A 54,515-nucleotide genomic window follows, 5' to 3' on the forward strand; every position below is an offset into this window, starting at 1 on the left:
GCCGCTCGTCGTGGTCGACGACGCCTCCCACGACCCGGCCGCCGTCGCCGCGGTCGCTCGGCGCCACGGCGCCCGGCTCGTCGCGCTCACCACCAACCTCGGCCCGGCCGGGGCCCGCAACGTCGGCCTCGCCCACGTCGACACCGAGGCCGTCGCCTTCGTCGACTCCGACGTGGAGGCCACCGCCCACGACCTGCTCACCCTCGCCCGCCACCTCGCCGACCCGGCGGTCGCCCTGGTCGGGCCGAAGGTCGCCGGCCACGCGCGCAGCGGCCGCCCGCGGTGGTTCGAGCGCTACGACGCGGCGGCCTCCTCGCTGAGCCTCGGGCCGCGGCCCTACGCCGTACGCCCAGGCGCCGGCGTCGCCTGGCTGCCGAGCGCCTGCCTGGTCGCGCGGACCGCCAGCCTCCGCGACGGCTTCGACGCCTCGATGCGGGTGGGGGAGGACGTCGACCTCGTCTGGCGGCTCGTCGAGTCCGGCCACCGGGTGCGCTACGAGCCCGCGGTGGCGGTGCGTCACGACGTACGCACGTCGGTGCGCGGGTGGTTGGGGCGCAAGGTGCTCTACGGGTCGGGCGGCGCGAGCCTGGCCGAGCGGCACGGGGGCCACGTCGCACCGGCCGTGCTCTCGCCGGGGCTGGCCGTGGCCGGCGCCGCGGTGCTGCTCCGGCGTCGCTGGTCAGCGCCGGTGGCGGCAGCCGCGCTGGTGCACGCCGGCGTCACGGTCGCGAAGGTGCTGCCCGGCGACGTACGCCGTCGGGACCGCGCTGGCGTCGGTGCCGTGCTCGCCGCCCGCGGCCTGGGCTGGGCCGTACGCCAGGAGTCGGCGCTGCTGCTGCGGCACTGGTGGCCGCTCACTGCGTTGGCCCTGCCTGTGCCCGCCGTGCGACGCGCCGTCGCGACGGCCCTGGTCGTCGACACCCTGGTCGCCCTCGGCGAGACCCTCGATGATGACCTCGACCTGCCGGCCCTGGTGGGGGGCGGCGTCTCGACGACGGCGCCTACGGCTTGGGGCTGTGGCTGGGAGCGCTGCGGGCCCGGTCGACCGCGGCGCTGAGGCCGCGGCGACCGGGCCGCCGGTGACCTGCTGACCTAGCCCTGGCGCCGGGCGAGCGCCTCGGCCACCAGGTCCATCCCCTGCGCGGCCCGGGCAGCACGTTGGGGAAGGTGAAGAAGCCGTGCATCTGGCCGGGGACGACGTGCTCGGTGACCTCGACCCCGGCGGCGCGCAGCTTCTCGGCGTACGCAGCCCCCTCCGACCGCAGCACGTCGTGCTCGGCGAGCAGCACGAGCGCCGGCGGTACGCCGTCCACGTCCCCGTGCAGGGGCGCCGCGCCGGGGTCGGTGCGCTGGTCGCGGTCGGGCACGTAGTGGTCCCAGAACATCTCCATCGCCTCGCGGTTGAGCATGGTGGCGTTCTGCGGGTCGAGGTAGGAGTCGGTGGCGAAGTCGGCGTCGGTGACCGGGTAGACCAGCACCTGGAAGTCGATCTGCGGGCCGCCGTCGCGGGCGACGCGCTGCGTCAGTGCGGCGGCCAGGTTGCCGCCGGCTGAGTCGCCCCCGACGACGAGCTCGCCGCCGTCGGCCAGCTCGCCGCGTCGGGCGTCGACCCACTCCAGGGCCGCCCAGCCGTCCTCGAGCGCGGTGGGGAAGCGGTGCTCGGGCGCCTTGCGGTACTCGACCAGCACGACGGTCATCCCGGTGCGGTCGGCGAGCTGGCGGCACAGGGTGTCGAAGCCGCTGAGCGTGCCCACCACCCAGCCGCCGCCGTGCAGGTAGACGAAGACGCCGCGGGCGCCCTCGGGGCGGAAGACGCGGGCCGGGAAGGCGCCGTCCTTGCCCTCGATCTCGACGTCGTGGACCGACTCGAGGTCGGGCCCGGCGCCGAAGAGGCCGTCGAGGCCGGCGTTCATCTCGCGGGCCTGCTGCGGCGACATCTCGTGCAGTCCCGGGCCTCCGGCCTTGGCCGCCTCGGTCAGGAACGCGGTCGTCGCTTCGTCGAGTGCCATGTCTGGGTCCCCTCTGGGTGGTGGCCCGGCTCTGTGACCGGGATCACGGGCAGGTTAATGATGAGCATGGATAAATGTCCAGACCTCCGAGGGGTGCCAAATTCATGAGAACCATGCATATGGTCTAGTCCTCATTCGAACGGATCCCTGAGGAGGGACACATGACTTCGTCAGTTGACTCGGCAACTGAGCTCGACGTCCTGGTGGTCGGAGCGGGCTTCTCCGGCCTGCACCTGCTGCACCGGCTGCGCGGTGACGGGTTCTCCGTCCGCGTCGTCGAGAGCGCCCCGGAGGTCGCGCGGCACCTGGTACTGGAACCGGTACCCGGGCGCCCGGTGCGACGTCGAGAGCGTCGACTACTCCTACAGCTGGGACGACGAGCTCCAGCAGGAGTGGGACTGGACGGAGAAGTACCCGGCCCAGGGCGACATCCTCGCCTACCTCAAGCACGTCGCCGACCGCTTCGACCTGCGCAAGGACATCGACTTCGAGACCACCGTCGCCGGCGCGGAGTGGGACGCGGAGTCGGCGCGGTGGACCGCCCGCACGGAGGACGGGCGGACGTACGTCGCGCAGTACCTGCTGATGGCAGTGGGCTGCCTGTCGGTGCCGAAGGAGGTGGACCTGCCCGGCGCGGACCGCTTCTCCGGACAGGTGCTGCGCACCTGGAACTGGCCCGAGGACGCCGACCTCACCGGACGCAGCGTCTGCGTGGTGGGCACCGGCTCGACCGGTGCGCAGGTGGTGCCGGCGCTGGCCGAGGTGGTCGGTGACCTCACCGTGGTCCAGCGGACCCCCAACTTCGTCATCCCCACCCGCAACCGCCCGCTCGCCGACGGCGAGCTGGAGGCCGTCAAGGCGGAGTACCCCGCGCGCCGCCAGCGCAACGCCAGCCACCCGGCCGGCGTCTTCCGCTCCGACAACCCCAAGACCGCCTTCGAGGTCGACGAGGGCGAGCGCCACGCCACCTTCCAGGAGCGCTGGGAGGGCGGCGGGATCAACTTCCTCGGCTCCTTCTCCGACCTCATGTTCGACCAGGCCGCCAACGACGCGGTCTGCGCCTTCGTGCACGAGAAGATCGAGGAGATCGTCGACGACCCCAAGGTCGCCGAGCTGCTCAAGCCCGACTCGTACCCGCTGGGTGCCAAGCGTCCGGTCATCGCCACGGACTACTACGAGACGTTCAACCGCGACAACGTCCACCTCGTCGACGTGCGTGAGAACCCGCTCGAGTCCTTCACCGAGACCGGGCTGGCCCTGGCCAACGGCGACCAGCACGAGTTCGACACCCTCGTCCTGGCGACCGGCTTCGACTCCTTCACCGGTGCCTTCACCAAGATGGACGTGCGGGGCCGCGACGGCCTGCAGCTGCGTGAGGTCTGGCAGGCCGAGGGGCCCAAGACCTCGCTGGGGCTGTCGTCGGACGGCTTCCCCAACCTGCTCATCGTCGCCAACGCGGGCAGCCCGTCGGTGCTGGCCAACATGGTCGCCGCCATCGAGCAGCACGTGGCCTGGATCGCCGACCTGCTCACCCACATGCGCGAGCGCGGCCTGCGCACCATCGAGGCCGAGCCGCAGGCCCAGGAGAAGTGGGTGGCCCACGTGGAGGAGGTCGCCAACATGACGCTGTGGCCCAACGGCGACTCCGGCTCCTGGTACCGCGGCGCCAACATCGCCGGCAAGCCGCAGATCTTCATGCCGTACGCCGCCGGTGTCGTCGAGTACGGCAATGCACTGCAGGAATCAGTCGACAACGACTACGCGGGCTTCGTGCTCGCCTGAGAGGGGTTCTCCGTGTTCCACATGGTCGTCACCTACAACCAGCCCCAGGACACCGTCGCGTTCCTGGACCACTACCGCAGCTCGCACGCCGTGAAGGCGAGCCGGATGCCCGGCCTGCAGAACTACACGTGGGGCGTCGTCGAGCCGCTCGACGGCTCGGAGTCCGACACCTACCTGGTCGCGCAGCTCTCCTTCGAGAGCAAGGAGCAGCTGCTCGCCGCGATGGCCTCACCCGAGGGGATGGAGGCCAGTGCCGACATGGGGGAGCTGCCGCACGACGGCTTCGCGATGCACACGTACGCCGACGCCTAGGCACACGAGAAGCGGCCGAGGAGGGGATTCCTCCTCGGCCGCTTCGTCGTCGGTGGTGGTGGCCGGTCAGGCGCCGGTCCAGCGGGGCTCGCGCTTCTCCACGAAGGCGAGCGCGCCCTCCTTGGCGTCCGCGGACTCGCGGACCGGCTGCACGAACTCGTGCTGGCGCTCGAACATCTCGTCGATCTCCCAGTCCTGGGAGCGGACCAGGACCTGCTTCGACGCGGCCAGGGCCAGGGGTGCGTTGGCCGCGACCTGGTCGGCCAGCTCGAGGGCGACCTCCAGCGCGCGACCCGGCTCGGCCAGGCGGTTGACCAGGTGGACCTCCGCCGCTGCGGGCGCCGGCCACATCTCGCCGGTCAGCACCAGCTCCATCGCCAGGTGGTAGGGGATCCGGCGCTGGAGCCGCATCAGCCCGCCGGCCGCGGCGGTCAGCCCACGCTTCACCTCGGGCAGCCCGAACTTGGCGGCGCTCGACGCGACCACCAGGTCGCAGGCCAGGACGATCTCGAATCCGCCAGCCAGGGCGTAGCCCTCGACCGCGGCGATCAGCGGCTTGCGGGGCGGCTGCTGGACCAGGCCCGCGAAGCCGCGGCTCTCCACGACCGGACGCTCGCCCCGGGCGAACCCCTTGAGGTCCATCCCGGCGCAGAAGGTCTGGTTGGCGCCGGTGATGACGCCGACGCTGAGGTCCGGGCGGCTGTCGAGCAGGTCGAGGGCGTCGGCGATCTCGTGAGCCATCTGCAGCGACATCGCGTTGCGGGCCTCGGGACGGTCCATCTCCATGACCAGCACACGGCCGCGCTCGGTGACCTTCAGCTCGGGGCTGGCTCCCGCGGCGCTCATCGCGGCGACATCCGGATCGCGCCGTCGAGACGGATCGTCTCGCCGTTGAGGTAGGGGTTCTCCACGACCTGCTGGGCCAGCATCGCGAACTCGTCCGGCTGGCCCAGGCGAGCAGGGTTGGGCACCTGGTCGCCGAGCCCGTCGCGGACCTCCTGCGAGAAGCGGGCCAGGATCGGGGTGTCGAAGACACCCGGGGCGATCGTGTTGACCCGGATGTTCTTCGTCGCCAGGTCGCGCGCGGCGACCAGCGTCATGCCGACCACGCCGGCCTTGGCGGAGGCGTACGGGATCTGCCCGACCTGTCCCTCCCACGCCGCCACCGAGGCGGTGAGCACGCAGACGCCGCGCTCGCCGTCGACGACGTCGTTCGCCGCCATCCGCGCTGCGGCCAGCCGCAGCACGTTGAAGGTGCCGACCAGGTTGATGTTGATCAGCTGCTGGTAGAGCTCGAGGTCGCCGGGCGAGCCGTCGCGGTTGACCAGGCGGACGGTGCCGCCCTTGCCGGCGCAGTGCACCAGTGCGCGCAGCGGGCCGTGCTCCTCGGCGGCGTCGAGCGCGGCGTCGACCTGGACCGGGTCGGTCACGTCGCCACGGGCGAACGTGCCACCGATCTCGGCGGCGAACTCGCGCCCGAGCTCTTCGTTGAGGTCGAGCACCACCACGTGGGCGCCGGCCTTGGCGAGACGGCGCGCGGTCGCGGCGCCGAGCCCGGAGGCACCGCCGGTGACCAGCGCCGAGGCGTGGGTGAGGTTCACGGGATCTCCTTCAGAGTCGTTCGATGATCGTGGCGTTGGCCATGCCGCCCGCCTCGCACATGAGCTGGAGGCCGAAGCGCTGGTCGTTGTCCTCCAGTGCGTGCAGCATGGTGGTCATGAGCCGGGCGCCCGAGGCGCCGAGCGGGTGGCCCAGCGCGATCGCGCCGCCGCGGGGGTTGACCTTCTCGGGGTCGCCCTTGCAGTCCTTGAGCCAGGCCAGGGGGACCGGCGCGAACGCCTCGTTGACCTCGACGTGGTCGATGTCGTCGATGGTCAGGCCGGAGCGGGCCAGCACCTTCTCCGTGGCCGGGATCGGGCCGGTGAGCATCAGCAGCGGGTCGCTGCCGACGACGGCCATGGTGTGGATCCGGGCGCGCGGGCGCAGGCCGAGCTCCTCGGCCTTCGCGCGCGACATGACCAGCAAAACGCTCGCGCCGTCGGTGATCTGCGAGGAGTTGCCGGCCGTGGTCGACCACGTGACGTGGGGGAAGCGCTCGGAGAGGGCGTCGTCCTCGAAGACGGCCTTGAGCCCGGCCAGCTTCTCGGCGGTGGTGCCGCGACGGATCGTCTCGTCGGCGGTGACCTCCCCCTGCGGCGTGGTGATCGGCACGATCTCGCGCTCGAAGGCCCCGGCGTCCTGCGCGGCGGCCGCGCGGGCGTGGGACTGCGCGGCGTACTCGTCGAGCTCGGAGCGGGTGAGGCCCCACTCGGCGGTGACCAGCTCGGAGGCCACGCCCTGGGAGACGAGCCCGGGGGCGAAGCGCTCGGCGATGCCGGCGCCGTAGGGGTCGGCGCCCATCCGGGCGGAGCCCATCACGACGCGGCTCATCGACTCCACACCACCGGCGACGACGATGTCGGCCTCGCCGGAGAGGATCGCCTGCGCGGCGAAGTGCACCGACTGCTGGCTGGAGCCGCACTTGCGGTCGATCGTGGCCGGCACGTGGGCGGGGAAGCCCGCTGCGAGCCAGGCCATGCGCCCCGGGGTGGCCGACTGCTCGCCGACCTGCGACACGCAGCCGATGATCACGTCGTCGACGGTGCCGGGGTCGACCTGGGGGGAGCGGGCGAGCAGGGCCTGCAGGGTCTGCGACAGCAGGTCGACGGGATGTACGTCGGCCAGGGCGCCGCCCGCCTTTCCGCGCCCGACGGGCGTACGGACGGCGTCGACGATCACGGCGTCACGGGGGCTGTTTCCTTGCGTGTGGGGCATGGCTATTGCTTATCATGATTGTCATGACTGTGTCCATGGACAGGTGACATGCGCCACACTGGCCACGCCGACCGGTGGGCAGACCTCGAAGGAACGGCACATCTGCGAATTCCTTGACATGGTTTCGATGAGAAATCTAGGATAATGATTACAACCAAGGAGGTGATTCCGTGACGGACCAGTACGCGGAGATCCGGCAGCTCGCGGCTCAGGTGGCCCGAGGGTCTACGAACCCATGGCGGAGTCGCTCGACGTCAACCGCCCCACTGCCCAAGGATGAGCGGCGTCGACTCGGCGACCTCGGCTTCCTGGGGATCGCCCACCCGGAGAAGTACGGCGGCTCCGGCGCTCCCCTCGAGGAGGCGCTCGTGGTCATCGAGGAGATCGCGAAGGTCTGCCGGCCGGCAGCCTTCCAGGTCTTCGAGGCCAACACCGGTCCGGCCCAGGTGATCACCCACCTCGCCTCGGAGGAGCAGCGTGAGCGCTGGCTCCCCGACATCATCAGCGGCGAGAAGACCATGGCGGTCGGCATCTCCGAGCCGACGCGGGCTCGGCCGCCACCGACATGCGCACCACCGCCAAGGAGGTCGGCGGCAAGCTCGTGATCAACGGCTCCAAGCGGTGGATCTCCAACGGTGGTGAGGCCGACCAGTACCTCCTCTACTGCCGCCTCTCCGACGCCCCCGGCGGCAAGGGGATCGGCGCGGTCGTCGTGGAGAAGGGCACCCCCGGCTTCAGCTTCGGCGCCAGCGAGCGCCTGATGGGCTTCCGTGGCATCCCCTCGGCCGACCTCTACTTCGACAACGTCGAGGTGCCGCTCGAGGACGTGGTCGTCCCGGCCGGCTCCTTCGGCAAGCTCTTCGGCGTCTTCTCGATCGAGCGCATGGGCAACACGACCATGAGCCTCGCCATCGGTCAGGCGGCCCTGGACAAGACGCTGCAGTACGTCCAGGAGCGCGAGCAGTTCGGCAAGCCGCTCATCGACTTCCAGTCGATCCAGGTGATGCTCGCCGACATGGTGCTGCAGGTCGAGGCCGCGCGCCTCCTGCGCGACCGGGCGGCGGCGTCGGCCACGGAGACCGGGATCCCGGACCCCCTGCAGGTGTCGTTGGCCAAGTGCACGGCCAACGAGATGGCCAAGCGCGTCACCGACCTGGCGATGCAGATCCACGGCGGCAACGGCTACACCGAGGAGTACGGTCTCGAGCGTCTGCACCGCGACGCGCACGGCTGGGCGATCGCGGGCGGCACCCCGACGATGCAGCGCATCCGGATCGTCTCCGAGGTGACCGGCCGCAAGTTCGACCAGCGCCGCTGACCCGTCGCCAGGCGCCGACAGACACATTCGAGAAGGGACTCATCGTGGAAGATGGGCAGTTGTTCGACCTCGGTCCGAGGCACCGTGAGGTCCGCGAGGTCGCGCGGGAGGTGGCCGCGAAGGTCGAGCCCTTCGCCGCCGAGGCCGACGAGGCCGTCACCGTGCACCAGGGCTGCCTCGACGCCCTGCGCGCCAGTGGCCTGGCGCGCTACGTCGTGCCACGGGCGTACGGCGGCCACGACGAGGTCCTCGACCCGCTGACCATCGCGGTGGTGCGCGAGGCGCTGATGTACTCCTCCGCCCACCTGGACTCGATGTTCGGGATGCAGGGCGTGGGCAGCTACTCGCTGTCGGTGGGAGGCTCGGAGGAGGTCAAGCAGGAGTGGCTGCCCAAGGTCGCCGCCCTCGACGCCATCGCCGGCCTCGCCCTGACCGAGCCCGACGTGGGCTCCGACCTGCGTGCGGTCACCACCACGATGGAGGTCGACGGCGACGAGCTGGTCGTCAACGGCCGCAAGTCGTTCATCACCAACGGCGGCGCCGCCGACTTCTACTGCACGATGGTCCGTGAGGGCGACGGGTGGTCGATGGTGCTGGTGCCGGCCGACACCCCCGGCCTCACGGTCGAGCGGGGCGCCGACCTGATGGCCCCGCACATCCTCGGTGAGCTCACCTACACCGACGTCCGCGTGCCGGCCAACCACCGCCTCGGCGTGCCCGGCAAGGCCTTCTCGCTGATGCTGCAGACCCTGGCGGTCTTCCGGATCACCGTGGCGGGCTCCGCCGTCGGGCTGGCCCAGGCCGCGCTCGACGAGGCTAAGACCCACGCCATGGAGCGTGAGCAGTTCGGCAAGCCGCTGATCGAGCTGGGTGCGGTCTCGCAGAAGCTCGCCCAGTCGTGGACCGACGTCGAGGCCGCGCGTGCCTTCGTCTACCGGGCCGCGGCGCTGGCGAAGAGCGACCCGTTGGGCCACCTCGACTACTCCTCGATGGCCAAGGTGCACGCCACCGAGGCCGCGGCCGCCGTCGTCGACCGGTCGCTGCAGACCATGGGGCGCTTCGGCCTCGTACGCGGCTCCAAGATCGAGCGGCTCTACCGCAACGCCCGACCGCTGCGCGTGTACGAGGGCGCCACCGAGGTGCTGCTCGACTCGCTGGCCCGTCGCCTCGCGAAGGGTGCGCGCTGATGGACCTCCAGCTCGAGGGCACCGTCGTCCTGGTGACCGGCGCCAGCCGTGGTCTCGGCGCCGCCATGGCGCTCGCCCTGGCCAAGGAGGGCGCGACTGTGGTCGCCGCCGCCCGCTCCAAGGACAGCCTGGCCGAGGTCGCCGCACAGGGGGAGGGCCGCATCTCCGCGGTCACCGTCGACATGCGCGACGAGGAGTCGGTCCGGGCCCTGGTGCCCGAGGTCGTCGCCCGCCACGGCCGCATCGACGGCCTGGTCAACAACGCCGGCATCGCGCCGGCCGGCAAGTTCGCCACCCAGGACCCGGAGGTCTGGAAGGACGCGATGGCCGTCAACGTCATCGCCCCGATGCTGCTCGCCCAGGCCGCGGGCCAGCACATGATCGAGCAGGGCGCCGGCCGCATCGTCAACATCGCGTCGACCACCGGCGTACGCGGCAAGCCCTACCTGGTGCCCTACTCCACCTCCAAGGGGGCGGTCGTGCGCTTCACCGAGGCGCTCGCCGCGGAGTGGGCCCCGAAGAACGTGCAGGTCAACTGCATCGCCCCCGGTGCCTTCGTCACCGAGGCGCAGAAGGCGGTCACCGAGTCGCCGGAGCTGCACGCCAAGCGCATCGCCAAGATCCCGGCCGGCCGGATGGCCGACCCTTCCGAGATCGTCCCGCTGACCTGCCTGCTCGTCTCCCCGCTGTCGTCCTTCACCACCGGCGCCGTCTTCGTCGTCGACGGTGGCGAGTCCGGCAAGCTCTGACCCCCTCACCCGTCCTGGGAGGACCCCCGTGATCATCGACGCCCACACCCACGTCTGGCCCGACAAGATCGCCGAGATCGCCCTCGGCGGCAACCGGGTCGAGGGCCTGGAGGCGCGCGGCGACGGCACCGTCTCCGGGCTCACCCGCGACATGGCGGCCAGCGGCGTGCAGGTGAGCTGCTGCCTGGCGATCGCCAACGAGGCGCGTCACGTCGACTCGGTCAACCGGTTCGTCGCCGGCCTCGCCGACGACACCCACGTGCCCTTCGGCACCGTGCACGTCGAGCTCTCGGTCGAGGAGAACCTCGCCAGCCTGGAGCGCCACGGCGTCCGGGCGGTCAAGATCCACCCGCTCTTCCAGAAGTACGCCCTCGACGACCCGCGGCTGTGGGAGATCTTCGAGGCGTTCGGCAGCGACTACGCGGTGATCACCCACGTGGGGGAGGGCGGCGACGCCTTCACCAACTCGCTCTCCAACCCCGGCATGATCAAGGCGATCACGCAGCAGTTCCCCGACCTGCGCCTGATGGCCTGTCATTTCGGCGGCTACAAGATCCTCGACGACGCCGAGGAGATGCTCGCCGGAGCCGACGTGGTGCTGGAGACGTCGTGGCCGCCGACGCTGGCCACGCTGCGCCCGAGCGGGTGCGCGACCTGATCCGCAAGCACGGGGCCGAGCGCATCGTCTTCGGCTCCGACTGGCCGATGACCAGCCCGGCCGAGGAGATCCGCGCCATCGAGGCGCTCGGGCTCACCGACGACGAGCTCAAGCTGGTGCTCGGCGGGACCCTGGCCAGCGTGCTGGGCGACCGGCTGCCGCAGCACTGACCTCGTACGACGTGGTGGCTCAGGCCTGGCCCCACACGATGGGGGCCTCCATGACCTCGGGGAACTTCTTCTCCGCGTAGCGCACGTACTGGCGGATGTGCTCGTGCATCGCGGCAGCAGCGGCCGCCGGGTCGCGCGACTCGATGGCGAGGTAGATCTCGCGGTGCGCGGCGTGGACGGCCTCGCGGCGGTACTCCGGGTACTCGATGCCGATCGCGGAGCCGTCGAGGATGCCGAGCAGGGCGTCGACCAGGTAGCCGAACATCGCGTTGCCAGAGCCGTGGGCCACGATGTCGTGGAAGCGCTTGTTCTCCTCGAGGAAGATCGCCTGGTTCTGGAGGTTGGCCTCCATCGTGTCGATGCTCTCCTTGAGCGCCTTCAGGTCGTCGTCGCTCATGCGCTCGGCGCACAGCTGCGACATCATCGGCTCGAGGCCCAGCCGGGCTTCGGCGATGGTGCGGAAGGGCGCGTCGGAGAACTGCAGCAGCAGGGTCAGCGAGGTCGCCAGGCTGGAGGCGTCCGGCTGCACGACGACGGGGCCGCCACCGGGGCCGGGCTTGAGCGTGATGACGCCCTGCAGCTCGAGGAAGCGCAGCGACTCACGCAGCGTGCCGCGGCCGACGTCGTACTTCTCGAGCATCAGGCGCTCGGGCGGCAGGCGGTCCCCGACCACGTTGCCGCGCTCGTTGATGTCGGCCACGATGCGCTGGGCAACGAGCATGGCGGTCTTCGTGGGCCGCAGCGGGTTGGCACTCATCGGGGGAATCTCCCTTGTGGCACGGCTGCCGTCGATGGTCGGAATGGACAGATCATATTCATCTTCTGGGCTCCGGGGCCTCCATATGAACCCGTGCCCTGTGCTTTCCCCTGTGCTTTCCCCTGTGCTCTCCGTCGCACGCCTCCGCCGGCCAGGAAGCGTACGCGGTCACGTCAGCCTCCGCTGACGACGCCGCGCGCGGCGAGGTCGGCGACCTTGTCGGCCGCGATCCCCAGCTCGTCGAGCAGCACCTGCCGGGTGTGCTCGCCGATGGCCGGGACGCCGTCGTAGGTCGGCCCGTCGTAGTCGTTGACGTGCAGGATCGGGCCCGGCATCAGGGCGGGCCCGAGCACGGTGTGGGCGAGGTCGACCAGGGTCCGCTCGGAGAAGTGCGGGTCCTCGGTCACGTCCTTGGCGTCGTTGACCGCAGCAGCCACGACCTCGTGCTCGTCGAGGATGGCGAGCGCCTTGTCGCGGGGGTAGGACTTCACCCAGTCGATGACGATCTGCTGCATCGACTCGTTGTTGGCCATCCGGGCCGTGTTGGTGGCGTAGCGCTCGTCGTCCTTGAGGTCCGGTCGGCCCATGGCGTCGAAGAGGCGCAGCGCGATCGACTGGTTGGAGGCGGCGATGGAGAGCCAGCCGCCGTCGGCCGCCTCGTAGATGCCGCGCGGGGAGGCGGCGCCTGAGGCGTTGCCGTGGCGCTGCATGATCTCGCCGCTCGCGGTGTAGTTGAGGACCGCGTCGCCGAGGATGAACATCAGGGGCTCGTAGAGCGCCACGTCGACCTCGGAGCCGTGGCCCGAGAGCTCGCGGCGGAAGAGCGCCATCGCGGTGCCGAAGGCGGCGGAGATCCCGGCGATGGAGTCGGCGAAACCGAAGGGCGGCGCCGTCGGCGGGGTGTCCGGCCAGCCGTTGAGGAAGGCGTAGCCACTGGCCGTCTCGGCGACGGTGCCGAAGCCGGGGCGGGCGCTGTAGGGGCCGGTCTGGCCGAAGCCGCTGACGCGGGTCATCACCAGGCGCGGCTGCTCGGCGCTGAGGTCGGACCAGCCCATGCCCCAGGCCTCCATGCGACCGGGGCGGAAGTTCTCGATGACGACGTCGGCGCTGCGGATCAGCTCGCGGGCCACCTCGCGGCCCTCGGTCTGGCGCATGTCGATGCCGACCGAGCGCTTGCCGGAGTTGAGCCGGGAGAAGCCGATGGCCAGGCCGTTGTGGGCCGGCTGCCACTGCCGGGCGAAGTCGCCGGCGGTGGGGTCCTCGATCTTGACCACGTCGGCGCCGAAGTCACGCAGCATGCGGCCGGCGGTGGGGGCGGCGTACATGGAGCCGAGCTCGACGACGCGCACTCCCGCGAGCAGGCCTGCGGTGGCCTGGGTGGATCCCTGGGGTGTCTGGCCAGCCATCTCGCCGTCCTCCTGACGTCGCACAATCGATGAATATGAATCGTAGTGTTTTGACTGGAGTGACGCAAGAGGTCAGACATGCAAGAGGTCAGACACTGCGACGGTACTCGCCGCCCACCTCGAAGAACGCCTGCGTGACCTGGCCCAGCGTGCAGACCCGCGCGGCGTCCATCAGCACGGCGAAGACGTTCTCGCCGCTGGTCGCGGCCTGCTTCAACCGCGCCAGCGCGGCCTGCGCCTCGTCGGCGTGCGCGTCGCGGAAGCTGCGTACGCGGCTCAGCTGCGACTCCTTCTCGGCCTCCGTCGCCCGGGCCAGCTCGACCGGCCCGATCTCCTCGCTGTGCTCGCCGAGGAAGGTGTTGACGCCGACGATCGGCAGCGAGCCGTCGTGCTTGCGGTGCTCGTAGAGCATCGACTCGTCCTGGATCCGGCCGCGCTGGTAGCCGGTCTCCATCGCGCCCAGCACGCCGCCACGCTCGCTGATCGCGTCGAACTCGGCGAGCACCGCCTCCTCGACGAGGTCGGTGAGCTCGTCGACGACGTACGAGCCCTGGAGCGGGTTCTCGTTCATCGCCAGCCCCCACTCGCGGTCGATGACCAGCTGGATCGCCATCGCCCGGCGCACCGACTCCGTGCTCGGCGTCGTCACCGCCTCGTCGTAGGCGTTGGTGTGCAGGCTGTTGGCGTTGTCGTAGACGGCGGTCAGCGCCTGCAGCGTGGTGCGGATGTCGTTGAAGGCCATCTCCTGCGCGTGCAGCGACCGTCCGGAGGTCTGCACGTGGTACTTCAGCTTCTGGCTGCGCTCGCTGGCGCCGTACTTCTCCTTCATCGCGACCGCCCAGATCCGCCGGGCGACCCGGCCGAGCACCGTGTACTCCGGGTCCATGCCCGAGGAGAAGAAGAACGACAGGTTGGGCGCGAAGTCGTCGATCGCCATGCCGCGTGCCAGGTAGGCCTCGACGTAGGTGAAGCCGTTGGCCAGCGTGAAGGCGAGCTGGCTGATGGGGTTCGCCCCGGCCTCGGCGATGTGGTAGCCGGAGATCGACACGGAGTAGAAGTTGCGCACCCCGTGCTCGATGAACCACTCCTGGATGTCGGCCATCATCCGCAGGCTGAACTCGGTGGAGAAGAGGCAGGTGTTCTGTCCCTGGTCCTCCTTGAGGATGTCGGCCTGCACGGTCCCGCGGACCTGCGTGAGGGCGTACGCCGCCAGCTCCGACCGCTCGGAGGCGTCGGGCTCGCGGCCCTCGCGCTCGCGGAAGCGGTCGACCTGCTGGTCGATGGCGTGTTGAGGAAGAAGGCGAGCACGGTCGGCGCCGGCCCGTTGATCGTCATCGAGACCGAGGTCGTCGGGTCGACCAGGTCGAAGCCGTCGTAGAGCGCCTTCATGTCGTCGAGCGTGGCCACCGAGACGCCGGAGGTGCCGACCTTGCCGTAGACGTCGGGGCGCGGGTCGGGGTCGCGGCCGTAGAGCGTCACCGAGTCGAAGGCGGTGGAGAGCCGGGTCGCCTCGGAGTCGCCGGCCAGCAGCTTGAAGCGGCGGTTGGTGCGGAACGGGTCGCCCTCGCCGGCGAACATCCGGGTCGGGTCCTCGCCCTCGCGCTTGAACTCGAAGACGCCGGCGGTGAAGGGGTAGTGGCCGGGCAGGTTCTCGCGGCGCCAGTAGCGGACCAGGTCGCCGTGGTCCGTGGTGCGCGGCAGGGCGACCCGGCGGATCGCGCTGCCCGAGAGCGACTCGCGCACCAGCCGGGTGTGGATCTCGCGGTCGCGCACCCGGACGACCCGCTCGTCGCCGGCGTACGACGCGACGACGTCGGGCCACTCGTCGATCTGCCGGCGCAGCGCGGTCGGCAGCGCCTCGCGGGCGGCCGCGGCCAGGTCGGCGACCTCCTTCTGCGCCGCGCCCATGTCGTCCAGCCCGTCGAGCTCGGCCGCCACCGCGTCGAGTCGCTGCGCCCGACGGGCCGCCCCGGCGAGCGACTCGGTCTCGGCGTGGAAGCCGCGGACGGTCGCCGCGACCTCGGCCAGGTGCCGCACCCGGTCGCCCGGGACGACCTGCCGCAGCCGCGACGAGTGGCGTACGTCGACCCGCGGCAGCGCGCCTTCGCCGACGGTGAGGCCGTGCGCGGTGAGCCCGTGCTCGACGAGCAGGTCGCGCAGGTGCTGGTAGAGCGCGGTGACGCCGTCGTCGTCGAAGGTGGCGGCGCTGGTGCCGAAGGCCGGCATCTCCTCGGGGGCGGAGCCGAAGGCCTCGCGGTTGCGGACCAGCTGGCGGGCCACGTCGCGCAGTGCGTCGGCGGCCCCGCGGCGCTCGAACTTGTTGATCGCCACGACGTCGGCGAAGTCGAGCATGTCGATCTTCTCGAGCTGCGAGGCCGCGCCGAACTCCGGCGTCATCACGTAGAGGGAGGCGTCGACGAAGGGCACGATCGCGGCGTCGCCCTGGCCGATGCCCGGCGTCTCGACGACCACCAGGTCGGCGCCCGACGCCTTGAGCACGGTGATCACGTCGGCCAGGTGCTCGGGCACCTCGTGGGCGCCACGGGTGGCGAGCGAGCGGAAGAAGACCGGCCGCTCGCCGTCGGTCGACGGGCCGAGCGCGTTGCACCGGATCCGGTCGCCCAGCAGCGCCCCACCCCCGCGGCGGCGCGTCGGGTCGACCGCGACCACGGCGATCCGCAGCCGGTCACCCTGGTCGCGACGGAAGCGGCGTACGAGCTCGTCGGTGAGGCTCGACTTGCCGGAGCCGCCGGTGCCGGTGATGCCCAGGACGGGCACCGTCCGGGCCTGCGCGGCCTCGCGCAGGGTGGCGAGGTCGGCAGGGAGAGCTGGCCGGTCTCGGCACCGGTCAGGGCGCGCGCCACGGCGGCGCGGTCGCCCGCCAGCACCTGCGCGACCTCGGCCGGGGCGATCGCCCACGGGTCGACGTCGCAGTCGGCGACGACGCTGTTGACCATGCCGACCAGGCCGAGGCGCTGGCCGTCGGCGGGGGAGAAGATGCGGACGCCGCGCTCGGCGAGCAGGGCGATCTCCTCGGGCACGATCACTCCGCCGCCGCCCCCGACGACCTTCACGTGGCCGGCGCCAGCCGCACGCAGCTGCTCGACGAGGTAGGTGAAGTACTCGACGTGGCCGCCCTGGTAGGAGGAGACCGCGACGCCCTGGGCGTCCTCCTCGAGGGCGGCGGCGACGACCTCGTCGACCGACCGGTTGTGGCCGAGGTGGACGACCTCGCACCCCTGGGACTGGAAGATCCGCCGCATGATGTTGATCGAGGCGTCGTGGCCGTCGAAGAGGCTGGAGGCGGTGACCAGGCGGACCGGGTGGGTCGGCACGTGCAGGTCGGGCTTCCCGGTGGTCGGTCGTGCGGCCGGGGTGGGGCTGCTCATGAGGGGGCTCCGAGATGTGTGGATGTCCTAGTAATTGGATGGTAGGACGTCCAAGCAATTTTCGGAAGGGCCCCGGATGCGGCGCCGCAGGGCGGGCGTCAGGCGGAGACGTGGTCCCCGGACGCAGCACGCAGCGCCGCCAGCAGCTCGGTCAGCCGGGCGGCGTCGCCGGCCTCGATCCCAGGCTGGGTGAAGACCTCGGCGTTGAGCCGCTCGGTCGCCCGCTCGACCACCTCGCGCCCCGTCCCGGTGATCGAGGCGAGCACCACCCGACCGTCGTGCGCGCCGCGCTCGCGGGCTGCGTACCCCTGCTTCACCAGGCGCGCGACCGCGCTGGTCACGCTGGTCGGGTGCACCTGCAGCAGCGAGCCCAGGCGGGTCATCGGCATCGCCCCGTCGTGGGTGAAGGAGAGCAGGCGCAGCACCTCGTAGCGGGCGAAGCTCAGGTCGAGCGGACGCAGCACGGCGTCGATCCGCTCCATCAGCAGCTGGTGCGCGCGCACCAGCGAGGTGACCAGCTCCATCCCGTCGGCGGCGTCCTCCCAGCCGTGCGCGACCCACTGGCGGCGCGCCTCGGTGATCGGGTCGCGCTGGCGGGGGTCGGCGGAGGACATGGGGGAAGGGTAGCCACCGGCGACGTGCGCAGGGCCCCCGTACGGTGGTGGCGTGAGCGGCTACTACGACCCGAGGCCCGCCACGCGCCCGCGTTGGCAGGTCGCGGCAGCCTGCAGCGGCGGCTTCGTGGCGCTGCTGTGGCTGCTCGAGCTCCTCGACTCACTGATGGCCAACCAGCTCGACGCCTCCGGCATCCGGCCCGGCACCAGCGACGGCCTGATGGGCGTCCTCTTCGCGCCGCTGCTGCACGGAGGCTTCGGCCACCTCATGGCCAACACCGGGCCGTTGCTGGTGCTCGGCTTCCTGCTGGCGCTGGCCGGCATGTCGAAGTGGATCGCGGTGACCGCGACGGTCTGGCTGATCGGCGGCGTCGGCACGTGGCTGACCGGCGGCCTCGGCACGGTCCACATCGGCGCCTCGGGCCTCGTCTTCGGGTGGCTGGTCTACCTGGTCGTCCGCGGCTTCGTGAGTCGCCGGCCGTGGCAGATCGTGCTCGGCGTGCTGGTGTTCGGTGTCTACGGCTCGATCCTGTGGGGCGTCCTGCCGGGCGCCTCCGGCGTCTCCTGGCAGGGCCACCTCTTCGGCGCCCTCGGCGGGGCTGTCGCCGCGCTCACGCTCGAGCGTCGACCGCAGCGACGGGCGTACGACGTCCACTGACGCTCACTGTGGCTACCGGGTGGCGCGGCGCAGCGCCGGTAGCAGCTCCTCAAGGGCGGCGATACTGCGCTCGGCCGCGTCGACCAGGGCGGCGTCGACCGGGGCACTGTCGACCGGCGCGGCGGGGGTGTCGCCGCCGGCGCCGGGGCGCAGCGGCTCGGTCGCCCGGGCGAGCGCCCGGTCGAACTCCGCCGTCGGGGTCTCGGTGTCGCCGCGCAGCCAGCGACGCAGCACCACGTTGTGGGCGGTGATGACGGCGTTGGCCACCAGCTCGGCCTCGAGCTCGGCCTCGGGGCCCTCGCCGAGCTCGGCGCTGATGGCGGCCAGGAAGGCCCGCTGGTAGGCGCGGTGCCCCGCCGTCTCGCGGGTCCGGATCGCCGGCACGTTGCCCGACAGGCGGTAGCGCACCCGGGCCCGCTCACCCTCGGCCAGGTAGTGGTCGAGGACCACCCGGGCGGCCTCGGTGACGCGGACGTGCAGCGGGTCGCTCTCGGCCAGCCGCTTCTCGACCAGGCCCAGCAGGCCGGAGTGGTCGGGGAGGACGGCGTCCTCCTTGGCGCGGAAGTGACGGAAGAACGTCGTACGCCCGACGCCGGCGCGCTCGACGACGTCGTCGACGGTGGTCTCCTCGAATCCCTGCTCGTCGAAGAGGGAGAAGGCGGCGTCGACGATGCGGGCGCGGGTGGACATGGGGGTGGTCCGTCCTAGGGTCGAGGCGGGGCAGGGGTCAGGGCCCAGAGTAGAGGTCGGAGATTTCAGTTACCGGCCGGTACTGAGTACCGTTCCACACGGTACTGAGTCCCAACGTCGGAAGGCAAGCGCATGCAGAAGGTCGGAGTCGTCGGTGGCGGCTTGATGGGGTCGGGCATCGCCGAGGTCAGCGCACGCGCCGGTCTCGACGTGGTCGTGGTCGAGTCGAGCGCCGCGGCAGCGGAGGCCGCCAGGGGCCGCATGACCAAGTCCCTCGAGCGCGCCGAGAGCAAGGGCAAGATCGACTCCGCCGACGACGTGCTGGCGCGCGTGCGCTTCGAGACCGACCTGACCGTGATGGCCGACCGCGAGCTCGTCATCGAGGCCATCGTCGAGGACGAGGAGATCAAGACCCAGCTCTTCCGCGACCTCGACAAGATCGTCGAGAGCCCCGACGCGATCCTCGCCTCCAACACCTCCTCGATCCCGATCATGAAGCTCGGCGTCGTGACCTCGCGCCCCGAGAAGGTCATCGGCATCCACTTCTTCAACCCGGTGCCCGTGCTCAAGCTGGTCGAGCTCGTGCCCTCGATCGTCACCGACCCGGCCGTCACCGAGCAGGCCCGCGCCTTCGTCGAGGGCCAGCTCGGCAAGCAGGCCATCGACTGCCAGGACCGTGCCGGCTTCGTCGTCAACTCGCTCCTGATCCCGTTCGTCCTGTCGGCGATCCGGATGTTCGAGTCGGGCTTCGCCTCTGCCGAGGACATCGACCGCGGCATGGTGCTGGGCGCCGCCCACCCGCAGGGCCCGCTCGCCCTGGCCGACCTCATCGGCCTCGACACCACCAAGGCCGTCGCCGAGTCGCTGTACGCCGAGTTCAAGGAGCCGCTCTACTCGGCCCCGCCGCTGCTCAACCGCATGGTCGACGCCGGCCTGCTGGGCCGCAAGACCGGCCGCGGGTTCTACACGTACAGCTGATCCGCCACTGAGCCACCGCGCGTTGGGGGCATGGTCCAGACTTGGGCCGTGCCCCCTTCCGCATCCCTCACCGACCTGCTCGCCGCCCGTCACAGCGCCCGCGCCTTCACCGACCGTGAGGTGCCGCGCGAGGTGGTCGACGAGGTGCTCGCCAAGGCGCAGCGCACGCCGTCGTGGTGCAACACCCAGCCGTGGCAGGTCCACGTGCTCTCGGGGGCGGCCCGCGACCGCTTCTCCAAGGCGCTCGCCGAGACCGTGCTGACCCAGACGCAGTCGGCCGACCTCGGCCTGCCGACCTATGCCGGGGTCCACGCCGAGCGGCGCCGCGAGTCCGGCTACGCCCTCTACGAGGCGCTCGGCATCGAGCGCAGCGACCGCGACGCCCGCGCGCTGCAGTCCTTCAAGAACTTCGAGTTCTTCGGTGCCCCCCACGTGCTGGTGCTGACCACGGACGCCGAGCTGGGGACGTACGGCGTCCTCGACTGCGGCGGCTGGGTCGCGGTGACCACGCTGCTCCTCGCCGAGGCCGGCGTGGGATCGATCGCCCAGGGCGCGATCGCGATGTACTCCGACGCCGTGCGCGACTTCCTCGACCTGCCGGCCGACCGTCAGGTCGTCTGCGCGATCTCCTTCGGGTACGAGGACGGTGACGACCCCGTCAACGCGTTCCGCACCTCGCGTGCCCCGATGGGCGAGGTCGTCCAGCACCTCACCGACTGAGTCGCGGACGCCGGTCCCGGCGTGCAACAATCCATGCGCACGGATTTGTGGCGCATCACTTCCAGGGAGGAACACCCATGAGCACCGACCGCATCGTCGTCGTCGACGGAGCACGTACGCCCACCGGAAGCTTCGGCGGCGTCTTCAAGGACGTCCCCGGCTACGAGCTCGGTGCGGCCGCCACCGTCGAGGCCATGCGTCGCGCCGGCGTCGAGGGCACCGACATCTCCGAGGTCGTCACCGGCTGCATCGGCCAGGTCGGCCCGGACGCCTACAACGCGCGTCGCGTCGGCGTCGCCGCCGGTCTCCCGGAGAGCGTGCCCGCCTTCACCGTCAACCGCCTCTGCGGCTCCGGCCTCCAGGCGATCTGGTCGGCCGCGCAGCAGATGCGCTGGAACGACCTCGACTTCACCGTCGCCGGCGGCAACGAGTCGATGTCGCGGATGCCCTTCTACGACTTCGGCGCCCGCAACGGCTACCGCCTCGGCGACCGTGAGCTGAAGGACGGCACCGTGCTGATGCTCACCGACCCCTTCAGCGGCATCCACATGGGCGTCACCGCGGAGAACGTCGCCGACAAGTACGGCGTCTCCCGCGCCGAGCAGGACGAGTTCGCCGCCGAGTCGCAGCGGCGTGCCGCCACGGCCGAGGCCAAGGCTGCCTTCGCCGAGGAGATCGTGGCCTACGAGGTCGGCGGTCGCCGCCCCTTCACCGTCGAGGTCGACGAGCACCCGAAGCCCGACACCACGGTCGAGACCCTGGCCAAGCTGCGCCCGGCCTTCAAGAAGGACGGGTCGGTCACCGCCGGCAACGCCTCGGGCATCAACGACGGCGCCGCCGCCGTGGTGCTCACCAAGGAGTCGGTCGCCGCCGAGCGTGGCCTGAAGCCGCTCGTCGCCCTGGAGGCCGTCACCACCTCCGCGATGGACCCGAAGCTGATGGGCTACGCCCCCTGCGGCGCGATCAGCCAGCTGCTCGAGAAGACCGGTCTCAAGGCCTCCGACATCGACGTGGTCGAGCTCAACGAGGCCTTCGCCTCGCAGGCCGTGGCCGTGCGCCGCGACATGGGCTTCACCCCGGAGCAGGTCAACCCCTACGGCGGCGCGATCGCCCTGGGCCACCCGGTCGGTGCGACCGGCGCGATCCTGACCGTCCGCATCGCCAAGGACATGGTGCGCCGCGACCTCGAGACCGGCATCGTGACCATGTGCATCGGCGGGGGACAGGCGCTGGCGGCGCTCTTCCGGAGGATCTGATGGTCGACCAGCAGGTCACCTACGAGGTGGTGGCCGGCGTCGCCCGGATCACCCTCAACCGCCCCGCGGCTGCCAACGCCATCGACATGGCGCTGGCCGTCGCGCTGCGGCAGGCGGCTGAGCGGGCGCACGACGACGCGAAGGCCGGGGCCGTGCTGCTGACCGGTGCAGGAGCACGCTTCTGCGCCGGGGGCGACGTGCCCTCCTTCGCCTCGGCCGACGACCCCGGCGGCCACCTGCACGCCCTCGCGCTGGAGGCCGACGCGGCGGTCCGCACGCTGGAGGCGTTGGAGAAGCCGGTGGTGGCGGCCGTGCAGGGTGCCGTCGCCGGCGCCGGGCTGGCCGTGATGCTCTCGGCCGACCTGGTCGTGGCGCAGGCCGGCACCAAGTTCGTCTTCGCCTACCCCGGGGTCGGGCTGACCCCCGACTGCGGGGTCTCGTGGCTCCTGCCGCGCGCCATCGGCCAGCAGCGGGCGCTCGCCTTCGGGCTGCGCAACGCCCCCGTCAGCGCGGAGACGGCGCTGGAGTGGGGGTTGGTCACCGAGGTCGTCGACGACGCGGCGACCACGGCGTTGGAGCGGGCCGAGGGGTTCGCGGCGGGGCCTGCGTACGCGTTGGGGCAGGCGCGCCGCCTGCTCAGGGCCGGCTGGACGACACCGCGCGAGGAGCTGGGCGCGATCGAGGCGCGGACCATCGCCGACGCCCTCGTCGGCGACGAGGCGCAACCGCTCGTCGCCCGGTTCGTCTCCCGCTGACCTTCTCCCGCTGGTCGGTCGGCGTGGCCATACTGGGGCCATGCCCAACCCCTCGCTCGGACGCCTCCGCCTGGTCGCCCAGGGGCTGGTGACCCGTCCGTGGGCGACGCCGACCGAGGCGGTGCGTGCCTTCGGCGCGATGCAGGGCCAAGACCTGCCGGGCGTGCTGGCCTCGGCCGCGCTGCGTACGACCTCGGGCGCCGCCGGTGACGTCATCGCCGCGCTCGACGCGGGGCGGCTCGTCCGTGGCTACCCGATGCGGGGCACGGTCTTCCTGATGACCGCCGACGACGTCACCTGGACGACCGAGCTCTGTGCCGCCCCGGCGATCCGGGCGGCCCGGTCGCGCCGCCCGCAGCTCGGCCTCGACGACGACCACGTCGAGCGGGCCCGGTCGGTCGCGGTCGAGGCGCTGTCCGAGCACCCGCTGTCGCGCACCGAGCTCGTCGCCCGCTGGAGCGAGGCGGGCCTGCCGACCGCCGAGGGGCGCGGCTACCACCTGCTCGGCGCGCTCATCCACGACACCACGCTGGTCTACGGGCCGTGGAACGGCACCGACCAGGACGTGGCCCTGTCGGAGACCTGGCTGCCGACCGGGCGCACGCTGGCGGAGCGCTTCAACGGCGACCGGGTCGCGGCCGTGGCCGAGATGCTGCGGCGCTACCTGCTCAGCCACGGACCAGCGACGGTCCGCGACTTCGCCTGGTGGACCAAGCTCACGCTGAGGGAGATCCGCGCCGCGTTGCCGGCGGTCGAGGGGGACCTGGAGCGTGACCCGGGCAGCGACGGGGAGCCTGCGTACTGGCGTCCGGGCCTGGTCGAGGAGGCGCGGGAGCTCGGCCGGGCGAGCGCCGCGCCGTTGCTGCTGCCGGGCTTCGACGAGTTGGTCCTCGGCTACGCCGACCGGCTCTTCGCGTTGACGCCTGACGAGCACGCCGCGCTGGTGCCGGGCAACAACGGGGTCTTCCGCAAGTCGGTGGTGCGCGGTGGCCGGGTTGTCGGCACGTGGGCCCGCGCCGGCCGCTCCTCCCGCCGTACGCTCGAGCTCACCGACTTCACGCCCCACTCACCGCGGCAGCGGGCCACCCTCGAGCGACTGTTCGCTGCGTACCCCTTCGTCAGCCCCTGAGCGCCGGACGGGCCAGCGGAAACTCCACGACCTCGTCGGCCACCGCCGCCAGCAGCGCCCGGTCGTGGGAGACCGCCAGCACGCCCATCCGGCGCCGCGCGACGTGGTCGCGCAGGTGGCTCCACAGCAGCGCCTGGGTGATGGCGTCGAGGCTGGCCGAGATCTCGTCGGCCAGCAGGTAGGACGGCTCGGTGACCAGGGCGCGAGCCAAGTTGACCCGCTGCAGCTCGCCGCCGCTCAGCTCGTGGGGGTAGCGGTCGAACCAGGCCGACTGCACGAGGTCGCCCTCGGCCAGCGACCGCTCGGCACCGTCGGGGCGGGCCTCGTCGAGCACCCGGCCGATCTTCCAGCGTGGGTTCATCGCGCGCTCGGGGTGCTGCAGCACCAGCTGCACCGGCCGCGGGCCGGCGATCGACGCGAGCGCTGCGCCGTCGACCTCTACGGTGCCGCGGGCGGGGACGTGCAGGCCGGCGAGGACGGCGGCCAGCGTCGACTTGCCGCAGCCGCTCGGGCCGAAGAGGCCGCGCACCTCGCCGGGAGCCAGGGTCAGGTGGTGGCCGGCGAGGATCCAGGGGCCACGGCCGTGCCGCGCCCACAGGTCGGTGCCGATCAGCACGCGACGTCCGCCATCTCCAGGAGCGCCGCGGCGGCCGGGACCGGCGCGTCGAGCAGCCGGGCGGCAGGCAGGGCGAAGCCGTTCTGCGGGAGCGCCTGCCACAGCGCCCGGCTGTAGGGGTGGCTCAGTGCGGAGCCGTCACCGGTGAACGCGCCGACCGGTGCCTCCTCCAGGGTGCGACCACGCTCGACGACCACGACCCGGTCGGCGACGGTGAGGGCGCCGGCGATCTCGTGGGTGATGAGCAGGACTGCGCGGCCGGCGTCGGCCAGGTCGCGCAGCCGCTGCAGGACCGCAGTGACGCTCTCCAGGGCCAGGCCGGGCGTCGGCTCGTCGGCGATCACCAGGGCCGGGTCACCCATCAGGGCGATCGCGGTGAGCACCCGGCGGCCCATGCCGCCGGAGAGCTGGTGGGGGTGCAGGCGCAGCACCGAGGGGTCGAGGCCCTGGGCGACGACGGCCTCCAGCGCGACCTGGCGGGTCCGGCGCGGGACACCGGCGAGCCGGGCGGCGCGGCGCACCTGGGCGCCGACGGTGGCGGTCGGGTCGAGGTGGCTGAGCGCCTGGGGGAGCAGGGCGATCCCGTGGCCGGCGAGCCGGCGGCGGGCGGCGAGGTCGACGTCGGTGCCCTGCCAGGTGACGCGGCCGGTCTCGGTGGCGTTGGGCGGCAGCAGGCCGAGCACGGCGTGGCCGAGCAGGCTCTTGCCGGCGCCCGAGGCGCCGACCAGCGCGACGACCTCGCCGGCGCGCACGTCGAGCGACATGTCGGCGACGGCCTGCACCTCGCGGCGGCGCAGGCCACGGTCGTACTGGGTGAACGAGACGGCCAGGTGGCTGACCTCGAGCAGGGGCTGGTGCTGGGAGCGGTGGTGGTCACAGGTGGGCACTCCTCGGGTCGACGAGCAGGCGTAGGTCCTCACCGATCCGGTCGATCAGCTTCACGATGACCAGGAGGGCGAGGCCGGGCAGGGCCGCGAGCCACCAGTGGCCGCGAGAGAGAGCGCATCGAGTCGGAGAGCAGGATGCCGATCGCGGGCTGGCCGGGGTCGATGCCCAGGCCGAGGAACGACAGCGCCGCCTCGTGCAGGATCGCGTGCGGGAACATCAGGACGACACCCACCGAGAAGTGCGGGACGAGGTGGGGGGCCAGGTGGTGGCGCGCCACGTGGGCGCGGCTGTGGCCCAGGGCGCGCGAGAGCGCGACGTAGTCGGCGCCGGTGGTCTCGCGGGCCTTGGAGACCAGGACGCGGGTCAGCCGCGGCCAGTGGGTCAGGCCGACGGCCAGGATGACGGCCTGGGTGCCGCCGCCCAGCGCGAAGGCCAGCAGGATCAGCAGCACCAGGTGGGGCAGCGCCAGGAAGAGGTCGACGAGCCAGTTGACGACGGCCGCCGCCCAGCGACCGCCGACCGTGGCCACCAGCGCCAGGACCAGTGCGATCGCCCCGGACATTAGCGCCGCCACCGTGCCGACGACGAGGCTGAGCCGCAGGCCGACCAGGGTCCGCTGGAAGAGGTCACGGCCGTAGGCGTCGGTACCGAAGAGGTGGTCGAGGGAGGGCGCCTGGTGGCGCTGGGCGAGGTCGGTCACGGCGGCCGGCCCGGCGGCCAGGGTGCCCGCGACGGCGACCGCCACGACGGTGAGCAGGGCGACGACCAGGCTCACGGTCGTACGCGTGCGCCGGTCGCCCCAGCGCGGGGCGGCGGTCGGGGCCGGGCGGGTGGCGGCGTCGGTGCTCATCGCACCCCCTCCCGGGCGTGCGGAGCGACGGCCCGGTGGGCCAGGTCGCCGAGCGAGTTGCCGATGAAGACGAGCAGGGCGGTGAAGAGGGCGACACCCATCAGCAGCGGGACGTCCTGGCGCAGCGCGGCGGTGGTGGTCGCCTGCCCCAGGCCGGGGTAGGTGAAGACCTGCTCGGCCAGCACGGCGCCGCCGATCAGCTCACCGATCGAGGCGAACTGCAGCATCAGGGCGGGCCCGGCGGCGTTGCGGGCGACCCGGTGCAGGACCAGGCCGGCGCCGCGCTCGCCCTGCGCGCGGGCGAAGGCGACCTGGTCGCTGGCCAGCACCTCGATGGTCTGCTGGCGGGTGTGCAGCATGACCGGCGAGATCCCGACGACGCTCAGCGTCAGGGCCGGCAGCACGAGGTGGTGCAGGCGCTCGAGCAGCGTGACCTCGCCGGGCAGCGCGCCGATCGGTCCGGCGCAGCAGACCGGAGTCCACTGCAGCGACACTGAGAAGACGTAGAGCAGCAGGAGGCCAACCCAGAAGGTCGGTGCGGAGGCGAGCGTGTACGCCCACCACGAGAGCACCCGGTCGAGCAGGCGGCCGTGGGTCGCGCCCGCGACCAGGCCCATCACGAAGCCGAGGACGCCGGAGAAGATCCAGGCCAGCGCCAGCAGGGCGAGGCTGGCGACGAAGCGGTCGGCGATGACGTCGACGACGGGCTCGCCGAAGACCACCGAGGTGCCGAGGTCGCCCTGGGCGAGGTTGCCGGCCCAGGCGGCGAAGCGCTGGACGGGCGGCTCGTCGAGGCCCCAGCGCTCCGCGATCTGGTCACGCTGCTCGGAGCTGATGACCGCGGTGTCGGCCCCGACGTAGGCCTCGATCGGGTCGACCGGGGAGCTGGTCATGAGGACGAACGTGCCCACTGCGACGGCGACCAGCAGGCTGGCCAGGCGCAGCAGGCGGCCCAGCACGGTGAGGACGACGCGGCGGGTGCCCGACTCGCCGGCGGGGGCGGGGTCCGGCGCGGAGGAGGCGGCCACGGAGTCGCCCGAGGTGTCGAGGAGGCTCACGAGTGCCACCGGCCCGCGGAGGGGCGCGTCGCCTGCGGCGGACGGCGGTGGGGCATCGGGTCTCCTTGTTGCCAACGACTGGCAATAAGACTAGGCCTTCTGTGGTCACCCTGTGCAGTCGGGGCGAAGATTTCACTACGGAGTGTTTGAAAAACAGCAGGAGTCTGCTCGTCGGCAGGGGCGGGCAGCCGGGAGGGCGACGCCGACCCTGAAGGGAGGGAGGGGTCAGCGTCGCCCGGCTCGGGGGTCGGGGCAGGAGTGCGGGGTCGTCCGGTGCGTCCCCGGGGCGGCGGTGTCGGACACCCTCTCCGGCGCCGCCGCCCTGGTTGACACGGCCGGTGGTCCGCCAGCGGCCACCCGGTGGGTGGTCAGCTCTGCCGCCGGCAGGACTCCGAGGCTCGAGGTGGTCATGCGGCCACCTCGATCCCCGTCGGCCGCCTCCTGAGCCACCGCGCGTGCCAGCCGGACCTGGTCGAGCGCGTGGTGGTCAGCCTCGGGCCCGGCAGCTGCATGGGCCGGGCAGCCCTCCCGCGAGGCGCGGAACGCCTCGAGGAAGTCGTGGGCAGGACGCCGCTGGTGCGGGACACCCTCCCAGTGTGCCCGTCGGACGGGGAGGAAGCCACCGACCAGACGGGGTATTGGTGCACCGGTGTGGAGGGCCGCGGTGAGCGTGTCACCTGGTCGCCCCGAGCGACCGTGCGGCCTCCACACCGATGCGACAGCTGTGCGCTGCCGCCCTCGCCGCCGTCGCGGCGAAGCTCGGTGTCCTCCGGGGGCGTCCGTGGTCGGGAACCCCGTCCGACGCCACCGGGAACCTGGGGTGACGGGCGCGGCTGCGTCGGACGAGGATCGCTCCCTGCGTCGCGGCCGGGACCAGGCCGCGCAGGGCGCGGCTCCGGTCCGAGGTCGCGGGCGGGGGGAGGGTCATCGGGACGGGCCCTTCGGGAGGAGGAAAGGTGCGGCAACCTCGCGCACGGCGGGAGGGCGCCTGCGACACTGCAGGTCGACACACGGTCACGGCTCGCGCGACGAACGCGGCCCGTGGCGCCCCGAGTGGGTCAGAATTGGCCCACGTCCACGAGGTCGTCGGAAGTTCGGCGGCCCGACCGAGCAGGAAGGGACTGCGCGCGGCGATCGGCTGGGCAGGCAACTGATGTACACGATCAAGCACGCCTCCGAGATGCTCGGGGTCAACGTCGCCACGCTGCGTGCGTGGGAGCGTCGCTACGGCATCGGCGCACCCCAGCGCACCGATGCCGGCTACCGGCTGTACGACGACGACGCGCTGCGGGCGCTCGGGACCATGCAGGCCCTGGTGCAGGAGGGAATGGCCCCGCGTCAGGCGGCCGAGGAGACGCGTCGCCGTCTCGACAGCGAGGCACCGTCCGCCCCGCCGGCTCCGGGTGGCGCGCTCGACGGTGCTGGGCCCGGGGACGGGGCCGAGGAGGCGACCGAGCGCCTGCTGCTGGCGGCCGAGCGGCTCGACGTCGCCGCGGTCTCGCGCCTGCTCGACCAGCGCTTCGCCCACGTCGCCCTCGAGACCGTCGTCGACGAGTGGCTCATGCCGGCGATGCGTGAGCTCGGACTGGCCTGGGCGTCGGGGCGGGTGACCGTCGCCGGTGAGCACATGGTCGCGCACGCCGTCGTGCGGAAGCTGTCGGCCGCGTACGAGGCTGCGGGGGCGGACGGGATCGGCCCCCGCGTCGTCGTCGGCCTCCCACCGAAGAACCGCCACGAGATCGGGCTGCTCGGCTTCGCGGTCGCGGCCCGGCGGGCCGGGCTGGCCACCACCTACGTCGGCGCCGACCTGCCGGTGACGGACTGGCTCGCCGCCGTCGAGGCCCGGCGTCCCGTGGCCGTGGTGCTGGCCGCCAGCATGACCCGCGACCTGGGCCACCTCGACTCGGTGGTCACGGCTCTGCACGACGCACACCCAAACCTGCTCGTCGCCGTCGGCGGCGGGCTCCAGGAGCGTACGCCGGAGTCGTGCCTGCGGCTCGGGCACCGGGTCGGCGAGGCTGCCCGCGAGCTCTCGCGCCGCGTCGCCGGCTGACGTCGCAAGGCGACACGCGGGACGGGTTGTCCGGAGTTCGCGCATCTGGTCCGCGTCGCCAGATCTGTCGCTACTGTCGGAAGCCAGACGGGTGCCCCACGCAACGCGCCCGGTGAGCGGGGGAGGGCCCTCACGTGCTGGTCCTGTCGACTCTGCTCTGCGCCGCGGTCTCGGCCCTGTTCCCGGTCGTCAACGCCGAGGTCTACGTGGCCTCGATCGCCGTGACCAGCGGCTCCAGCGTCTGGCTGGCACTCGCCGCGGCCGTGGGCCAGATGGTCGGCAAGTCGATCTGGTACCTCGCCGGCCTGGGCGGCACCCGGATCCCGTGGATCGCGACGAAGCTGGCCCGGCCGAAGTGGCAGGCGCGGCTGGAGAAGTGGCACGCGCGCACCGACGGTCGCCCGGTCGCGACCATGATGCTCTTCTTCGTCTCCGCGCTCACCGGCTTCCCGCCCTTCGCGGTGCTGTCGGTGCTCGCCGGGGTGCTGCGCCTGCGGCTCTGGGTCTTCCTGGTCGCCGGCACCGCCGGCCGGTTCCTGCGGTTCTGGGCGGTGGCCAGCTCGGGCGACCTGCTGGTGCAGGTCGCCCTGTCGCACTGACCGTCAGGTCAGCGCGGAGCCATCCCCTCTGTCAGCGCGGAGCCATCCGCAGTGCTCCGTCCATCCGGATGACCTCGCCGTTCAGGTAGTCGTGGTCGATGAGCGACAGCGCGAGCTGGGCGTACTCGTCGGGGCGGCCCAGGCGCTGCGGGAAGGGCACGCCGGCGGCGAGCGACGCGCGGAACTCCTCCGAGACGGTGGCCAGCATCGGGGTCTCGATGATGCCGGGGGCGATCGTCAGGACGCGGATGCCGAACTGGGCGAGGTCGCGCGCGGCGGGCAGGGTGAGGCCGACGATGCCGCCCTTGGAGGCGGAGTAGGCGGCCTGGCCGACCTGGCCGTCGTAGGCAGCGACCGAGGCGGTGTTGATGATGACGCCGCGCTGGTCGTGCTCGAGCGGCTCGGTGGCGGCGATCTTCTCGGCGGCCAGGGTCATCACGTTGAAGGAGCCGAGCAGGTTGACCTGGACGATCTTGGCGAAGAGGGCCAGGTCGTGCGGGCCCTTGCGGCTGAGGATGCGGGCCGACGGGCCGATGCCTGCGCAGTTGACCACCGTGCGCAGCGGCACGCCCGCACCGGCCGCGGTGTCGACCGCGCCCTGGACCTGCTCGGCGTCGGTGACGTCGACCGGCACGTAGGAGATGCCCTCGACGGCCGGGGCGTTCTCGATCGAGGCCGGGAGGTCGAAGGCGAAGACGGTCGCGCCTCGCTCGGCGAGGGCAGCGGCGGTGGCGGCGCCGAGGCCGGAGGCTCCGCCGGTGACGATCGCGGCGGTGTCGTTGACCTGCATGGTGATTCCTTCTCGGGTGTGACGCGGGGGCCCGGCGGTGTCTGGCTGTGCGGTGTCTGGCTGCGGTGGTGCGTGCTGAAGTCTGGCGGAGGGCGTCCGGGGAGGGCGTACAGGGAGGGCGTACGAGGTGGGGCTCAGGCCTCCGGGCCGGTGATCGCCGCCCGGCGCGCGGTCGAGCGAGCGGCTGATGACCATGCGCTGGATCTGGTTGGTGCCCTCGAAGATCTGCATGACCTTCGCCTCGCGCATGTAGCGCTCGACGGGGAAGTCGCGGGTGTAGCCGAAGCCGCCGAAGACCTGCACGGCGTCGGTGGTCACCTTCATGGCGTTGTCGGTGGCGACCAGCTTGGCGATGCTCGCCTCGCGGCTGAACTCCAGCCCCGCGTCCTTGAGGCGGGCGGCGTGCAGCGTGGTGGCGCGGGCGGTCTGCACGGCCGCCTCCATGTCGGCCAGCAGGAAGGCCAGACCCTGGTGGTCGATGATCCGCTCGCCGAAGGTCTCGCGCTGCTGCGCGTAGGCGACCGCCTGGTCGAGGGCGCCCTGGGCGAGGCCGGTGGCGACGGCGGCGATCCCGAGCCGACCGGAGTCGAGGCCGGCGAGCGCGATGCGCAGCCCGTCGCCCTCGGCGCCGAGACGGCGCTCGACGGGCACCCGGACGTCGTTGAAGAGCATGGTGGCCGTGGTCGAGCCGGTCAGCCCCATCTTCTTCTCGGGGTGGTCGGCGCTCAGGCCGGGGGTGTCCGCCGGGACCAGGAAGCAGGAGATGTCGTTGCGTCCCTCGCCGGTGCGCGCCATCACCTTGTAGAAGTCGGCCTCGCCGCCGTGCGTGGTCCACGCCTTCGCGCCGTTGAGGACGTACTCGTCACCGTCGAGGCGGGCGGTGGTGCGCATCGCCGCGGGGTCGGAGCCGGCGTGCGGCTCGGAGAGGCAGTAGGCGCCGAGCAGGTCGCCGCCCAGCATGTCGGGGAGCCACTGCTGCTTCTGCTCGTCGGTGCCGAAGGTGGCCAGGCCGAAGCAGGAGAGGGCGTGCACGCTGACGCCTACGCCGACCGACGACCAGACCGCGCCGATCTCCTCGAGCACCTGGAGGTAGACCTCGTACGGCTGCCCGCCGCCGCCGAGCTCCTCGGGGTAGGGCAGGCCCAGCACGCCCATCGAACCGAGCATCCGGAAGACGTCGCGCGGGAACGTCTCGGTGGCCTCGGACTGCGCGGAGCGGGGCAGCAGCTCCGTGGTCGCGACCTGTCGCACGAGGGAGAGCAGGTCGCGGGCCTCCGTGGTGGGCATGGTCCGGCGTGCAGGCATGGTGGCTCCTGGATGAGGTGTGTCAGTCAGGTGTCGACGGACCGGGCAACTGTAACGAGAGTCCCTCGCAGGCCGTGCCGTCCCACGGTCCGTCGCGGGCGTGGCGCAGGCGGAACGCGCCGTGGAATGCTGGCTCCCGCCCCGTGTACCCTTTCGTCAGACTTTTTCGTCGGGCGGTACGCCCGTGGGCACCCCCGTCGGACGTCCCGACGTGAGCGACAGGAGACATCAGTGAGCGACCTGACCGGCAAGACCATCGCTGTCCTCGGCGGCACCGGACCCCAGGGCCGCGGCCTGGCGCGTCGTTTCGCCACCGCTGGCTTGAGCGTGGTGATCGGCTCGCGTGGCGCGGAGAAGGCGGAGAAGGTCGCGGCCGAGCTGGCCGAGGCGACCGGTGGTGCGGTGACGGGTGCGGCCAACGCGGACGCTGCCGCGGCGGGTGACATCGTGCTGGTCGTGGTGCCGTGGGACGGCCACAAGGAGCTGCTCACCGAGCTGAAGCCGGTGCTGGGCGGCAAGATCGTGGTCGACTGCGTCAACCCGCTCGGTTTCGACAAGCAGGGCCCCTTCGCCCTGCAGGTCGAGGAGGGCTCTGCCACCCAGCAGGCGGCCGCGATCCTGACCGAGTCGACCGTGGTGGGTGCGTTCCACAACGTGAGTGCGGGCTGCTGGAGGACCCTGAGGTCGAGTCGATCGACTGTGACGTGCTGGTGCTGGGTGACGAGCGGGAGGCGACCGACCTGGTGCAGGCGCTGGCGGACACGGTGCCGGGGATGCGCGGGGTCTACGGCGGTCGTCGTCGCAATGCCCACCAGGTGGAGGCGTTCACGGCCAACCTGATCGCGATGAACAAGCGCTACAAGGCGCACGCAGGCAGGCGTGAGAATCACCGACATCTGAGGCGCCCTACTTCGCCCGAACGCCCGTTGCCCGCGCGCGCCGACGACTAGGTTTGCCCCGTGCGCAACGAATGGTTGGCTGTCTCGGCCGCAGCTCTGGTCATCGGGGCCACGGCTCTCTTCTTCGGCAGCCACCTCACCCCGCGGCCCACGGGCGACGGGGCGATCCTGCGGCTGGTGCACGCCGACCCCGACGCCTGGACCACCGCTGCGGTCGTGCTCATGGTCGCGTCGACGGGACTGCTCTTCGGGGTCTCCAGCATGACCCCGCTGGTGCGCGGCCGGGGCGTCGTCCCGGGGATCGTGGGCCTGCTCCTGCTCGCCTTCGCGGCCGTGGTGCTGGCGGGATTCGCGATGCAGCTGGTGCTGCTGCGGGCGCTCAGCGTGGAGGGCGGCGTGGACGCCGACTCGATGGCGGCGGCCATGCGGGACCCGCTGCAGCAGGGCATGCTCAAGGTCGGCTTCGGTGCCTTCTACGTCGGTGAGGTGATGCTGGCCCTGGCCTTCCTCCGCTCGGCCACCACGCCGCGCTGGGTCCCGGCCCTCTTCCTGCTGCACGTCGCGGCGATGGCCGTCGCCGTCGCGGCCGACATCGGCTTCCTCGAGGACCTGCCGTCGATCCTGATGGTGGCCGCCTTCGTCGGGGCGGCGATCTGCGCCAACCGGGGCGAGATCGCCGAGCAACGAGCCACGCGTACGCGGCGGGGCTGACCCCGGCTAGCGTCGAGGCATGTCGCACCGCATCTTCACCACGAGCGTCGCCTCGGTGCATCCGCACTACGTGGCGAAGGTGGAGAGGAAGGGGCGCAGCGTCGCGGAGCTGCACGAGGTGATCGCGTGGCTGACCGGGTTCGACGAGGCCGCCCTGCAGCGCCACCTCGCCGCGGGCACGACCTTCGAGGAGTTCTTCGCCGCTGCCGACCTCAACCCGGCTGCCGCCCTCATCACCGGCAGCGTCTGCGGCGTCAAGGTCCAGGAGGTCGACGACCCGTTGATGAAGCAGATCCGCACCTCGACAAGCTGGTCGACGAGCTGGCGAAGGGCCGTCCCATGGAGAAGGTGCTGCGCAGCTGAGCCCCGCCCCTGTGGTGGACTCCTGCCCGTGGATCTGGGACTGCAGGGCGCCGGCGCGCTCGTGACCGGCGGCAACCGTGGCATCGGACGGGCCACCGCGGCCGCGCTGGCGGCCGAGGGGGCGGAGGTCGTGCTGCTCGGGCGTGACGAGGTGTCGCTGGAGGCGGCCGTGGCCGAGACCGGGGCCGTCGGCCACGTCGTTGCCGACACGACCGACGACGCGGCGGTGCGCTCCGCCGTCGCTGCGGCGGTGGCGATGCTCGACCGGCTCGACGTCGTGGTCAACTGCGCCGCTCCCCGCGCCGCGGCCGGAGCACCGACCGGCCTCGACGACCTGGACGAGACCGACGTGCTGAGCCACGTCGACACCAAGGTGCTCGGCTACCTGCGCGTGGTCCGTGCCGCTGCTCCGCACCTGCGTGAGCGCGGGGGACAGGTCGTCAACATCTCCGGCACCAACGCCCGCGTGACCGGCAACGTCGGTGGCTCCATCCGCAACATCGGCGTGGTTGCGCTGACCAAGAACCTGGCCGACGAGCTCGGACCCGACGGCGTCAGCGTCGTCTGCGTGCACCCCGGTCTGACGGTCACTGAGCGCAACGCCGGGGACGCGGCGTACGCGGAGCAGGCCGCCGCCTCCAACGCGCTCGGCGTCGCGCAGACGGCCGCCGACGTGGCAGCCCTGGTCACCTTCCTGGCCTCGCCGCTCGGTCGGGTGGCCAACGGTGCAGTGGTGACCGCGGACGGCGGGCGTCCGGGCCACATCTGGGCCTGAACCCGCCTGTGACCCGTGTGGCGCCGGGGACTTCTGCGATTTCGCGGGCGGCCTGCCGATGGGAGGCGTACCGTCGGAATCACCACCTGGACCAAGGAGTCACCATGCGGTATCTCGACCTGCCGGAGCAGACGCGACTGTCGCTGTTGCGCGGCTTCGTCGAGCGGTCGTGGCACGCACCGAAGCTCTCCGCCGAGGAGGCAGCGATGCTGCACGCGCGCATCGGTGACCCGCAGGCGTACGAGGACGGGTTGCGCCTGCGCGCCGTGCTCGACGCCGTGCACGCAGCGGGCGACTTCGCGGCCCTCAACGCGGCGGAGAACGCCTACGACGACGTGGCGACCGAGCTCAACGCCCGCTACGGCGACGGTCTCGTGGTGCTCAGCACCGAGGCCGAGGAGCTCGGGCTGAAGGGCTTCCGTGGCCAGGGCTTCGAGACCCGCTCGAGCGTGCTCGTGGGTGAGGAGCGCGCCGCCAGCTGAGGCTGGCCGCGTCGACGCCGCTCAGGGTCGCCAGTCAGGCGGCGGGTCCTCCCCGACGAGGCCGTCGACCGACTCGCGTAGCAGGTCTGCGTGCCCCGTGTGGCGTCCGTACTCCTCGACCAGGTCGCAGACCAGGCGCCGCAGGCTGGCGTGCCCGCCGCGCCCGTCGTCGGCCTGCGTCGGCTGGTCGATCCCCCGTCCGCCAGCGCTGCCTGCAACCGCTCGCGCGACGCCGCGACCGCGTCGTCGTAGAGGGCGTACAGCTCGGCCGCCGACTGCTCGCCGGCTGAGCGGAGGTCCCAGTCAGGGGTGGAGTCCCAGTCGGCGGTGTTCCACGGCGGGCCGGGGTCACGCCCGAAGGCCTTCCAGGTGAGCTGGATGCTCTCCACCGCCGCGAGGTGCTTCAACAGGCCGCCGAGGGTGAGGCTGGAGGCGCCCACCGTGGCAGCCAGCCCCGCGTCGTCCAGGCCGGAGGCCTTCCAGCGGAAGGTCCACCTCAGCCGGTCGAGCATGCCGAGCAGGTGCTCGACGTCGCTGCCTGCGGTGGGTGGCTCCCACGGGGGCGGGGCGGACTGGTCGGGCGGGTCCTCGGGCTGCTGGCTCATGCCACTCACCGTAGGACCGCGCGCCGACAACTCGCCAGCGTCAGTCCTCGCCGTCGGCCGACCGCGGTGTCCGGTCCCGCAACCACGTGGTGGTGCCCGGCGCCAGCCCCTTCAGCTTGGGGCGCTCGAGCACCGGTGTGACGACCAGGGCCGCGTCCTCGTCCTCCAGCGACCACTTCAGCGCGTGGTAGACCCGCGACAACGACTCGGTGCTCTCCACCAGGACGAGCCCCGGCCCCGCCACCCGCAGCTCCGTCCACGGGCCCTCGAGCCGCGCCACCTCGTCGTCCGGCAGGGGAGCGGCGGTCCACGCGAGGAAGACGGTCATGCGCACATCCTGCCGCCAGCACCCTTGCGGGGGCGCACCTGGCGACCGAAGATCGAGGGACGACCCACCCCCAGGGTCCCTTCTCGGAGGAGGACGCATGTCCCACCAGGTCACCACCGCATCCCCGCCGGCCCCCGGCGGTCGGCGGAGCTCGCCGCTCAGCATCGCCGTCTGGATCGGCGTCGCCCTCGTCGGCGCCGTCTGCTGGAGCGTGCTGGCGCTGTCGCGCGGCGAGGAGGTCTCCGCGCTGTGGATCCTCTTCGCGGCCCTCGCGTCGTACGCCATCGCGTACCGCTTCTACGCGCGCTGGATCGCGCGCCGGGTGCTGGAGGTCGACGCGACCCGCGCCACCCCGGCCGAGCGGCTGGAGAACGGCCGCGACTTCGACGTCACCGACCGCCGCGTCCTCTTCGGCCACCACTTCGCCGCCATCGCCGGCGCCGGCCCGCTGGTGGGCCCCGTGCTGGCCGCGCAGATGGGCTACCTGCCCGGCACGATCTGGATCATCGTCGGCGTCATCCTGGCCGGCGCCGTGCAGGACATGGTCGTCCTCTTCTTCTCGATGCGCCGCGACGGCAAGAGCCTGGGGCAGATGGTCCGCGAGGAGATCGGCGTGGTCGGCGGCATCGCCGCCCTGATCGCCGTCTTCGCCATCATGATCATCATCCTGGCGGTGCTGGCGCTGGTCGTCGTCAACGCGCTCGCCGAGTCGCCGTGGGGCGTCTTCTCGATCGGCCTGACCATCCCGATCGCCCTCTTCATGGGCTTCTACCTGCGCGTGCTGCGGCCCGGTCGGGTGATGGAGGTGACCGCGATCGGCGTCGTGCTGCTGATGCTCGCGATCATCGGTGGCGGCTACGTCGACGACTGGGGCTGGGGCGAGGCGCTCACCCTCTCGAAGGAGCAGCTGACCCTCGGCCTGGTGGTCTACGGCTTCGTCGCCTCGATCCTTCCGGTCTGGATGCTGCTCACCCCGCGCGACTACCTGTCGACCTTCATGAAGGTCGGCGTGATCGTGCTGCTCGCCATCGGCCTCGTGCTCGCCGCCCCGACGCTGCAGAACGACGCGGTCAGCTCGTTCGCGCTCGACGGTGACGGCCCGGTCTTCGCGGGCAAGCTCTTCCCGTTCGTCTTCATCACGATCGCCTGTGGTGCGTTGTCGGGCTTCCACGCGCTGATCTCGTCGGGCACGACCCCGAAGATGGTCGCCAAGGAGCCGCAGGTGCAGATGATCGGCTACGGCGGCATGCTGATGGAGTCGTTCGTCGCCATCTCCGCGCTGATCGCGGCCAGCGTCATCGACCCCGGCCTCTACTTCGCGATCAACTCACCGGCCGGCGCCACCGGCCTCGACGCGGCGACCGCGTCGGAGTTCGTCGCCGGGCTGGGCTTCACGATCTCGCCCTCGGACCTGCAGGCCGCTGCCGCGTCGGTCGAGGAGGGCACGTTGATCTCCCGCACCGGTGGCGCACCGACGCTGGCCTTCGGCATGTCGTTGGTCTTCACGGAGGCGTTCGGGGGCGGGCTGGCCGCCTTCTGGTACCACTTCGCGATCATGTTCGAGGCGCTCTTCATCCTCACCGCCGTCGACGCCGGCACCCGGGTGGGCCGCTTCATGCTGCAGGACACCATCGGCAACATCTGGCCGAAGTACGGTGACCTGGCCTGGCTCCCCGCGTCGTGGTCGGCGAGCGCGGTCGTCGTCGGGCTCTGGGGCTACATGCTGTACGTCGGTGTCACCGACCCGCTCGGCGGCATCAACCAGCTCTTCCCGCTCTTCGGCATCGCCAACCAGCTGCTCGCGGCCATCGCGCTGACCCTCTGCGTGACGCTGCTGATCAAGCACGGCAAGGTGAAGTGGGCGTGGGTGCCGGGCATCGGACTGGCGTGGGACCTCATCGTCACCATGACGGCCAGCTGGCAGAAGGTCTTCTCCGACAACCCCGCCATCGGCTACTTCAGCCAGCGCACCCGCTACGCCGACGCGCAGGAGGCCGGTGAGCTGCTCGCCCCGGCGACCGACCAGTCCCAGATGGACCAGATCATCTTCAACTCGACCCTCAACGGCACCCTCCAGGCGACCTTCGCGCTGCTGGTGCTCGTCGTGGTGCTGAACGCGTTCTGGATCTGGGTCAAGGCCATCCGTGCGGGCGGGCTGCCCACCACGGAGGTGCCGAAGGTGGAGTCGCGGATCGTCGCCCCGGCCGACTTCTTCGCCACCGCCGAGGAGCGTGAGGCGATGGTCCGCTGGGAGACCGAGCACGGCCACCGGGAGCGCGTGGGGGCGGGTGACGAGCGATGAGGGGCGTGCCCGACCTCGTACGCGACGCCGTGGGAGGGGTGCGGTGGTACCTGCGCCAGGCCTCCGGCGAGGCGAAGTGGGACGAGTACGTCGACCGGTGCCGCGCCGAGGGACGCACCCCGATGACGCGGCGCGAGTTCGAGCGGCACCGCGACGCCCACCGGGAGGCCTCGGCCCGTACGAGCTGCTGCTGAGGCGTCTCGGGGGGCTCGACGCAGCGGCGCGGCGCCAGTAGCGTCGAGAGGCATGAGCGCCCGACCCGTACCCCTCGTCCTGTCGACGGAGCCCTTCACCACCCCCACGCAGGTCGACCTGCCGGACGACGTCGTCGTGGTCCTGCTCCGCCACGAGTGCGTGACGATGGAAGAGATCGTCGAGATCTTCGACGGCGGCTTCACCGTGCTGTCCGGGCTGGAACCGATCGGTCCCGGATTCGCCTGCTACGACGGCGACGTGAGTGCCACCTTCGACCTCACGTTGGGGTTCCCGGTCGGCGTGCACGCCCAAGGGCTGCCGGCGGACCTGCCGGACGGTGTGGAGCACGGCAAGTTCCCGGACGGGCCGGCGTGGGTGGTGAGCCACCGCGGGGCCTACGACGGCCTCCCCGAGGCGTGGGCCGGGCTCCTGGCCGCGGTCGGCGCTGAAGGTGCCGAGGACGGGAGCCGGTTCGTCGAGATCTACGTCGACGACCCGTCCCGGACCGCGCCGGAGGAGCTGCGCACGGACCTCGTGCTCCTGCCGGCGAGCGCAGCGAAGCTCTGACCTCGGGGGCCGTTGCTCTCCTGCTGGAGATGCCTCACCAAGGATCTGACGAGCCCGAAGCACACCCCCACTCGCCCTTCTCGGCCTCGGGCGAGCCCAGCTACTGGGACCGCTTGGCCGCCGAGCTGCAGCAGGTGCGCGCCTCGTTGGGGAACCCGTCGTACGTCGAGATCGCGCAGCGCATCACCGACCGCCGGGTCGCCGCGGGAGTCCGTCCGGAGGCCGCCCGGGTGGCCCGGACGATCGTCTACGACGCCTTCCGCACGGGCCGCAAGCGGATGGACCGGCGCTGCACCGCGAGATCGCCGACGCCCTGGGCGCGAGCGCGGACGAGGTGGAGGAGTGGATGCAGCGGGCCCGCCGCCCGGCGTTGGTGATGATCGGCAGCGTCCTGCTCAACATCCTCGGCCGCGAGACCGTCCACCTCCTGGGGATCCCGCTCTACCTCGACATGCTCGGCACGGCGGTCGCCGCCTTCACCCTCGGGGTCTGGCGCGGCGTCGCCGTCGCGCTGGTCACCAACCTGATCGGCGTCGTCGTCTCCGGACCGGCGTCCCTGCCCTTCGCCCTGGTCAACGCGACGGGTGCGCTGGTGTGGGCCCTCGGCGCCCGTCGGTGGGGCTGGGGTCGGACCCTGCCCCGCTTCCTCGGGCTCAACCTCGTCACCGCCGTGGCCTGCTCGGCGGTGGCGGTCCCGATCCTGCTGGCGCGTTACGCCGGCTCGATCGGCCACGGGCAGGACGTGCTGACCACCCGGTTGATGACGCTGACCGATCAGTTCGTCTTCTCGGTCAGCGCCGCCAACCTCATCACGTCGTCCGGCGACAAGTTGATCAGCGGCTTCGTCGCGCTCGTCATCGTGTCGGCGCTGCCCGCCTCCTACGGCGGGGCAGCGGTCTGGTGCTGGCCGAGCCCGGCTCCACGTCCCCGGTGCGGGGAGCCTGACTCAGCCAGAGCCCTCGACCCAGGCTCCTCCAAGTCAAGGTCACTCGACGGCCACGTGTGGGACGTCGCGGGGAGTCCGGACGGTTCCCGAACACGGGTCGGGGTGAGGATGGGGGCATGACCGACACCTCGCGCCCCCGCTGGTTCACCGAGACCAAGGACGGCCACTCGCAGTGGTACGTCGACCGCTTCCGCACGCTCGCGGCCGAGGGGGCCGACCTCCTCGGCGAGGCCCGCTTCGTCGACATGCTCGTGGAGCGCGGGTCCCGCATCCTCGACGCCGGGTGCGGTGCCGGACGGATGGCCGGCGCGCTCACGGCCATGGGCCACACGGTGTGGGGCCTCGATGCCGACCCCGTGCTCATCGAGGCGGCCGAGGTCGACCACCCCGGGCCGACGTACGCCGTCGTCGACCTGAGCGAGCTCACGCTGGCCGACGTCGGCGGCGAGCCCGTCGACCTGGTGGTCTGCGCCGGCAACGTCATGGTCTTCGTGGCCCCCGGCACCGAGCGCACGGTGCTCGAGAACCTCTGCGCCGTCGTACGCCCCGGCGGTCGCGTCGTGGTCGGCTTCCGGCGCGACGAGGCCTACCCCTTCGAGGAGTACGACGCCGACCTCGCCGACCTGGCCGAGCGCGGCGTGGCGCGGGTGGAGCACCGCTTCGCGACGTGGCACCTGGACCCGTTCGAGGCCGACTCGGACTTCGCGGTGACGGTCCTGCGGGTGGGCTGAGGGAGCCACGGACCCCGCACGGAGGGACGGAGCTGACGGACAGGGCTCACCTTCACGCCCCCCACGGCCGCGAGGGTGAGCCCACCGTCGCAGACGATTGAAGACGACAGTGCGGGAACCCGTCCAGCCCGGCAGGGAGGTCCGGACGAACCCGAACAGACTCCCCACGGAAGCCTCGGACAGCGCCGTTCAGGGTTAGCCTCGTGCCGGTCCGTCCTGCCGGGACGGTGACTCTCGGGAGTGTGGACGTGTCTGACGTGAGGACCTCGGACGAGGTGGTCCTGCGGTTGCAGGCGCTGCGGCGCAGCGCCGGGGAGCCGTCGTACGCCGAGATCGCCCGCCTCGTCGCGCGGGTGCGTACGGCCAGGGGAGTGGCGCCGAGGTCGCGATGCCGGCCCGCACCACCGTCTACGACGCGTTCCGCCTGGGGCCGCCGACTCGACCGCGACCTCGTCGCGGACATGACCGAGGCCCTCGAGCTCGAGGCCGCCCGGCTGGGCGCCCGCGCCGTCGCCGTCAGCGAGCAGGTCCCGGACGAGTCCGAACAGCTGCCGGAGCCAGCGTCCGCGGAGCACCAAGGGCCGACCCGGCGCCAGCGGAGCGCCCTGCTCGTCGTCTGCCTGCTGGTCAACCTGGCCGGCATGGCCTTCATCGACGCCCTCCGCATCCCGGTCTGGCTGGACATGATCGGCACGGCCGTCGCCGCCATCGCGCTCGGCCCGTGGTGGGGGGTGCTGGTGGGCGTGAGCAGCAGCGGCCTGGACGGTCTGCTCACCGGCGCAGCCGGCTTCTGGTTCACCCCGGTCACCGCGCTGGGTGCGCTGATCTGGGGATACGGGGCGCGGACCTTCGGCATGGCCCGGACCACGGGCCGCTTCCTGCTGCTCAACCTGGCGGTGGCCTCCGCGAGCACGGCCCTGGCCGCGCCGATCACCTGGCTGGTCTTCTCCGGCTACACGCCGCACGACTCCTCAGCCCTGACCGCGAGCCTGGTCGAGCACCTGCCGTGGCTGCTGCTGGCCGCCTTCGTGTCGAACCTGGTCTTCTCCGTGCTCGACAAGATGATGACCGGCTTCATCTCGCTGGCGGTGGTGGACGCCCTCACCCAGCGCTGGCCCTGGCTGGCGGCGGCCCTGCGCCGGTGAGCGCTCGGGTCAGGCCGGTTGAGTACCCGTGCGGAGGTCACCCGGCGCCGTGGGGGCGCAGACTGGCCCCATGAGCGCTGACCTCGCTGCCCCCGGCCCCGTGCCGACCGTCCCTGCCCGTGCCGGTTCCCGTGCGACGGCGGTGCTGCTGGCCGCCGTGGTCCTGGCCCTCGTCGCCGCCGCGACGTGGTTCGCCTGGCTGGGCTGGGACGACGAGTACCACGTCGTCGACGGCGAGCAGCAGGGGCCGTACCGCGCCTGGCAGGTGGTGGGCGCGGGACTGACCCTCGTCGTGGCCACCGCGCTGGCCCAGCTCCGGGCGCGCACGGGGTGGGCGGTCATGGTGCTCCCGGCGGCCGCGACCCTCGGGTTCGCGGTGCCGTGGTCGGTGCACGCGGCGGCCACCGACGACAGTGGTCTCTTCCTGGTCGGCGCCGTCCTGCTCGTCATCGGTGCGGGCGTCGGGCTCTCGCTGGTGGCGATGGTGACGTACTTCCTCCAGCGCGCCGTGCATCCCACGACGCAGGGCCCCGTACGCCGGAGCTGAGGCGCGCGATGGAGTTCGAGTTCACCGGTGAGCTGGTCGAGTGGCGCGGACCTGCGCCCTACCACTTCGTCGACGTACCCGAGGAGGTCAGCGTCGACATCAAGGCGGCCGCGCAGGGGCTCGAGTACTGGGGACAGGTGCCGGTGGCTGCCCGCATCGAGGGCCTGGAGTTCACGACGGGGCTCTTCCCGCGCGACGGTCGCTACCTGCTGCCCGTGAAGGACGCCGTACGCAAGCCGCTGGGCCTCAAATTGGGTGAGGTGCTGCGGGTGGAGATGTCGGTGGGGCGGCGCTGATCTCGCGCCTCGATCTCCCCAGTTCGGGCGATGCCATTCGAACACAGGTTCGAATAGGTTGGAGTCATCCACTCGGGAGGTGACCCATGCAGACCAGTGACCAGCACCCGTCGACGCATCCGTTGACCACGGTCGTGGGCCTGCTGCGTGAGCAGGTGAAGTCGGTCGGTGACCTCGAGCCGGTCTTCATGGTGACGCGCGACAAGGCCGACGTGCTGGGCGAGCTGGTGGCGCTGGAGTCGCAGGTGGCTGAGCTGCGTCTACGGGTGATGGTCGCGGCAGGAGACGTGGCCGAGATGTCGGGAGACCGGTCTGTGGCGTCCTGGCTGGCGCGTACGCAGCGACTCCGGCGGGGTGACTGCGCGGCGGATGCCCGACTGGCCGACGCGTTGGACCGTGACCTGCCCGTGCTGTCGCACGCGCTGCGGGAGGTGGCCGTCAACCTGGACCAGGCGCGGGTGATCGCGCACGCGGTGGGGGAGCTGCCTGACTCGGTGGGTCGGGAGGTGGTGGCGCTGGCCGAGGCGGAGCTGGTGCGACTCGCTGCGGTGCACGCCCCGAAGGAGCTGGCGGTGCTGGGGCGCCGGATCCTGGAGATCGTCGATCCCCAGCGCTTCGAGGACGAGGAGCGTCGTCGGCTGGAGAACGCCGAGAGGCGCGCGGCCGAGCGCCAGCGGCTGCGCCTGCGCGCCGTCGGTGACGGGCCGACCCGGATCTCCGGCGTCGTGCCGGACGCGGTGGCCGCCCGGTTGGCGACCTACCTGCATGCCTTCACCAACCCCCGGTTGGCCGACGGGGCGGTGCGCGGTTCCGCAGACGACGCGAACGCCCACAGCGGTACGCAGCGTGGCTTCGGCAGTCCCGTCAGCCACCCGCGCCGTCTCGCCGAGGCGTTCGGCCAGCTGCTGGAGACGCTCGACCCGGCGCGTCTGCCGGTCCACGGTGGCGACGCCACGAACGTGACGGTGACGATCTCGTTGGACGCGCTGCGTACGGGGATCGGGGTGGCGACGCTGGGCAACGGCGTCCCGGGCGACGGCTTCGACACGATCACCGCCGCGCAGGCGAGGCGGCTGGCGTGCAACGCCCGGATCATCCCGGCCGTGCTGGGTGCGGAATCGGAAGTCCTTGACCTGGGCCGCGGATCACGGCTCTTCTCCAAGGCGCAGCGCCGGGCGTTGCTGCTCCGAGACGTCACCTGTCGCGCGCAAGGGTGCGACATCCCCGGCACCTGGTCCGAGGCGCACCACCTGGTGCCCTGGAGCGAGGGCGGCGCCAGCGACCTCGACAACGCGGCCTTGCTCTGCTCCCACCATCACCACCGCGCGCACGACGCCGCGTACGACCTGACGCGTCTGGCCAACGGGGATCTCCGCTTCCATCGCCGCAGATAGCCGATGAGCAGGTGGGTTGCTCAGGGTTGATCGCGTGCGACCTCGATGCCTCGCGCCACCACCCCGACGAGGAAGAGGTAGGCGCCCGGTGCGCCGAAAAAGACGGCGCCAAGCCATGCAATGGTCATGACCTCGAGCCGCATCCCGTCGAAGGTGAGTCCCGCGACGGCCAACAGGATCGTCCCGCCCACGAAGTAGAGCAGCGGAGGCGGTGTGTTGACGGGTCCCTTTGGCATGGGCGGAGTATGCCAGCGTTGGCGCCTCCGTAATGGTTTCGTTCTCAGAGTGGCCCGAACGCCTGACGCACCTCCACCTCGAGGTCCAGTGTCTCGAGCACGGTCAGCAGTTGCCGCTCCTCGTAGCGGAAGTGCGACTCCATGATGGCGGCGATCCCTTCGAGGTGACGGTCCAGCTCCGTGGGCCCCGCTGCTCGATCGACTGCTGCCTGCAGGCCGGTGAGCAGGTGGGCGATCATCGAGTGATCCTGCTCCAGGTACCTGATGGTCTCCGCCAGCTCGGGATGCTGCGCCACGATGGCGGGGAACAGCGCCCGGTCCTCTCCCTCGTGGTGGGCTGTCAGAGCCGCGCAGAACCCGTGACAGAAGAGCAACAGCTCGCGTGCTGCTGCGCCCTTCTCGGCAGTCGGGTCAGCCACGGCGGCGCGCGTCACCGCCAACGCCTGCCTCAAGCGGTCGTGGACCAGCCGCATCTCATGGCTCCAGGCCACGAAGCGGGTCCTGTCGAGCCGCATCTTCTCGCCCTCAGTCACAGGAGAGCGAAGGGAATGATCGACTCATGGCGACCTCCTTCGGTTCGGCGCCTCCATGCCTGACACGGTCTGTCACCGACACGCGACGCTGCCCGCAGGCTAGCCGATCGCGAGCGGGGCGTCAGCCGGTGAGCTTCGCCTTCACGTACGCCACGATCGCGTTGGCGTGGCCGTGGCCCAGGCCGTGGTCGTCCTTGAGCCACGCCACGACCTCCATGTGGGGGTGGTGGTCGAGGCGGTCGGCGGCGAGGTCGAGCCACGCCTGCACGGGGCGCCCGTAGGTCTTCTCGATGCTCGGGAAGTACGACGCCGGGCCCTTCGGCTTCTCGCCGTCGGCGATGACGGGAGCCAGCACACGGTGTTCGGTCATGGGCGTCACCGTAGCGAGCCGCGGGCCCGGCGTCAGCCCGCGAGCAGGGCCGCGTACGACGAAGGCCCGCCACCGCGACTGCGGTGACGGGCCCTCGTACGAGCAGGAGCGATCAGCCCTTGGCGGCCTTGCGGGCGCGCGACGCGGTCTTGGCGCGCTCGCCGGCGTTGAGCACGACCTTGCGGATGCGCACGGTCTCGGGGGTGACCTCGACGCACTCGTCCTCGCGGCAGAACTCCAGGCACTGCTCCAGCGACAGCTTCTTCGGCGGGATCAGCTTCTCGAAGTTGTCAGAGGTGGCGGACCGGATGTTGGTCTGCTGCTTCTCCTTGGTGATGTTGACGTCCATGTCGTCGGCGCGCGAGTTCTCGCCGACGATCATGCCCTCGTACACCTCGGTGGTCGGGTCGACGAACATGGTGCCGCGCTCCTGGAGCGAGGTCATCGCGTACGCCGTCGCCGCACCGGCGCGGTCGGCGACCAGCGAGCCGTTGTTGCGCGAACGGATCTCGCCGGCCCACGGGCCGTACTGCTCGAAGACGTGGGCCGCCATGCCGGTGCCGCGGGTGATGGTCATGAACTCGGTCCGGAAACCGATCAGGCCACGCGCCGGGACGATGAACTCCATGCGGATCCAGCCGGTGCCGTGGTTGGTCATGCCCTCCATGCGGCCCTTGCGGTTGGCGAGGAGCTCGGTGATCGGGCCGAGGTACTCCTCGGGGGCGTCGATCGTCAGGCGCTCGATCGGCTCGTGGACCTTGCCGTCGACGAGCTTGGTGACGACCTGCGGCTTGCCGACGGTGAGCTCGTAGCCCTCGCGACGCATCTGCTCGACCAGGATGGCGAGCGCGAGCTCACCACGGCCCTGGACCTCCCAGGCGTCGGGACGCTCGGTCGGGAGGACGCGGAGCGACACGTTGCCGATGAGCTCGGAGTCGAGGCGGTCCTTGACCAGACGGGCGGTGACCTTCGAGCCCTTCACCTTGCCGGCCAGCGGCGAGGTGTTGGTGCCGATGGTCATCGAGATCGCGGGCTCGTCGACGGTGATCAGCGGCAGGGCCACCGGGTTCTCCGCGTCGGCCAGCGTCTCGCCGATCATGATGTCGGGGATGCCCGCGATGGCGACGATGTCGCCGGGGCCCGCCGTGGTGCCGGGGACGCGCTCGAGGCCCTCGGTGACCAGCAGCTCGGTGATCTTGACGTTCTTGACGGTGCCGTCCCCCTTCATCCACGCCACGGTCTGGCCCTTGTTGAGGGTGCCCTGGTGGATGCGCATGAGCGCGAGCGGCCGAGGAACGGCGAGGAGTCCAGGTTGGTGACGTGGGCCTGGAGCGGCGCGCCCTCGGTGTAGGTCGGGGCGGGGATGGTCTCGAGGATCGTCTTGAAGAGCGGCTCGAGGGTCGCCGTCGGGAGGGTCGCGTTCTTCGGGCTTCTCGAGCGAGGCGATGCCGGCCTTGCCCGAGGCGTACACGACGGGAAGTCGAGCGCGTCGGCGGAGTGGCTGTCGTCGAGCAGGCCATGAAGAGCTCGTACGTCTCGTCGACGACCTCGTCGATGCGGGCGTCGCCGCGGTCGACCTTGTTGACGACCAGCACGACCGGCATGTCGGCGTTGAGCGCCTTGCGCAGCACGAAGCGGGTCTGGGGAGCGGGCCCTCGGAGGCGTCCACCAGCAGCACGATGCCGTCGACCATCGACAGGCCGCGCTCGACCTCGCCACCGAAGTCGGCGTGGCCGGGGGTGTCGATGATGTTGATGACCATGCCGTCGGGCGCGCTGGGGCCCGAGTAACGCACGGCGGTGTTCTTCGCGAGGATCGTGATGCCCTTCTCGCGCTCCAGGTCGCCGGAGTCCATGACGCGCTCGGCCACGTTCTCGGCCTCCCGCTCCGTGAAGGCGCCGGCCTGGCAGCATGGCGTCGACGAGCGTGGTCTTGCCGTGGTCGACGTGGGCGACGATGGCGACGTTGCGCAGGTCGTTCCTGCGGAGGTCAGTCATGAGGTCGTGAGATCACTTCCGTTGTGGGAGGGGTCCGGGTCGATGCCCCGGTGGGGCCGACCGACGGCGGCGCACCCACTCGGGCGAACCCCGAGGCAGCACACGTCCGGACGCGTAGCCGGAACCAGTCTACGGCCTAGTGAGGAAAGGTTTTCCTTCCGTGCGCGTGTGCTACGTCTCGCCTAGGCTCGCCCGCATGAAGTTGACCCCTGTTCTCGAAGACGCCTTCAACGCCCAGATCACGCTGGAGTTCCACGCGTCCTTGGTCTACCGCCAGCTCGCCATCGAGATGGAGCTGCACGACCTGCCCGGCATGGCCGGCTGGCTGCGCGCCCAGGCTGACGAGGAGATCGTCCACGCCAACAAGTTCATCGACCACGTCGCCGACCGCGACAACCACCCGCGCATCGGGACGCTCGGCGCCCCCCAGGTCGAGGTCTCCTCGGTGCTCGAGGTCTTCAAGGCCGCGCTGGCCCACGAGCAGAAGGTCTCGGAGTCGATCCGTGGCCTCTACCGCCTGGCCGAGTCGGAGGGTGACCTCGACTCCGCCCGCCCTGCTCAACTTCTTCATCGAGGAGCAGGGAGGAGGAGGCGACCGTCCGCGAGATCATCGGCCGCGTCCAGATGATCAACGACGACGGCCCCGGCCTGCTCCGTCTCGACGCCGAGCTGGCTGCCCGCCAGTCGGCGGCACCGAGGCGGCCTGAGCGTGCGGGCCAGGCTGGGCCGCCCCGACCTGGCCCGGTGGGCCCACCTCGCCGACGTGCCCGTCGCCGAGGAGGGGTCCGCGTTGCGTGTGACGTGGCTGGGGGTCAGCACGGTGCACGTCACCGACGGGACGTCGTCGCTGCTGACCGACGGCTTCTTCAGCCGCCCGCCAACCTGCTGAAGGTGGGGCTCGGCCGCTTCGCCCCCGACGCCGCCCGGATCGACGAGGCGCTGCTGCTGGCCGACGTCGACCGGCTCGACGCGGTGCTGCCCGTGCACACCCTACGACCACGTCATGGACTCCGCGACGGTGGCGCTGCGTACGGCCGCCGTAGTCGTCGGCGGCAGCTCCACCGCCCAGGTCGCCCGTGGCCACGGCCTGCCCGAGTCGCGCATCGTCACCGCCACCCCCGGCGAGCCGATGACCTTCGGCTCCTTGGAGGTCACGCTCGTCGAGGGGACCCACTGCCCGCCCGACCGCTACCCGGGTGTCGTCGAGGCGCCCGTGCCGCGACGGACGGGCGTACGTGCCTACCGCTGCGGCGAGGCGTGGTCGACGCTGGTGCGGCACCTGCCGAGCGGCCGTCGGCTCTGCTCGTCCAGGCAGCGCCGGCTGCGTGCCGGGTGCGCTCGAGGGCCACAGCGCCGAGGTTGCCTACCTCGGGGTCGGCCAGCTCGGCGTACAGGACGAGGCCTACACGCAGACCTACTGGGACGAGACCGTCGGTCGCGTCGGCGCCGAGCGCGTCGTCGTGGTGCACCACGACGACTTCTTCCGCCCGCTCACCGCCCCGATGCGGGCGCTGCCGTACGCCGGCGACGACCTCGGCGTCACCATGGAGCGGCTCAGCCGGTACGCCGAGCGCGACGGCGTACGCATCTCGTTCCCGACGCTGTGGCAGCGCAGCGACCCCTGGTTGGAGAGGTAGGAGGAGACGTGCTCGCCACCCTCACCGGGCTCGGCCTCTCGGCCGCCGCCGGACTCAACGCCTACATCCCGTTCCTCGTGGTGGCGCTCGTCGCGCGCTTCACCGACGTGATCACGCTGCCCCAGGGGTGGGCGTGGATCGAGTCGCCGTGGGCGATCGGCGTCGGGGTCGTGCTGCTGCTGGCCGAGGTCGTGCTCGACAAGATCGCGATCGTCGACTCGTTCAACGACGCGGTGCAGACCGTCGTACGCCCGGCCAGCGCGGGCATCATCGTCGCCGCCACCACGGCGGCGCAGGACTACGAGACCGCGTCGACCTTCATGCAGGACAACAGCTGGGTCGGGATCGTCCTCGGCGTGGGTGTCGCCCTGCTCGTGCACAGCGGCAAGGCGAGCGTGCGGCCGGTCGTCAACGCCGGGACGCTCGGCACCGGCGCCCCGGTGGTCTCGACGGCCGAGGACACGGCCAGCATCGGCCTGTCGCTGGTCGCCGTGTTCCTGCCGATCCTGGTGCTGGTGGTGCTGCTCGGCCTGGCGGTCCTGGCGTTCTGGTTCATCCGCCGACGAGCGGCCAGACGAACGGTCAGGCGAGGGCGCGGTCCAGCGCAGCCTTGACGTGCAGCGACGTGGAGGCGAAGACCGGGAGCTCCACGTCGGACTGCTTGACCAGCAGCTCGAGCTCGGTGCACCCGAGGATCACGCCACCGACACCGGCGTCCCAGAGGGACTCGATGATGGCGATGACCTCGCGACGCGACGCGTCGGTGACCTTCCCGTGGACCAGCTCGTCGTAGATGATCCGGTCGAGGGTGTCCTGCTGCTCCTCGGTGGGCACCCGGACGACCAGGTCGTGCGAGGCGATGCGGTCGGTGAAGAAGGTGCGCGAGGTGGAGAACTTCGTGCCGATCAGGCCCACCGACTCGAGGCGGTGCTCCTTGGCGGCCTCGGCCACGACGTCGGCCAGGTGCAGGACCGGCACGGAGACCGAGGCCTGGACCTGCTCCGCGACGCGGTGGAAGGCGGTGGTGCACATGACGATGAACTCGGCACCTGCCCGCTCGACCGCCTGGGCGGCCCGGGAGAGGACCGCGGCGACGCCGTCCCAGTCCTCGGCCTGCTGCATCTCGGTCACCTCGGCGAAGTCGACCGATGCCATGACGCTCTTGGCCGACGAGAGGCCGCCGACGCGCTCGGTGACGCCTTCGTTGAGGAGCTGGTAGTAGACGGAGCTGGATTCCCAGCTCATGCCGCCGATGAGTCCGATGATCTGCACGGGCCACAGTCTGGCAGGCGCGACGGCTCCGTGGGGCGCTGGCCCCCGGGAATTCTCGCCCTTAGCCCCGTACGTCTCGCTGAGTGAGAGCAAGCCGGCCGATTCAGGTGCCGATCAGTCCTGCGTGACCCGGTGCACCTTGTGGTTCGCGGCCTGGGCGCGCGGGCGTACGACGAGCTCGTCGACGTTGACGTGCGCCGGGAGGGAGGCGATCCAGCGGACCGTCTCGGCGATGTCCTCGGCCACCAGCGGGTCGGGGACGCCGTCGTAGACCGCGTCGGCCGCCGACTGGTCGCCGCCGTAACGGACCAGCGAGAACTCGGGCGTGTGCACCATGCCGGGGGCCACCTCGGAGATGCGGACCGGCTCGCCGCACAGCTCCAGGCGCAGGGTCTGGGTGACGGCCTTGGCGCCGTGCTTGGCGGCGACGTAGCCGGCACCGTTCTCGTAGACCACGCGCCCGGCCACCGAGCCGAGCGTCACGATGAGGGCGTCGCCACTCGCCCGCAACGCCGGGAGCAGGGCCTGGGTGACCCGCAGCAGGCCGACGACGTTGACGTCGAACATCTGCTTCCACTGCTCGGGGTCAGCCGACTCGACCGGGTCGTTGCCGAAGGCGCCACCGGCGTTGTTGACCAGCACGTGCACCACCGGGCCGCAGGCCTGCGCCAGGGCCGCGACGGAGTCGGCGTCGGTGACGTCGCACGCCACGGCGGTGCCGCTGATCTCGGCGGCGACCTCGGCGATGCGCTCGACGCGACGGGCGGCGCAGACGACGTGGAAGCCGTCGGCCGCCAGCGCCCGGGCGGTCGCGGCGCCGATGCCGCTGCCGGCGCCGGTCACGACGGCGACGCGCGTGCCCGACTCGGTCACGCTGGCCGGGACGCTGGTGGGAACGTTCTCGGGGGTCATGCACCGCATTGTTCCACCGGCGGTGGCAGGATCGGCGCCCGTGACCATCATCGCGGCAGCAGACGGATCAGCACTCGGCAACCCGGGACCGGCGGGCTGGGCCTGGTATGTCGACCCGACCCACTGGGCCTCGGGCGGCTGGCCGCACGGCACCAACAACATGGGCGAGCTGATGGCGGTGCTCGACCTGCTCCAGCAGACCGCCCACCTCGACGAGCCGCTGCACGTCATCTGCGACAGCAACTACGTCATCAACTCGATCACCAAGTGGATGGCCGGCTGGAAGCGCAAGGGCTGGAAGAAGGGTGACGGCAAGCCCGTCATGAACGTCGACCTGATGAAGGCGCTCGACGCCGCCATGCAGGGCCGCCAGGTCACCTTCGAGTGGGTCAAGGGCCACTCCGGCCACCCGCTCAACGAGGAGGCCGACGCCCTGGCCAACGCGGCCGCGGTGGCGTACAAGGAGGGCCGCACGCCCGAGGCCGGTCCGGGGTACCCCGACGCCACCACCGACCACCCGGCTGCGCAGGTCAGTCAGGCGAGCCAAGCCAACCAGCCGGTCGCCGAGGAGGACCTCTTCACGGCCCTCGAGGAGCCCGAGCAGCCGGAGCAGCCCGAGGGCGACGCCGTCAGCGAGGTGCTCGCGTACGAGCGGGCCCTGCTCTCCGACGAGGTGCGCAACGACCCGGTGAGCCTGGCTGCCCACCTGCACGCCGACTGGAGCCTGGTCGGCGACTCCGGCCACGTCTGGAGCCGTGAGGACTGGCTCGACAGGGTCGCCGCCGTCGGCCCTGTCGAGGTCGAGGTGCTGCGCGCCGAGCAGGTCGACGACCACACGGTGCTGCTGGTGTGGCGTGGCCACGACGCCTCGGGGAGCGCCGTGCACAGCACCTGGTGGGTCCGCCCGGGGCGGCGGTGGGTGCAGCGTTTCCACCACGTGTCCCGCACCTCTGGTTAGAGTGGGTGACCCCCTCGCGACCGAGACGTGAGGGAACCGACGCGGCACGGCCACGCACCGGGGACGAAGGGTCCCCGGGGGTGGTGCTCCGCGGCCGTGCGCCGGTGCACGAGTGGGAGGGAAGAACCATGACAGTTCGGCAGTTGGGAGGGGCGCTCGGCGCCCTCGGTGGCCTGGTGTGGATCCTGCGCTGGGTGGTCTCCCCGGGTGACGGGGCAGCAGACCTGATGAGATGGGCCGGACTGACGTTCGTGCTCCTTGGCCTCGTGTGCGTGGGTCTGACCCTGGTCAAGGGGTCGGCGCTCTGGCTCGACGCCGTCGTCGGCTTCGCGGCACCGGCCCTCTTCTGGGCGGTCTACGAGGTGCTCCGCGGCGAGCTGGGCAACGCCTTCCTGCTGCACGCCGTGCTCGGGGTGGTCTGCCTGCTGGTGGGCGCGCTGACCTACGTGCGCGGCCGACTCGCGAACGACGAGTACGACGACGACTACGAGGACGAGTACGAGGACGGGGTCACTGTCTGAGCGGCACTGCTTGAGCGGCACTGCCTGAGCGGCACTGCCTGAGCGGCACTGCCTGAGCGGCACTGCCTGACAGGGGCGTGACGTCGCGTCCCACGGCTGGGGAAGAATGGGGGACCGGTCCCGGTTGACCCCCATGGACCCTTGACCGATCGGAAGGACGTGGCGTGCACCGTGTCGCGATGATCAGCCTGCACACCTCGCCGTTGGACCAGCCCGGGACGGGCGACGCCGGCGGCATGAACGTGTACGTCATCGAGCTCGCCCGTCGCCTCGCCCGGCAGGGCGTCGGCGTCGACATCTTCACCCGCGCCACTTCCTCCCGGCTGCCTGCCGTGGTGGAGGCCGGCGACGGGATCCTGGTGCGCCACGTGGCCGCCGGGCCCTTCGAGGGGCTCGACAAGCACGAGCTCCCCGGCCAGCTCTGCACCTTCGCCCGTGAGGTGCTCCGCGCCGAGGTGATGCACCCGGTCGGCCACTACGACGTCGTCCACTCCCACTACTGGCTCTCCGGACAGGTCGGCGCTGGCGCGCGACCGGTGGAACGTGCCGCTGGTCCACTCCATGCACACCATGGCCAAGGTGAAGAACGCCGCGCTCGCGGTCGGCGACAGCCCCGAGCCGCTGGCCCGCGTCATCGGCGAGGAGCAGGTCGTCGAGGCCGCCGACATGCTGATCGCCAACACCGACCTCGAGGCCGACCAGCTGGTCTCCCTCTACGGCGCCGAGCCGCACCGGGTCGACGTCGTCCACCCCGGCGTCGACCTGCGGGTCTTCACCCGGCGCGACCAAGGCCTCGTACGCCGTGAGCTCGGCCTCCCCGAGGACGCCTCGGTGCTCCTTTTCGCCGGGCGGATCCAGCCGCTCAAGGCGCCCGACGTGCTGCTGCGTGCGGTGGCCGTGCTGCTGGAGCGCGACCCCTCGCTGCGCTCGCGGATCGTGGTGCCCGTGGTGGGTGGTCCCTCCGGCAGCGGTCTTGAGCACCCGGAGTCGCTGGCCGTCCTCTCCACCGAGCTGGGCCTCGACGACGTGGTCCGCTTCGTGCCGCCGGTCGACCAGGCCGAGCTGGCCCGCTGGTACTCCGCCGCGACCCTGGTCGCCGTGCCGTCGTACAACGAGTCCTTCGGGCTGGTCGCCGTGGAGGCGCAGGCCTGCGGCACCCCGGTGGTCGCGGCGGCCGTCGGCGGCCTCACCACCGTGGTCCGTGACGAGGCCAGCGGCCTGCTGGTCGACACCCACGAGCCGGAGGACTGGGCGCACGCGCTGCGCCGCGTCGTGGTCGACGACGAGCTGCGCGCCCGCCTCGCCGCCGGTGCCGTCGAGCAGGCCTCGAGGTTTGCCTGGGAGCGCACCGCGGAAATGACCCTGAAGTCCTACGAGCAGGCCCGCTCGATGATGCGTACGGAGGTCTCCCTGTGACCACTCCCGCCGGTGTGCCGGCCGACGGCCCCGAGTTCGACGCGCCCCGTGCCGACTTCGACCAGGAGGCGGCGCAGGTCGTCCGCGACCACCTGAAGGCCTCCGAGATCGAGTTCACCGAGGAGACCCCGGGCGTCTTCTCCTTCGCGCTGCCCGGCGAACGGAAGCTCCAGACGCCGGTGCGCGTCGACGTCGGACCGCACGCGCTCGGCGTGCACGCCTTCGTCTGCCGCAACCCCGACGAGAACCACGCCCGCGTCTACCGCTGGCTGCTGGAGCGCAACCTGCGGATGTACGCGGTCGCCTTCGCCGTCGACCACGACGGCGACATCTACCTCGACGCGCGGTTGCCGCTCTCGTCGGCCACGCCCGACGACCTCGACCGGCTCCTCGGCTCGGTGCTCACCTACGCCGACGAGTCGTTCAACACGCTGCTCGAGCTCGGCTTCGCCACCTCGATCCGCAAGGAGTGGGAGTGGCGCAGGGCCAACAACCAGCCCACCGCCAACCTGGAGGCGTTCCGTGGATGGCTGGAGTCGGGCGAGGAGCCCCAACCCTCCTGAGCCCCAGCCCTCCTGAGGGTCAGCCGGCTCACCGCACCCGAGGCGTACGCCGTGCCACCAGCACCCCGGCGATGCACAGCGCCCCGCCCACGAAGGTCAACGCTGCGGGCACCTCGTCGAGCAGGATCCAGGCCATCAACGCGGTCAGGAACGGCACCAGGAAGGTCGACTGCGAGAACGGCCCCGCGTCCGCATGGGTGAGGGCGTAGGCCCAGCAGACGAAGGCGATCGCCGACGGGAAGATCCCCAGGTAGACGATCCACCACAGGGTGTCGGGGGAGGCGTCCCCGAGCTCGCGCACGGT

At 71.7% G+C, this 54,515-nt stretch carries 56 protein-coding genes and 6 pseudogenes (2 of these 62 cut by a window edge); 38 read left to right on the plus strand and 24 right to left on the minus strand.

The window, feature by feature from the left end:
• Positions 1–1,057, plus strand: the 3' portion of a protein-coding gene (locus E2C04_RS03220; protein ID WP_202977874.1) for a glycosyltransferase. The gene continues 59 nt to the left of window position 1, outside the view; the window shows 1,057 of its 1,116 coding nt (coding positions 60–1,116); its start codon lies off the left edge, out of view; the stop codon is at positions 1,055–1,057.
• On the opposite strand, the gene E2C04_RS03225 is transcribed toward E2C04_RS03220, so the two are convergent.
• Positions 1,002–2,009 carry an alpha/beta hydrolase gene (locus tag E2C04_RS03225; protein WP_135831524.1) on the minus strand — a complete coding sequence of 336 codons (1,008 nt, stop codon included), beginning with the start codon at positions 2,007–2,009 and terminating at the stop codon, positions 1,002–1,004. The two genes, E2C04_RS03220 and E2C04_RS03225, sit on opposite strands and share 56 nt — an antisense overlap.
• A 161-nt stretch (positions 2,010–2,170) precedes the next feature.
• On the opposite strand from E2C04_RS03225, the pseudogene E2C04_RS21805 reads away from it, so the two are divergent.
• The 3 genes and pseudogenes from E2C04_RS21805 to E2C04_RS03235 all read left to right on the plus strand — a co-directional run.
• A pseudogene (locus E2C04_RS21805) lies at positions 2,171–2,263 on the plus strand (hypothetical protein); the annotation flags it as partial.
• Positions 2,262–3,791, plus strand: a complete 1,530-nt coding sequence (locus E2C04_RS03230) for a flavin-containing monooxygenase (protein WP_202977875.1) — start codon at positions 2,262–2,264, stop codon at positions 3,789–3,791. The pseudogene E2C04_RS21805 and the gene E2C04_RS03230, both read left to right, overlap by 2 nt.
• A gap of 21 nt (positions 3,792–3,812) precedes the next feature.
• On the plus strand, positions 3,813–4,103 hold the full coding sequence (locus E2C04_RS03235; protein ID WP_229721428.1) for an EthD family reductase: 291 nt from the start codon (positions 3,813–3,815) through the stop codon (positions 4,101–4,103).
• A 66-nt stretch (positions 4,104–4,169) separates the two neighbouring features.
• Here the strand turns inward: E2C04_RS03235 and E2C04_RS03240 are convergent, their stop codons facing one another.
• From E2C04_RS03240 to E2C04_RS03250, 3 genes are read right to left on the minus strand one after another with little or no spacing between them, the layout of a single operon-like run.
• On the minus strand, positions 4,170–4,949 hold the full coding sequence (locus E2C04_RS03240) for a crotonase/enoyl-CoA hydratase family protein (protein ID WP_135831526.1): 780 nt from the start codon (positions 4,947–4,949) through the stop codon (positions 4,170–4,172).
• Positions 4,946–5,704: an SDR family NAD(P)-dependent oxidoreductase gene (locus tag E2C04_RS03245; protein WP_135831527.1), complete on the minus strand. Its 759-nt coding sequence runs from the start codon at positions 5,702–5,704 to the stop codon at positions 4,946–4,948. The genes E2C04_RS03240 and E2C04_RS03245 overlap by 4 nt, the downstream gene beginning before the upstream one ends.
• 10 nt (positions 5,705–5,714) lie before the next feature.
• Positions 5,715–6,917 carry a thiolase family protein gene (locus tag E2C04_RS03250; protein ID WP_135831528.1) on the minus strand — a complete coding sequence of 401 codons (1,203 nt, stop codon included), beginning with the start codon at positions 6,915–6,917 and terminating at the stop codon, positions 5,715–5,717.
• A 170-nt stretch (positions 6,918–7,087) separates the two neighbouring features.
• Here E2C04_RS03250 and E2C04_RS18435 point away from each other — a divergent pair, with 170 nt between their 5' ends.
• The 5 genes and pseudogenes from E2C04_RS18435 (at position 7,088) to E2C04_RS03270 (ending at position 10,999) form a co-directional block, all read left to right on the plus strand.
• Positions 7,088–7,522 (plus strand): acyl-CoA dehydrogenase family protein, encoded by a 435-nt coding sequence (locus E2C04_RS18435; protein ID WP_202977876.1) that lies wholly within the window; start codon positions 7,088–7,090, stop codon positions 7,520–7,522.
• Positions 7,483–8,235 carry an acyl-CoA dehydrogenase family protein gene (locus tag E2C04_RS03255; protein WP_202977877.1) on the plus strand — a complete coding sequence of 251 codons (753 nt, stop codon included), beginning with the start codon at positions 7,483–7,485 and terminating at the stop codon, positions 8,233–8,235. Before E2C04_RS18435 ends, E2C04_RS03255 begins: the two co-directional genes overlap by 40 nt.
• A gap of 59 nt (positions 8,236–8,294) precedes the next feature.
• Positions 8,295–9,422 carry an acyl-CoA dehydrogenase family protein gene (locus E2C04_RS03260; protein WP_135831529.1) on the plus strand — a complete coding sequence of 376 codons (1,128 nt, stop codon included), beginning with the start codon at positions 8,295–8,297 and terminating at the stop codon, positions 9,420–9,422.
• On the plus strand, positions 9,422–10,171 hold the full coding sequence (locus tag E2C04_RS03265) for an SDR family NAD(P)-dependent oxidoreductase (RefSeq protein ID WP_135831530.1): 750 nt from the start codon (positions 9,422–9,424) through the stop codon (positions 10,169–10,171). Before E2C04_RS03260 ends, E2C04_RS03265 begins: the two co-directional genes overlap by 1 nt.
• A 28-nt stretch (positions 10,172–10,199) precedes the next feature.
• Positions 10,200–10,999 (plus strand): annotated as a pseudogene (locus E2C04_RS03270) (amidohydrolase family protein).
• 19 nt (positions 11,000–11,018) lie between these two features.
• Here the strand turns inward: E2C04_RS03270 and E2C04_RS03275 are convergent.
• The 4 genes and pseudogenes from E2C04_RS03275 to E2C04_RS03290 form a co-directional block, all read right to left on the minus strand.
• Positions 11,019–11,756, minus strand: coding sequence for a FadR/GntR family transcriptional regulator (locus E2C04_RS03275; protein WP_170213484.1), 738 nt, complete (start codon positions 11,754–11,756; stop codon positions 11,019–11,021).
• 173 nt (positions 11,757–11,929) lie between these two features.
• Positions 11,930–13,162, minus strand: coding sequence for a CaiB/BaiF CoA transferase family protein (locus E2C04_RS03280; RefSeq protein ID WP_135831531.1), 1,233 nt, complete (start codon positions 13,160–13,162; stop codon positions 11,930–11,932).
• 88 nt (positions 13,163–13,250) lie between these two features.
• Positions 13,251–16,551: pseudogene (gene icmF, locus E2C04_RS03285) on the minus strand (fused isobutyryl-CoA mutase/GTPase IcmF).
• Between the two features lie 98 nt (positions 16,552–16,649).
• Positions 16,650–17,165: a MarR family winged helix-turn-helix transcriptional regulator gene (locus E2C04_RS03290; RefSeq protein WP_135831532.1), complete on the minus strand. Its 516-nt coding sequence runs from the start codon at positions 17,163–17,165 to the stop codon at positions 16,650–16,652.
• Positions 17,166–17,217: 52 nt separating this feature from the next.
• Here E2C04_RS03290 and E2C04_RS03295 point away from each other — a divergent pair, with 52 nt between their 5' ends.
• Positions 17,218–17,823 (plus strand): rhomboid family intramembrane serine protease, encoded by a 606-nt coding sequence (locus tag E2C04_RS03295; RefSeq protein WP_229721337.1) that lies wholly within the window; start codon positions 17,218–17,220, stop codon positions 17,821–17,823.
• Positions 17,824–17,835: 12 nt separating this feature from the next.
• On the opposite strand, the gene E2C04_RS03300 is transcribed toward E2C04_RS03295, so the two are convergent.
• Positions 17,836–18,513, minus strand: coding sequence for a TetR/AcrR family transcriptional regulator (locus E2C04_RS03300; protein ID WP_135831533.1), 678 nt, complete (start codon positions 18,511–18,513; stop codon positions 17,836–17,838).
• Between the two features lie 132 nt (positions 18,514–18,645).
• Between E2C04_RS03300 and E2C04_RS03305 the strand changes: the two genes are divergently transcribed.
• The 5 genes from E2C04_RS03305 to E2C04_RS03325 all read left to right on the plus strand — a co-directional run bounded on the left by E2C04_RS03305 (position 18,646) and on the right by E2C04_RS03325 (position 23,351).
• A complete protein-coding gene (locus E2C04_RS03305) occupies positions 18,646–19,491 on the plus strand; it encodes a 3-hydroxybutyryl-CoA dehydrogenase (protein ID WP_135831534.1) in 846 nt (281 codons plus the stop codon).
• Between the two features lie 48 nt (positions 19,492–19,539).
• Entirely contained in the window at positions 19,540–20,211 is a 672-nt protein-coding gene (locus E2C04_RS03310) for a nitroreductase (protein WP_229721336.1), read from the plus strand.
• A gap of 77 nt (positions 20,212–20,288) precedes the next feature.
• Positions 20,289–21,467: a thiolase family protein gene (locus E2C04_RS03315; protein WP_135831536.1), complete on the plus strand. Its 1,179-nt coding sequence runs from the start codon at positions 20,289–20,291 to the stop codon at positions 21,465–21,467.
• A complete protein-coding gene (locus E2C04_RS03320; RefSeq protein WP_135831537.1) occupies positions 21,467–22,222 on the plus strand; it encodes an enoyl-CoA hydratase/isomerase family protein in 756 nt (251 codons plus the stop codon). The genes E2C04_RS03315 and E2C04_RS03320 overlap by 1 nt, the downstream gene beginning before the upstream one ends.
• Positions 22,223–22,262: 40 nt before the next feature.
• Complete coding sequence (locus E2C04_RS03325) at positions 22,263–23,351, plus strand: winged helix DNA-binding domain-containing protein (RefSeq protein ID WP_135831538.1); 1,089 nt, start codon at positions 22,263–22,265, stop codon at positions 23,349–23,351.
• Here E2C04_RS03325 and E2C04_RS03330 read toward each other — a convergent pair.
• Genes E2C04_RS03330 through E2C04_RS03345 form a run of 4 tightly spaced genes read right to left on the minus strand, consistent with a single transcriptional unit; the run spans position 23,341 to position 26,763 of the window.
• The gene (locus tag E2C04_RS03330; RefSeq protein WP_135831539.1) at positions 23,341–23,967 is read right to left on the minus strand and encodes an ABC transporter ATP-binding protein; all 627 of its coding nucleotides are present in this window, start codon (positions 23,965–23,967) and stop codon (positions 23,341–23,343) included. The two genes, E2C04_RS03325 and E2C04_RS03330, sit on opposite strands and share 11 nt — an antisense overlap.
• Positions 23,961–24,854: an ATP-binding cassette domain-containing protein gene (locus E2C04_RS03335; RefSeq protein ID WP_238694408.1), complete on the minus strand. Its 894-nt coding sequence runs from the start codon at positions 24,852–24,854 to the stop codon at positions 23,961–23,963. The genes E2C04_RS03330 and E2C04_RS03335 overlap by 7 nt, the downstream gene beginning before the upstream one ends.
• Positions 24,855–24,883: 29 nt before the next feature.
• Positions 24,884–25,705, minus strand: a complete 822-nt coding sequence (locus E2C04_RS03340) for an ABC transporter permease (RefSeq protein WP_202977880.1) — start codon at positions 25,703–25,705, stop codon at positions 24,884–24,886.
• Positions 25,702–26,763 carry an ABC transporter permease gene (locus tag E2C04_RS03345; RefSeq protein ID WP_229721334.1) on the minus strand — a complete coding sequence of 354 codons (1,062 nt, stop codon included), beginning with the start codon at positions 26,761–26,763 and terminating at the stop codon, positions 25,702–25,704. Before E2C04_RS03345 ends, E2C04_RS03340 begins: the two co-directional genes overlap by 4 nt.
• Before the next feature lie 1,153 nt (positions 26,764–27,916).
• Between E2C04_RS03345 and E2C04_RS03350 the strand changes: the two genes are divergently transcribed.
• Both E2C04_RS03350 and E2C04_RS03355 read left to right on the plus strand, forming a co-directional pair.
• The gene (locus E2C04_RS03350; RefSeq protein WP_135831540.1) at positions 27,917–28,816 is read left to right on the plus strand and encodes a MerR family transcriptional regulator; all 900 of its coding nucleotides are present in this window, start codon (positions 27,917–27,919) and stop codon (positions 28,814–28,816) included.
• Positions 28,817–28,950: 134 nt separating this feature from the next.
• Complete coding sequence (locus tag E2C04_RS03355) at positions 28,951–29,415, plus strand: VTT domain-containing protein (protein WP_135831541.1); 465 nt, start codon at positions 28,951–28,953, stop codon at positions 29,413–29,415.
• Between the two features lie 31 nt (positions 29,416–29,446).
• Here the strand turns inward: E2C04_RS03355 and E2C04_RS22225 are convergent, their stop codons facing one another.
• On the minus strand, positions 29,447–31,510 hold the full coding sequence (locus E2C04_RS22225) for an SDR family NAD(P)-dependent oxidoreductase (RefSeq protein WP_135831542.1): 2,064 nt from the start codon (positions 31,508–31,510) through the stop codon (positions 29,447–29,449).
• A gap of 231 nt (positions 31,511–31,741) precedes the next feature.
• Here E2C04_RS22225 and E2C04_RS03365 point away from each other — a divergent pair, with 231 nt between their 5' ends.
• The 3 genes from E2C04_RS03365 to E2C04_RS03380 all read left to right on the plus strand — a co-directional run bounded on the left by E2C04_RS03365 (position 31,742) and on the right by E2C04_RS03380 (position 34,258).
• On the plus strand, positions 31,742–32,350 hold the full coding sequence (locus E2C04_RS03365) for an NADPH-dependent F420 reductase (protein ID WP_238694409.1): 609 nt from the start codon (positions 31,742–31,744) through the stop codon (positions 32,348–32,350).
• A gap of 119 nt (positions 32,351–32,469) precedes the next feature.
• Positions 32,470–33,120 (plus strand): hypothetical protein, encoded by a 651-nt coding sequence (locus tag E2C04_RS03370; RefSeq protein WP_135831543.1) that lies wholly within the window; start codon positions 32,470–32,472, stop codon positions 33,118–33,120.
• A 19-nt stretch (positions 33,121–33,139) separates the two neighbouring features.
• Positions 33,140–34,258, plus strand: a complete 1,119-nt coding sequence (locus E2C04_RS03380; protein WP_238694410.1) for an SDR family oxidoreductase — start codon at positions 33,140–33,142, stop codon at positions 34,256–34,258.
• A 358-nt stretch (positions 34,259–34,616) separates the two neighbouring features.
• Here E2C04_RS03380 and E2C04_RS22230 read toward each other — a convergent pair whose 3' ends face one another.
• Both E2C04_RS22230 and E2C04_RS03395 read right to left on the minus strand, forming a co-directional pair.
• Positions 34,617–35,345, minus strand: a complete 729-nt coding sequence (locus E2C04_RS22230) for a mycothiol transferase (protein WP_477529294.1) — start codon at positions 35,343–35,345, stop codon at positions 34,617–34,619.
• Positions 35,346–35,385: 40 nt separating this feature from the next.
• Positions 35,386–35,673 (minus strand): hypothetical protein, encoded by a 288-nt coding sequence (locus E2C04_RS03395; protein ID WP_135831546.1) that lies wholly within the window; start codon positions 35,671–35,673, stop codon positions 35,386–35,388.
• A gap of 97 nt (positions 35,674–35,770) precedes the next feature.
• Here E2C04_RS03395 and E2C04_RS03400 point away from each other — a divergent pair, with 97 nt between their 5' ends.
• From E2C04_RS03400 to E2C04_RS03445, 10 genes are all read left to right on the plus strand, one after another.
• Complete coding sequence (locus E2C04_RS03400; RefSeq protein ID WP_135831547.1) at positions 35,771–37,975, plus strand: carbon starvation CstA family protein; 2,205 nt, start codon at positions 35,771–35,773, stop codon at positions 37,973–37,975.
• Positions 37,972–38,169 carry a YbdD/YjiX family protein gene (locus E2C04_RS03405; RefSeq protein ID WP_135831548.1) on the plus strand — a complete coding sequence of 66 codons (198 nt, stop codon included), beginning with the start codon at positions 37,972–37,974 and terminating at the stop codon, positions 38,167–38,169. The genes E2C04_RS03400 and E2C04_RS03405 overlap by 4 nt, the downstream gene beginning before the upstream one ends.
• A gap of 52 nt (positions 38,170–38,221) precedes the next feature.
• Complete coding sequence (locus E2C04_RS03410) at positions 38,222–38,737, plus strand: GyrI-like domain-containing protein (RefSeq protein WP_135831549.1); 516 nt, start codon at positions 38,222–38,224, stop codon at positions 38,735–38,737.
• Between the two features lie 29 nt (positions 38,738–38,766).
• The gene (locus E2C04_RS03415) at positions 38,767–39,114 is read left to right on the plus strand and encodes a hypothetical protein (RefSeq protein WP_135831550.1); all 348 of its coding nucleotides are present in this window, start codon (positions 38,767–38,769) and stop codon (positions 39,112–39,114) included.
• The gene (locus tag E2C04_RS03420) at positions 39,084–39,803 is read left to right on the plus strand and encodes a hypothetical protein (RefSeq protein WP_135831551.1); all 720 of its coding nucleotides are present in this window, start codon (positions 39,084–39,086) and stop codon (positions 39,801–39,803) included. Before E2C04_RS03415 ends, E2C04_RS03420 begins: the two co-directional genes overlap by 31 nt.
• Positions 39,800–40,414, plus strand: coding sequence for a class I SAM-dependent methyltransferase (locus tag E2C04_RS03425; RefSeq protein ID WP_135831552.1), 615 nt, complete (start codon positions 39,800–39,802; stop codon positions 40,412–40,414). The genes E2C04_RS03420 and E2C04_RS03425 overlap by 4 nt, the downstream gene beginning before the upstream one ends.
• A 248-nt stretch (positions 40,415–40,662) precedes the next feature.
• Entirely contained in the window at positions 40,663–41,559 is an 897-nt protein-coding gene (locus E2C04_RS03430; RefSeq protein ID WP_135831553.1) for an ECF transporter S component, read from the plus strand.
• A gap of 70 nt (positions 41,560–41,629) precedes the next feature.
• The gene (locus E2C04_RS03435; protein WP_135831554.1) at positions 41,630–42,106 is read left to right on the plus strand and encodes a hypothetical protein; all 477 of its coding nucleotides are present in this window, start codon (positions 41,630–41,632) and stop codon (positions 42,104–42,106) included.
• A gap of 8 nt (positions 42,107–42,114) precedes the next feature.
• Positions 42,115–42,402, plus strand: coding sequence for a DUF1905 domain-containing protein (locus E2C04_RS03440; RefSeq protein WP_135831555.1), 288 nt, complete (start codon positions 42,115–42,117; stop codon positions 42,400–42,402).
• Positions 42,403–42,488: 86 nt separating this feature from the next.
• A complete protein-coding gene (locus E2C04_RS03445) occupies positions 42,489–43,796 on the plus strand; it encodes an HNH endonuclease signature motif containing protein (protein WP_135831556.1) in 1,308 nt (435 codons plus the stop codon).
• Between the two features lie 20 nt (positions 43,797–43,816).
• On the opposite strand, the gene E2C04_RS03450 is transcribed toward E2C04_RS03445, so the two are convergent.
• From E2C04_RS03450 to typA, 4 genes and pseudogenes are all read right to left on the minus strand, one after another.
• Complete coding sequence (locus tag E2C04_RS03450; RefSeq protein ID WP_135831557.1) at positions 43,817–44,032, minus strand: hypothetical protein; 216 nt, start codon at positions 44,030–44,032, stop codon at positions 43,817–43,819.
• Between the two features lie 44 nt (positions 44,033–44,076).
• Positions 44,077–44,565 carry a hemerythrin domain-containing protein gene (locus tag E2C04_RS03455; protein ID WP_135831558.1) on the minus strand — a complete coding sequence of 163 codons (489 nt, stop codon included), beginning with the start codon at positions 44,563–44,565 and terminating at the stop codon, positions 44,077–44,079.
• A gap of 121 nt (positions 44,566–44,686) precedes the next feature.
• The gene (locus E2C04_RS03460; RefSeq protein WP_135831559.1) at positions 44,687–44,935 is read right to left on the minus strand and encodes a DUF4287 domain-containing protein; all 249 of its coding nucleotides are present in this window, start codon (positions 44,933–44,935) and stop codon (positions 44,687–44,689) included.
• A gap of 112 nt (positions 44,936–45,047) precedes the next feature.
• A pseudogene (typA, locus tag E2C04_RS03465) lies at positions 45,048–46,932 on the minus strand (translational GTPase TypA).
• Between the two features lie 196 nt (positions 46,933–47,128).
• On the opposite strand from typA, the pseudogene E2C04_RS03470 reads away from it, so the two are divergent.
• A pseudogene (locus E2C04_RS03470) lies at positions 47,129–47,613 on the plus strand (ferritin); the annotation flags it as partial.
• 28 nt (positions 47,614–47,641) lie between these two features.
• On the plus strand, positions 47,642–47,821 hold the full coding sequence (locus E2C04_RS18455; RefSeq protein WP_202978009.1) for a hypothetical protein: 180 nt from the start codon (positions 47,642–47,644) through the stop codon (positions 47,819–47,821).
• A 101-nt stretch (positions 47,822–47,922) separates the two neighbouring features.
• Here the strand turns inward: E2C04_RS18455 and E2C04_RS18460 are convergent, their stop codons facing one another.
• On the minus strand, positions 47,923–48,087 hold the full coding sequence (locus E2C04_RS18460) for a hypothetical protein (protein WP_202977881.1): 165 nt from the start codon (positions 48,085–48,087) through the stop codon (positions 47,923–47,925).
• 170 nt (positions 48,088–48,257) lie between these two features.
• On the opposite strand from E2C04_RS18460, the gene E2C04_RS18465 reads away from it, so the two are divergent.
• Both E2C04_RS18465 and E2C04_RS03480 read left to right on the plus strand, forming a co-directional pair.
• Positions 48,258–48,569, plus strand: coding sequence for a hypothetical protein (locus E2C04_RS18465; RefSeq protein WP_202977882.1), 312 nt, complete (start codon positions 48,258–48,260; stop codon positions 48,567–48,569).
• A gap of 8 nt (positions 48,570–48,577) precedes the next feature.
• Entirely contained in the window at positions 48,578–49,183 is a 606-nt protein-coding gene (locus tag E2C04_RS03480) for a DUF4126 domain-containing protein (RefSeq protein ID WP_135833635.1), read from the plus strand.
• Here E2C04_RS03480 and E2C04_RS03485 read toward each other — a convergent pair.
• The gene (locus E2C04_RS03485) at positions 49,152–49,841 is read right to left on the minus strand and encodes an aspartate/glutamate racemase family protein (RefSeq protein ID WP_135831560.1); all 690 of its coding nucleotides are present in this window, start codon (positions 49,839–49,841) and stop codon (positions 49,152–49,154) included. The two genes, E2C04_RS03480 and E2C04_RS03485, sit on opposite strands and share 32 nt — an antisense overlap.
• Before the next feature lie 114 nt (positions 49,842–49,955).
• Positions 49,956–50,753, minus strand: a complete 798-nt coding sequence (locus E2C04_RS03490) for an SDR family oxidoreductase (protein ID WP_135831561.1) — start codon at positions 50,751–50,753, stop codon at positions 49,956–49,958.
• Positions 50,754–50,793: 40 nt separating this feature from the next.
• Here E2C04_RS03490 and E2C04_RS03495 point away from each other — a divergent pair, with 40 nt between their 5' ends.
• The 4 genes and pseudogenes from E2C04_RS03495 (at position 50,794) to E2C04_RS03510 (ending at position 54,211) form a co-directional block, all read left to right on the plus strand.
• Positions 50,794–51,711 (plus strand): ribonuclease HI family protein, encoded by a 918-nt coding sequence (locus E2C04_RS03495; RefSeq protein WP_135831562.1) that lies wholly within the window; start codon positions 50,794–50,796, stop codon positions 51,709–51,711.
• A gap of 128 nt (positions 51,712–51,839) precedes the next feature.
• The gene (locus E2C04_RS03500; RefSeq protein WP_135831563.1) at positions 51,840–52,232 is read left to right on the plus strand and encodes a hypothetical protein; all 393 of its coding nucleotides are present in this window, start codon (positions 51,840–51,842) and stop codon (positions 52,230–52,232) included.
• Positions 52,233–52,468: 236 nt separating this feature from the next.
• Positions 52,469–53,648, plus strand: a pseudogene (gene mshA, locus E2C04_RS03505) (D-inositol-3-phosphate glycosyltransferase).
• Positions 53,645–54,211, plus strand: a complete 567-nt coding sequence (locus E2C04_RS03510) for a type III secretion system chaperone family protein (RefSeq protein ID WP_308632321.1) — start codon at positions 53,645–53,647, stop codon at positions 54,209–54,211. Before mshA ends, E2C04_RS03510 begins: the two are co-directional and overlap by 4 nt.
• Before the next feature lie 28 nt (positions 54,212–54,239).
• On the opposite strand, the gene E2C04_RS03515 is transcribed toward E2C04_RS03510, so the two are convergent.
• On the minus strand, positions 54,240–54,515 hold the final stretch of the coding sequence (locus tag E2C04_RS03515) for a DMT family transporter (RefSeq protein WP_135831564.1). The gene runs 600 nt beyond the window's last position; 276 of the gene's 876 nt are visible here — the last part of the coding sequence; its start codon lies beyond the right edge, outside the window; the stop codon is at positions 54,240–54,242.

The organism is Nocardioides daphniae, from assembly GCF_004777465.1.
Classification (GTDB): domain Bacteria; phylum Actinomycetota; class Actinomycetes; order Propionibacteriales; family Nocardioidaceae; genus Nocardioides; species Nocardioides daphniae.

Bases quoted from the DNA above. Each gene is read 5' to 3' on its own strand.
- E2C04_RS03225 (WP_135831524.1), bottom strand. From the start codon at position 2,009: ATGGCACTCGACGAAGCGACGACCGCGTTCCTGACCGAGGCGGCCAAG.
- E2C04_RS03235 (WP_229721428.1), top strand. From the start codon at position 3,813: ATGGTCGTCACCTACAACCAGCCCCAGGACACCGTCGCGTTCCTGGAC.
- E2C04_RS03240 (WP_135831526.1), bottom strand. From the start codon at position 4,949: ATGAGCGCCGCGGGAGCCAGCCCCGAGCTGAAGGTCACCGAGCGCGGC.
- E2C04_RS03250 (WP_135831528.1), bottom strand. From the start codon at position 6,917: ATGCCCCACACGCAAGGAAACAGCCCCCGTGACGCCGTGATCGTCGAC.
- E2C04_RS03255 (WP_202977877.1), top strand. From the start codon at position 7,483: ATGCGCACCACCGCCAAGGAGGTCGGCGGCAAGCTCGTGATCAACGGC.
- E2C04_RS03265 (WP_135831530.1), top strand. From the start codon at position 9,422: ATGGACCTCCAGCTCGAGGGCACCGTCGTCCTGGTGACCGGCGCCAGC.
- E2C04_RS03275 (WP_170213484.1), bottom strand. From the start codon at position 11,756: ATGAGTGCCAACCCGCTGCGGCCCACGAAGACCGCCATGCTCGTTGCC.
- E2C04_RS03280 (WP_135831531.1), bottom strand. From the start codon at position 13,162: ATGGCTGGCCAGACACCCCAGGGATCCACCCAGGCCACCGCAGGCCTG.
- E2C04_RS03290 (WP_135831532.1), bottom strand. From the start codon at position 17,165: ATGTCCTCCGCCGACCCCCGCCAGCGCGACCCGATCACCGAGGCGCGC.
- E2C04_RS03300 (WP_135831533.1), bottom strand. From the start codon at position 18,513: ATGTCCACCCGCGCCCGCATCGTCGACGCCGCCTTCTCCCTCTTCGAC.
- E2C04_RS03305 (WP_135831534.1), top strand. From the start codon at position 18,646: ATGCAGAAGGTCGGAGTCGTCGGTGGCGGCTTGATGGGGTCGGGCATC.
- E2C04_RS03315 (WP_135831536.1), top strand. From the start codon at position 20,289: ATGAGCACCGACCGCATCGTCGTCGTCGACGGAGCACGTACGCCCACC.
- E2C04_RS03320 (WP_135831537.1), top strand. From the start codon at position 21,467: ATGGTCGACCAGCAGGTCACCTACGAGGTGGTGGCCGGCGTCGCCCGG.
- E2C04_RS03325 (WP_135831538.1), top strand. From the start codon at position 22,263: ATGCCCAACCCCTCGCTCGGACGCCTCCGCCTGGTCGCCCAGGGGCTG.
- E2C04_RS03340 (WP_202977880.1), bottom strand. From the start codon at position 25,705: ATGAGCACCGACGCCGCCACCCGCCCGGCCCCGACCGCCGCCCCGCGC.
- E2C04_RS03350 (WP_135831540.1), top strand. From the start codon at position 27,917: ATGTACACGATCAAGCACGCCTCCGAGATGCTCGGGGTCAACGTCGCC.
- E2C04_RS22225 (WP_135831542.1), bottom strand. From the start codon at position 31,510: ATGCCTGCACGCCGGACCATGCCCACCACGGAGGCCCGCGACCTGCTC.
- E2C04_RS03380 (WP_238694410.1), top strand. From the start codon at position 33,140: ATGTCGCACCGCATCTTCACCACGAGCGTCGCCTCGGTGCATCCGCAC.
- E2C04_RS22230 (WP_477529294.1), bottom strand. From the start codon at position 35,345: ATGAGCCAGCAGCCCGAGGACCCGCCCGACCAGTCCGCCCCGCCCCCG.
- E2C04_RS03395 (WP_135831546.1), bottom strand. From the start codon at position 35,673: ATGACCGTCTTCCTCGCGTGGACCGCCGCTCCCCTGCCGGACGACGAG.
- E2C04_RS03400 (WP_135831547.1), top strand. From the start codon at position 35,771: ATGTCCCACCAGGTCACCACCGCATCCCCGCCGGCCCCCGGCGGTCGG.
- E2C04_RS03405 (WP_135831548.1), top strand. From the start codon at position 37,972: ATGAGGGGCGTGCCCGACCTCGTACGCGACGCCGTGGGAGGGGTGCGG.
- E2C04_RS03410 (WP_135831549.1), top strand. From the start codon at position 38,222: ATGAGCGCCCGACCCGTACCCCTCGTCCTGTCGACGGAGCCCTTCACC.
- E2C04_RS03415 (WP_135831550.1), top strand. From the start codon at position 38,767: ATGCCTCACCAAGGATCTGACGAGCCCGAAGCACACCCCCACTCGCCC.
- E2C04_RS03420 (WP_135831551.1), top strand. From the start codon at position 39,084: ATGCAGCGGGCCCGCCGCCCGGCGTTGGTGATGATCGGCAGCGTCCTG.
- E2C04_RS03425 (WP_135831552.1), top strand. From the start codon at position 39,800: ATGACCGACACCTCGCGCCCCCGCTGGTTCACCGAGACCAAGGACGGC.
- E2C04_RS03435 (WP_135831554.1), top strand. From the start codon at position 41,630: ATGAGCGCTGACCTCGCTGCCCCCGGCCCCGTGCCGACCGTCCCTGCC.
- E2C04_RS03440 (WP_135831555.1), top strand. From the start codon at position 42,115: ATGGAGTTCGAGTTCACCGGTGAGCTGGTCGAGTGGCGCGGACCTGCG.
- E2C04_RS03445 (WP_135831556.1), top strand. From the start codon at position 42,489: ATGCAGACCAGTGACCAGCACCCGTCGACGCATCCGTTGACCACGGTC.
- E2C04_RS03450 (WP_135831557.1), bottom strand. From the start codon at position 44,032: ATGCCAAAGGGACCCGTCAACACACCGCCTCCGCTGCTCTACTTCGTG.
- E2C04_RS03460 (WP_135831559.1), bottom strand. From the start codon at position 44,935: ATGACCGAACACCGTGTGCTGGCTCCCGTCATCGCCGACGGCGAGAAG.
- E2C04_RS03490 (WP_135831561.1), bottom strand. From the start codon at position 50,753: ATGACCCCCGAGAACGTTCCCACCAGCGTCCCGGCCAGCGTGACCGAG.
- E2C04_RS03500 (WP_135831563.1), top strand. From the start codon at position 51,840: ATGACAGTTCGGCAGTTGGGAGGGGCGCTCGGCGCCCTCGGTGGCCTG.